General features: G+C 70.1%; 35 protein-coding genes, 4 tRNA genes and 2 pseudogenes. 18 read left to right on the top strand and 23 right to left on the bottom strand.

The window, feature by feature from the left end; all coding sequences use genetic code 11:
- A pseudogene (gene thrS / locus ACTHMF_RS00205) lies at positions 1-587 on the bottom strand (threonine--tRNA ligase); the annotation flags it as partial.
- A gap of 157 nt (positions 588-744) precedes the next feature.
- Here thrS and ACTHMF_RS00200 point away from each other — a divergent pair.
- From ACTHMF_RS00200 to ACTHMF_RS00180, 5 genes are all read left to right on the top strand, one after another.
- Positions 745-1,194: a hypothetical protein gene (locus tag ACTHMF_RS00200; protein ID WP_440315814.1), complete on the top strand. Its 450-nt coding sequence runs from the start codon at positions 745-747 to the stop codon at positions 1,192-1,194.
- A gap of 22 nt (positions 1,195-1,216) precedes the next feature.
- On the top strand, positions 1,217-2,116 hold the full coding sequence (locus tag ACTHMF_RS00195; protein ID WP_440315813.1) for a hypothetical protein: 900 nt from the start codon (positions 1,217-1,219) through the stop codon (positions 2,114-2,116).
- Positions 2,117-2,150: 34 nt separating this feature from the next.
- A complete protein-coding gene (locus ACTHMF_RS00190; protein ID WP_440315812.1) occupies positions 2,151-2,516 on the top strand; it encodes a hypothetical protein in 366 nt (121 codons plus the stop codon).
- A gap of 96 nt (positions 2,517-2,612) precedes the next feature.
- Complete coding sequence (locus ACTHMF_RS00185; RefSeq protein WP_440315811.1) at positions 2,613-3,536, top strand: hypothetical protein; 924 nt, start codon at positions 2,613-2,615, stop codon at positions 3,534-3,536.
- A 62-nt stretch (positions 3,537-3,598) separates the two neighbouring features.
- Positions 3,599-4,468 carry an NAD(P)H-binding protein gene (locus ACTHMF_RS00180; protein ID WP_440315810.1) on the top strand — a complete coding sequence of 290 codons (870 nt, stop codon included), beginning with the start codon at positions 3,599-3,601 and terminating at the stop codon, positions 4,466-4,468.
- 169 nt (positions 4,469-4,637) lie between these two features.
- Here ACTHMF_RS00180 and ACTHMF_RS00175 read toward each other — a convergent pair.
- The 3 genes from ACTHMF_RS00175 to ACTHMF_RS00165 all read right to left on the bottom strand — a co-directional run bounded on the left by ACTHMF_RS00175 (position 4,638) and on the right by ACTHMF_RS00165 (position 4,933).
- Positions 4,638-4,709 (bottom strand) — tRNA-Val (locus tag ACTHMF_RS00175).
- Between the two features lie 21 nt (positions 4,710-4,730).
- Positions 4,731-4,801 (bottom strand) — tRNA-Cys (locus tag ACTHMF_RS00170).
- A 59-nt stretch (positions 4,802-4,860) separates the two neighbouring features.
- Positions 4,861-4,933, bottom strand: a tRNA-Gly gene (locus ACTHMF_RS00165).
- Between the two features lie 188 nt (positions 4,934-5,121).
- On the opposite strand from ACTHMF_RS00165, the gene ACTHMF_RS00160 reads away from it, so the two are divergent.
- Positions 5,122-5,197, top strand: a tRNA-Val gene (locus ACTHMF_RS00160).
- A 74-nt stretch (positions 5,198-5,271) separates the two neighbouring features.
- On the opposite strand, the gene paaK is transcribed toward ACTHMF_RS00160, so the two are convergent.
- The 6 genes from paaK to ACTHMF_RS00130 all read right to left on the bottom strand — a co-directional run bounded on the left by paaK (position 5,272) and on the right by ACTHMF_RS00130 (position 13,488).
- Positions 5,272-6,558, bottom strand: coding sequence for a phenylacetate--CoA ligase PaaK (gene paaK / locus ACTHMF_RS00155; protein ID WP_440315809.1), 1,287 nt, complete (start codon positions 6,556-6,558; stop codon positions 5,272-5,274).
- Positions 6,559-6,607: 49 nt separating this feature from the next.
- Complete coding sequence (paaI, locus tag ACTHMF_RS00150) at positions 6,608-7,018, bottom strand: hydroxyphenylacetyl-CoA thioesterase PaaI (protein WP_440315808.1); 411 nt, start codon at positions 7,016-7,018, stop codon at positions 6,608-6,610.
- Positions 7,019-7,040: 22 nt separating this feature from the next.
- A complete protein-coding gene (locus tag ACTHMF_RS00145) occupies positions 7,041-8,447 on the bottom strand; it encodes an aldehyde dehydrogenase family protein (RefSeq protein WP_440315807.1) in 1,407 nt (468 codons plus the stop codon).
- A gap of 5 nt (positions 8,448-8,452) precedes the next feature.
- On the bottom strand, positions 8,453-10,480 hold the full coding sequence (locus ACTHMF_RS00140) for a primary-amine oxidase (protein WP_440315806.1): 2,028 nt from the start codon (positions 10,478-10,480) through the stop codon (positions 8,453-8,455).
- A 226-nt stretch (positions 10,481-10,706) separates the two neighbouring features.
- Positions 10,707-11,699, bottom strand: a complete 993-nt coding sequence (locus ACTHMF_RS00135; RefSeq protein WP_440315805.1) for a helix-turn-helix domain-containing protein — start codon at positions 11,697-11,699, stop codon at positions 10,707-10,709.
- A gap of 124 nt (positions 11,700-11,823) precedes the next feature.
- Positions 11,824-13,488, bottom strand: a complete 1,665-nt coding sequence (locus ACTHMF_RS00130; protein ID WP_440315804.1) for an APC family permease — start codon at positions 13,486-13,488, stop codon at positions 11,824-11,826.
- 135 nt (positions 13,489-13,623) lie between these two features.
- On the opposite strand from ACTHMF_RS00130, the gene ACTHMF_RS00125 reads away from it, so the two are divergent.
- Positions 13,624-14,808, top strand: a complete 1,185-nt coding sequence (locus ACTHMF_RS00125; RefSeq protein ID WP_440315803.1) for a MalY/PatB family protein — start codon at positions 13,624-13,626, stop codon at positions 14,806-14,808.
- Between the two features lie 33 nt (positions 14,809-14,841).
- Here ACTHMF_RS00125 and ACTHMF_RS00120 read toward each other — a convergent pair whose 3' ends face one another.
- From ACTHMF_RS00120 to zapE, 5 genes are all read right to left on the bottom strand, one after another.
- Positions 14,842-16,143, bottom strand: a complete 1,302-nt coding sequence (locus ACTHMF_RS00120) for an O-acetylhomoserine aminocarboxypropyltransferase/cysteine synthase family protein (RefSeq protein ID WP_440315802.1) — start codon at positions 16,141-16,143, stop codon at positions 14,842-14,844.
- Between the two features lie 97 nt (positions 16,144-16,240).
- Positions 16,241-16,744: a type II toxin-antitoxin system PemK/MazF family toxin gene (locus tag ACTHMF_RS00115; RefSeq protein ID WP_440315801.1), complete on the bottom strand. Its 504-nt coding sequence runs from the start codon at positions 16,742-16,744 to the stop codon at positions 16,241-16,243.
- On the bottom strand, positions 16,674-17,879 hold the full coding sequence (locus ACTHMF_RS00110) for an ammonium transporter (protein WP_440315800.1): 1,206 nt from the start codon (positions 17,877-17,879) through the stop codon (positions 16,674-16,676). The genes ACTHMF_RS00115 and ACTHMF_RS00110 overlap by 71 nt, the downstream gene beginning before the upstream one ends.
- A 215-nt stretch (positions 17,880-18,094) precedes the next feature.
- Positions 18,095-19,357 (bottom strand): ammonium transporter, encoded by a 1,263-nt coding sequence (locus ACTHMF_RS00105; RefSeq protein WP_440315799.1) that lies wholly within the window; start codon positions 19,355-19,357, stop codon positions 18,095-18,097.
- 218 nt (positions 19,358-19,575) lie between these two features.
- Positions 19,576-20,631 (bottom strand): cell division protein ZapE, encoded by a 1,056-nt coding sequence (zapE, locus tag ACTHMF_RS00100; RefSeq protein WP_314145970.1) that lies wholly within the window; start codon positions 20,629-20,631, stop codon positions 19,576-19,578.
- A 124-nt stretch (positions 20,632-20,755) separates the two neighbouring features.
- Between zapE and ACTHMF_RS00095 the strand changes: the two genes are divergently transcribed.
- Positions 20,756-21,664 carry a sulfurtransferase gene (locus ACTHMF_RS00095; protein WP_314145971.1) on the top strand — a complete coding sequence of 303 codons (909 nt, stop codon included), beginning with the start codon at positions 20,756-20,758 and terminating at the stop codon, positions 21,662-21,664.
- 26 nt (positions 21,665-21,690) lie between these two features.
- A complete protein-coding gene (locus ACTHMF_RS00090; RefSeq protein ID WP_440315798.1) occupies positions 21,691-22,125 on the top strand; it encodes a SufE family protein in 435 nt (144 codons plus the stop codon).
- A gap of 33 nt (positions 22,126-22,158) precedes the next feature.
- Here the strand turns inward: ACTHMF_RS00090 and ACTHMF_RS00085 are convergent, their stop codons facing one another.
- Positions 22,159-23,355, bottom strand: coding sequence for an alpha/beta hydrolase family protein (locus ACTHMF_RS00085; protein WP_440315797.1), 1,197 nt, complete (start codon positions 23,353-23,355; stop codon positions 22,159-22,161).
- 101 nt (positions 23,356-23,456) lie between these two features.
- On the opposite strand from ACTHMF_RS00085, the gene ACTHMF_RS00080 reads away from it, so the two are divergent.
- The 4 genes from ACTHMF_RS00080 to ACTHMF_RS00065 all read left to right on the top strand — a co-directional run bounded on the left by ACTHMF_RS00080 (position 23,457) and on the right by ACTHMF_RS00065 (position 28,666).
- Positions 23,457-24,050, top strand: a complete 594-nt coding sequence (locus ACTHMF_RS00080) for a DUF3000 domain-containing protein (RefSeq protein WP_440315796.1) — start codon at positions 23,457-23,459, stop codon at positions 24,048-24,050.
- On the top strand, positions 24,043-25,239 hold the full coding sequence (locus ACTHMF_RS00075; protein WP_440315795.1) for an HRDC domain-containing protein: 1,197 nt from the start codon (positions 24,043-24,045) through the stop codon (positions 25,237-25,239). Before ACTHMF_RS00080 ends, ACTHMF_RS00075 begins: the two co-directional genes overlap by 8 nt.
- A gap of 71 nt (positions 25,240-25,310) precedes the next feature.
- Complete coding sequence (locus ACTHMF_RS00070) at positions 25,311-26,519, top strand: thiolase family protein (RefSeq protein ID WP_440315794.1); 1,209 nt, start codon at positions 25,311-25,313, stop codon at positions 26,517-26,519.
- Between the two features lie 8 nt (positions 26,520-26,527).
- Positions 26,528-28,666 (top strand): 3-hydroxyacyl-CoA dehydrogenase NAD-binding domain-containing protein, encoded by a 2,139-nt coding sequence (locus tag ACTHMF_RS00065; RefSeq protein WP_440315793.1) that lies wholly within the window; start codon positions 26,528-26,530, stop codon positions 28,664-28,666.
- A 71-nt stretch (positions 28,667-28,737) separates the two neighbouring features.
- Here ACTHMF_RS00065 and ACTHMF_RS00060 read toward each other — a convergent pair whose 3' ends face one another.
- Positions 28,738-29,634, bottom strand: a complete 897-nt coding sequence (locus ACTHMF_RS00060) for a formylglycine-generating enzyme family protein (RefSeq protein WP_440315816.1) — start codon at positions 29,632-29,634, stop codon at positions 28,738-28,740.
- A 19-nt stretch (positions 29,635-29,653) separates the two neighbouring features.
- Positions 29,654-30,274 carry a TetR/AcrR family transcriptional regulator gene (locus ACTHMF_RS00055; RefSeq protein ID WP_440315792.1) on the bottom strand — a complete coding sequence of 207 codons (621 nt, stop codon included), beginning with the start codon at positions 30,272-30,274 and terminating at the stop codon, positions 29,654-29,656.
- A gap of 86 nt (positions 30,275-30,360) precedes the next feature.
- On the opposite strand from ACTHMF_RS00055, the gene ACTHMF_RS00050 reads away from it, so the two are divergent.
- The 4 genes from ACTHMF_RS00050 to ACTHMF_RS00035 are packed head-to-tail and all read left to right on the top strand — an operon-like array spanning position 30,361 to position 36,489.
- Positions 30,361-31,701: an ABC transporter substrate-binding protein gene (locus tag ACTHMF_RS00050; protein ID WP_440315791.1), complete on the top strand. Its 1,341-nt coding sequence runs from the start codon at positions 30,361-30,363 to the stop codon at positions 31,699-31,701.
- The gene (locus ACTHMF_RS00045) at positions 31,698-32,621 is read left to right on the top strand and encodes a carbohydrate ABC transporter permease (protein WP_440315790.1); all 924 of its coding nucleotides are present in this window, start codon (positions 31,698-31,700) and stop codon (positions 32,619-32,621) included. The genes ACTHMF_RS00050 and ACTHMF_RS00045 overlap by 4 nt, the downstream gene beginning before the upstream one ends.
- A complete protein-coding gene (locus ACTHMF_RS00040; RefSeq protein ID WP_440315789.1) occupies positions 32,618-33,535 on the top strand; it encodes a carbohydrate ABC transporter permease in 918 nt (305 codons plus the stop codon). The genes ACTHMF_RS00045 and ACTHMF_RS00040 overlap by 4 nt, the downstream gene beginning before the upstream one ends.
- Positions 33,532-36,489, top strand: coding sequence for a glycoside hydrolase family 2 TIM barrel-domain containing protein (locus ACTHMF_RS00035; RefSeq protein ID WP_440315815.1), 2,958 nt, complete (start codon positions 33,532-33,534; stop codon positions 36,487-36,489). The genes ACTHMF_RS00040 and ACTHMF_RS00035 overlap by 4 nt, the downstream gene beginning before the upstream one ends.
- Positions 36,490-36,572: 83 nt before the next feature.
- Here ACTHMF_RS00035 and ACTHMF_RS00030 read toward each other — a convergent pair whose 3' ends face one another.
- On the bottom strand, positions 36,573-37,553 hold the full coding sequence (locus tag ACTHMF_RS00030) for an aldo/keto reductase (protein ID WP_440315788.1): 981 nt from the start codon (positions 37,551-37,553) through the stop codon (positions 36,573-36,575).
- Positions 37,550-37,936, bottom strand: a complete 387-nt coding sequence (locus tag ACTHMF_RS00025; protein WP_314147928.1) for a MerR family transcriptional regulator — start codon at positions 37,934-37,936, stop codon at positions 37,550-37,552. The genes ACTHMF_RS00030 and ACTHMF_RS00025 overlap by 4 nt, the downstream gene beginning before the upstream one ends.
- Positions 37,937-38,006: 70 nt before the next feature.
- Here ACTHMF_RS00025 and ACTHMF_RS00020 point away from each other — a divergent pair, with 70 nt between their 5' ends.
- Complete coding sequence (locus ACTHMF_RS00020; RefSeq protein WP_440315787.1) at positions 38,007-38,543, top strand: dihydrofolate reductase family protein; 537 nt, start codon at positions 38,007-38,009, stop codon at positions 38,541-38,543.
- A 22-nt stretch (positions 38,544-38,565) separates the two neighbouring features.
- Here the strand turns inward: ACTHMF_RS00020 and dxs are convergent, their stop codons facing one another.
- The 3 genes and pseudogenes from dxs to acnA form a co-directional block, all read right to left on the bottom strand.
- The gene (gene dxs, locus ACTHMF_RS00015; RefSeq protein ID WP_440315786.1) at positions 38,566-40,515 is read right to left on the bottom strand and encodes a 1-deoxy-D-xylulose-5-phosphate synthase; all 1,950 of its coding nucleotides are present in this window, start codon (positions 40,513-40,515) and stop codon (positions 38,566-38,568) included.
- A gap of 116 nt (positions 40,516-40,631) precedes the next feature.
- Positions 40,632-41,651, bottom strand: a complete 1,020-nt coding sequence (locus tag ACTHMF_RS00010; RefSeq protein ID WP_440315785.1) for an Abi family protein — start codon at positions 41,649-41,651, stop codon at positions 40,632-40,634.
- 207 nt (positions 41,652-41,858) lie between these two features.
- A pseudogene (gene acnA, locus ACTHMF_RS00005) lies at positions 41,859-42,889 on the bottom strand (aconitate hydratase); the annotation flags it as partial.

The raw sequence follows: 42,889 nt of genomic DNA, 5'->3' as shown, positions 1-42,889 counted from the left end.
AGCTGCGGGTTCTTCTCCGAGCCGCGCCAGTAGGCGGCGGCGACGCGCGTGAGCGCCCAGCCGTTGCCGATCATGCGGGTGTTCGGCAGGTGCGGGCCGCGGCAGAGGTCCTTCCAGACGGTCTCGCCGGTCTTCGGGTCGACGTTGTCGTAGATGGTCAGCTCGCCGGAGCCGACCTCGACGGACTCGTTGTCGCCGCCGTCGGAGGCGTGGCCCTTGAGCCCGATGAGCTCGAGCTTGAACGGCTCGTGCGCGAGCTCGGCGCGCGCCTCCTCGTCGGTGACGACCCGGCGCACGAAGCGCTGACCCGCGCGCACGATGCGCGCCATCTCCTTGTCGAGGGCCTTGAGGTCCTCCGGGGTGAACGCGTCGGCGACGTCGAAGTCGTAGTAGAAGCCGTCCGTGATGGGCGGCCCGATACCGAGCTTCGCCTCCGGGTTGATCGCCTGCACGGCCTGCGCGAGCACGTGCGCGGTGGAGTGCCGCAGGATGTTGAGGCCGTCGGGCGAGTCGATGGTCACCGGCTCGACCGTGTCGGTGGTCGTGACGGTCGTCGCGAGATCCTTCAGCTCACCGTTGACGCGCATCGCGACAACGGAACGGTCGGTGAAGAGCTCGAAGCCGTCGGCCACCTGTCCACTCCTTGTGTCGTTGGGAAAAGGGATGGCACAAGCCTAGTGCGCGCGGGAGCGGGCTCGGAGACATCCGCCCTCCCGCTGCTACGCTCGCGCCAGGGGGGTCGATATGAGGGGGTACATCGCCGCGCTGGTCGCGGCACCGCTCGCGGTGCTGGTCGCGGTCACGGTCACGGGATGCGTCGCGCCGCCCACGCCGTTCGACGGCGAGCGGCATGCACGGGACGAGCTGCCGTCCGCCGTGGCCGACGTCATCGAGGATGCCGACCTGTCGACGTCGCGGTATCAGGGCGAGGCAGCAGGACGCTCGCTGTACCTCGTGCGCGGCACGGGCTCGTACCAGATCTGCCTCGCCTTCTCGGACGGCAGCGCGGAGGGTGTCGGCGCCTCCTGCAGCGGTGGGGACTGGCTGCGCGTCACGCTCGCCGACGGGGCCGCGTTCGAGGTCCGGCTGGCCGGCTTCCCGGAGACCCCGAGGCCGGGGGAACACGACATCTCCCGATGGCTGCGACAGGTGGACGCGCGGCCGGAGCCGGGAGACGGCGAGAACGACTCGTGAACACGAACAGAGGGGAATGACGATGGGACTCTTCCGACGCCGCGCACAGGAGCCGCAGCCCGAGGACCGCATCGAGTGGGTGACGGCGATCGCGCGGCGGAACCTGGCCGAGCGGGGCATCGAGACGACGATCGAGCACGCCGGAGAGCCGGAGGACGTCACTCTCGTGGCCGCCGACGGACAGCGGTACCCGCTCTTCAACGCGTTCGCGAAGACGCACGGAGCGACCGCCGACCAGGCGGTGCAGATCGTGGCCGAGCACATCGGCAACCTCATCGACGCCCGGAGCACCCCGGCCATCGATCGACTGTCGGCCGACGAGCTCCGCGGCCAGGTGCGCACCCGCATCCTCCCCGGCGGCGAGGGCGCGCCGGGCGAGCCGACGTTCCGCTACGCGCGACGGTTCACCGACGAGCTCATCCTCGCCCTCTGCATCGACTTCCCGACGACCGTGCAGTTCGTCTCCGACGCCGACGTCGACCGGCTCGCCGTGGGTCTGGACGAGCTGTACGCCTACGGTCAGCGCAACACCGACGGCGAGCCCGTCGACCGCCGCTTCGAGCCCGCTCCCGGCATCCAGGTGATCGTCGGCGACTCGATGTTCACCGCGTCCAAGGCCGCCAACCTCCCCGCCGTGATCGGCGAAGCGCCGCGGGGCGCTCTCATCACGATCCCGCACCGGCACGTGCTCATCGCGCTGCCCGTCACCGGAGCCGAGACGCTGCCCGCGGTCGAGCAGCTGCTCGAGATCACGATGCAGGTCCTCCGCAGCGGGCCCCCGCCCGGGGGCGTCGTCTCGGCCGACATCCTGTTCTCCCGTGACGGCGAGGTCAGCCGGGTCTCCTCGATCGACGACGAGGGGATGGTCTCGATCGCCGTCGACGAGCGTCTGCAGAGCGCACTCGAGGAGGCGATCGGCTGACCGGATCCGGAGCGTCCACGGTCGGGGTTGATGGATGTCGATAGCAGAACGCGAGAGTGTCGCCGCCCGGGATCGGATCCGCTCCCGCCGCCGCACGATCGCGGCGAACGTCCTCGTCGCGTGCGCCGTGCTGGTGCTGCTGCTCATGGCGGCCTACGACGCGTTCTTCCTCACCCAGTGGAACATCGTGGGCCGGCTCTTCGTGCTCGGTGGCCTCCTCCTGATGGGGTGGATTCCGGTCGCCCTGGCCATCGTCGCCGTCTGCCTGCGGCCGTACTGGCCGACCTTCATCCTCCTGGGTGTCGTCGGGGCCGCCGTCCTGGCAACGCTGGCGCTCGTCTGGTTCCTGCCGGAAGCGGCGGACACGAACCCGCAGATCTCCTGGCCCCGGCGCGGATAGTCCGCGCGAAGGAGCCGCCTCCGTCGTCCGGTGGATGCGCGGCGGCGTCGGCGGCGACAGGCTGGAGCTGTGCGGTGGCGAGCGGTTCTCGGGTGGATGCCCCTCGGGCTGTTCGCGGCGCTGACCGCCTCCGGTGTGTTGCTCGACTCGGTCGAGACCGGGAACCCGGATGTGCTCCTGGTGGGAACCCTCGATGGCATGCAACTCGGCCTGCTGCTGCTCCTGTTCGCCGCGGCGAGCGGCACGATCGCCCTCATCCAGGCGATCGTGCTGGTGGGCCGACTGCGCTGGGCTCCCGTTCGGGTCCTCGTGCGGCTCATCGCCGGGGTATTGCTCGCGGCCGCCGTCCCCGTCGGCTACGTGCTCCTGATCGCGGCCGCGTTCGCCTCCTCGTACGGGTACCGCCCGCTGACCGTCCCCGGCCACACGGTCGTCGTCCGCTCCTTCACCTGGCACCACACCAGCCTCGCCATCCTCGAGCAGGACGGGATGCTGTTTCACCCCGTGATGCTCTGCGGCGGCTCCCTCCCGGTGGACGCGTACAACGCCTTCTCGGCCGGCCAATACGACATCGTCTCCCGCGGGGGCCGCGCCGTGCTCCGTTTCGCGAAGGCCCGGTCGGCCCGTACACCGGTGCGGCCGTCCTCGGAACGCGACCGGGCGAGGACGTCTCGGGGAGTTGCGCGGCACCCTAACTGCAACAACCCCTCGTTCCTGGGGTTTCTCTCTGCAACGGATGCCTGCAGCTGTGTCGCGTCGTTCGATTCCGTCGCCGTCGCTGCCCCCATCGTCTCTGTGCTTCATTCTGGCATCGCGTCCGCCACGGTGACCTTGCACGGTCCCCCGCGCACCGCCTTCGGCTCACACGTCCACGTCGCAGCATCGGGCGCGATGACAGGTCGGTGTGCTGCAGCTCGACACTGTGCGGTAGTGTCTGCGGCGGATGACCATTCGAATCGCGATCCTCGCACGCCCCTGACGGCTCAGCTCTCGCGCGTGCGCGCGGCGACGGGCTCGTGACGGCCGGGAGTCTCCGACTCCCGCGCCCCTCACCGCTTTCGTCAACTCGTCAGGAGCACGCAATGACCCACATCCTCATCACCGGCGCATCCGGCCGTCTGGGCGGCGCCGCCGTCCGTTCCCTGCTCGCCCTCCATCCCGCCGCGGAACTGCACGCGCTGGTCCGCACGCCAGAAGCCGCCGATCGACTCGTACGGATCGGAGTGGATGCGCGCATCGCCGACTACGCGGATCCTCTGCGCCTCGCGGAAGCATTCCGCGGAATCGATCGTCTGCTCTTCGTCTCGAGCCCGGTGCTCGATCCGGGCGAGCGGCTCCGCCAGCATCGCGCTGTCGTCGCCGCCGCGACGTCGCTCGAGCACATCGTCTACACGAGCATCCAGGGCGCCGAGCGCGACCCGGCCCATTCGGCGACGGAAGCCGCGCTGCGCGCACGCGGCGGAACGACGATCCTGCGCAACGGGTTCTACACCGAGCCCTTCGTGTCGGCAGCCCTCGAGCAGGCGCGGAACGGATCGATCGCGTCGGCCACGGCGTCCCAGCCGCTGGCCACCGCGTCCATCGCCGATCTCGCCGACGCCGCCGCACGGCTGGTCCTAGGCTCGCCCCACGAGGGGCTGCTGGAGCTGCGTGGGCCGGCGTGGACGTATGCCGAGCTCGCAGCCGTCCTGGGCGGTCTGCTGGAGCGGCCCGTCGACCACCGGGATGTCGCTGTCGCCGACGCCGGCCCATTCGGACCGCTGCATGCGGCGGCGGCGGCAGGGCTGCTCGCGCACCAGACGGACGATCTCCGTCTGACGCTCGGTCACGACCCGCGGCGGATCGGGGAAGTCGCTGCCGAGGTGCTGGCAGACGTCGAGAGTGCCGGGAACGCATCGACGGATGGACCCGAGAAGCTGGACGATCCGCGAGCGCGGGGCGGAAGGCCCTGACGACGGCATGGCGTGCGACGGCGGCCCGGCAACGCATCCCGGTTGCCGGGCCAAGGCGGCCACGATGACCGGAAGGCTGAAGCCGACATGTCGCCATGCTGGACCGCGGCGGGTCGCCGCTACATCGGTGCAATGAGAAAACCCCCGGTCTCCCGGGGGTTTCTCTCTGTGGGCGATACTGGGATCGAACCAGTGACCTCTTCCGTGTCAGGGAAGCGCGCTACCGCTGCGCCAATCGCCCGAGCCTGACGAATCAGGATCGAGGTGGATACGGGATTCGAACCCGTGTATACGGCTTTGCAGGCCGCTGCCTCGCCTCTCGGCCAATCCACCGAACGGGTTGTTCACCGTATTCGAGAGGCCCGGAATCGTTCAGAAACCGGGCCGGCTCGAGCGGATGACGAGACTCGAACTCGCGACCCTCACCTTGGCAAGGTGATGCGCTACCAACTGCGCTACATCCGCATTTCGTTCCGCGGTCTCCCGCGGCACTTGAATGACTTTAGCCGATCCCGACGCCGATGACAAAACCGGACGCGCCGTCCGGGTGTGTCGCGGAGCGCGACCCGCCCGACGGCCGGCCGATGTGCATTCCGGCCCCCGCGTCGGCTAGTATCGAATCTCGCAGCCGGGCGACCGGCCGCGGTCCGCACGGGCGATTGGCGCAGTTGGTAGCGCGCTTCCTTCACACGGAAGAGGTCATCAGTTCGAGTCTGGTATCGCCCACCACCAGCGACAGAACCCCCCGGCACGCGCCGGGGGGTTCTTGCTGTGCCCGCGTCCGGGATCGTCGGCCCCAGCGTTCAGCGGTAGTCGTAGACCCGCTGGTACTTTCCTTCGCTGCGCGGGAGCTCCCCCGGCTCCACGAGCACCACGTCGACAGTCGTACCGATGTGCGACTTGATGCGCTGCTGGAGCACGACCGCAGCCGTCTCGCAGACAGCGCGTTCGAGGGACGGATGCCGTTCGATCCGGACGGTCATCGCGTCCATGCGACCGCTCGTGCGCAACTCCAGGACGAAATGCGGTGTGAGCGCCTCGATGCCCAGGACGAGTTCCTCGATCTGGGTCGGGAAGAGATTCACGCCCCGGACGATGATCATGTCGTCGTTGCGCCCGGTGATCTTCTCGATACGCCGCATCGCGGGGAACGCGGTCCCCGGCAGAAGACGGGTGAGGTCGCGCGTGCGATACCGGATGACCGGGAACGCCTCCTTCGTCAGCGACGTGAACACCAGCTCCCCGATCTCACCGTCCGCCACCTGCGCGCCGGTGTCGCCGTCGACCGTCTCGGGCAGGAAGTGATCCTCCCACACGTGCGGACCATCCTTCGTGGTGACGGCCTCGTTCGCGACGCCGGGTCCCATGACCTCGCTGAGGCCGTAGATGTCGACAGCCTCGATGCCGAGCCGCCGCTCGATCTCCCGGCGGAGTTCGTTGGTCCACGGCTCGGCGCCGAGAATGGCCACCTTCAGGGAGGTCGAGCGAGGGTCGATGCCGGCCTCGACCCTCGCATCGGCGATCGCGAGCAGGTAACTCGGCGTGCACATGATGGCGTCCGGTTCGAAGTCGGTGATCAGCTGCACCTGGCGCGCGGTCCTGCCGCCGGATACCGGGATGACGGTGGCGCCCAGCTTCTCGATCCCGGCGTGTGCGCCCAGCCCTCCCGTGAACAGCCCGTACCCGTAGGCGTTGTGCACCTTCATACCGGGACGTACTCCCGCGGCGCGCAGACACCGCGCGACGAGCGTCGCCCAGCGCTCGAGGTCTCCCGCCGTATAGCCGACGACAGTCGGCCGACCGGTTGTACCCGACGAGGCATGGACGCGCGCGACCCGCTCCATCGGCACGGCGAACATCCCGAACGGGTAGGTTTCGCGGAGGTCAGCCTTGGTCGTGAAGGGAAAGCGTCGGATGTCGTCGACCGTGCGCAGGTCGTCGGGTCCGACACCCGCCTCGTCGAATTTGCGCCGGTACAGCGGCACATTGTCGTAGGCATGGCGGACCGTCCACCGCAGGCGCTTCAGCTGGAGCTGGCGCAGTTCATCGCGGGTGATCAGCGCAGGGTCGACATCGCCGAGGGTGGGCATCGCGGAAGCGTTCGTCGTGTGTGACATGGGGTCCTCCGGAAGGTGGGGGTCAGCCTGCTTGCGGGCGGTCGGTCGTGAGAGAACGGCCGCGGAATTCGGCGACGACATCGCCCGCCTCGTCGACGACCGTCACGTCATAGATCCCGGTGCGACCTCTCACGACGCGCCGGGATGCGTGAGCGGTCAGCGTCTGGCCGACGGTCGTGGACTTCAGGAACGAGATGTCGGCCCCGGCGGCGACCGTCACCCGCTCGTCTTCGTTGCAGGCCAGGGCGAACGCCGTGTCGGCAAGTGCGAACACGATGCCGCCATGGGTGATGGCGAACCCGTTGAGCATGTCGTCGCGCACGACCATGCTGACCGCGGCCTCGCCCGGGTCGTCGACTTCTATCCGCAGCCCGAGCGCCGCCGATGCCCGGTCACGCCGGATCATCGGACGCGTATGCGCGTTCATGCGCATACCTCCGGTCCTGTCCTCACGGCTAACCCTGGATGATCTGCGGTTGGGCAACGGACTTCAGGCCGGCCACCCCGAACTCCAGCCCATAGCCCGACTGCTTCGCTCCGCCGAACGGGACGAACGGGTTGATGGTTCCGTGCGAGTTGATCCAGACCGTGCCGGCCTGGATCCGAGCGGCGAGCTCACGGGCGCGCTCCCGGTCGGACGACCAGACCGAGGCGCCGAGGCCCGCGTCGAGCTCGTTGGCCAGGCGCACGGCCTCATCCAGATCGGTGTAGCGGACGATCGGCAGTGCAGGACCGAACTGCTCCTCGACGACGAGGTCGTTGTGCGGGTCGATATCGGCGATCAGCGTTGTCGGGTAGAAGTAGCCGACCGCATCGCGGTCGGGATCGCCGCCCAGCACCACGCGCGCACCAGAGGCCTTCGCCGACGCGACGAGACGGTCGACGATCTCGAACTGCATATCGTTCTGCAGCGGGCCGAGCACATTCTCCTCATCGAGGCCGTTGCCCATCGGCATCCGCGCGGCGACCTCGGCGAGCGCCGACACGACGCTGTCGTAGATCGCGTCCGCCACGTAGAGGCGCTTCAGCGCCGCACAGGTCTGTCCGGTGTTGATGAAGGCGCCCCAGAAGAGGTCTTCGGCGATCGCTTCCGGGTCGACATCGTCGAGCACGATCCCCGCGTCGTTGCCGCCGAGCTCGAGCGTGAGCCGCTTGATGCTGCCGGAGCTCGCCTCGATGATCTTCTTCCCCGTGCGCGTCGAACCCGTGAACATGATCTTCTCGACCAGGTCGCTTTCCACGATGCGCGATCCCAGGTCGCCGCCGCCGGCGACGACGTTCAGCACGCCGTCCGGAAGAACCGTGTTGACCACGTGAGCGAGGGCGAGTCCGGACAGTGTGGTGTATTCGGACGGCTTCTGCACGACGGCGTTACCCATGCGCAGCGCCGGGATGATCTGCCAGATCGCGATCATCATCGGCCAGTTCCACGGCGTGATCGCGCCGACCACGCCGAGGGGACGGTAGTGCATCTCGGCGTACGTCTCGCCGTCGTCGATGACGACTTCCACCGGCAACGGTGTGGCGGCGGGAACCCGCGTCCAGGCGGCGCACGCGCTCACCTCGAAGCGCGCGTTCGGTCCGTTCAGCGGCTTGCCCTGCTCACGTGAGAGCAATTCGGCGAGCGCCTCGGCGTTCGCCTCGATCGCATCGGCGATCCGGTTCAGGTGGCCGACGCGCTCCTCGTCGCTCAACGCAGCCCATGCGGGCTGCGCGGCGCGCGCACGGTCGATGGCCGCGTCGACGTCGGCGGCGGACTGGACCGGGACGCGTCCGATCAGCTCCCCGGTCGCGGGATCGTGCACCTCGCGGCCGCCCTCCCGCACCGTGATGGCCTGCAGAAGCTCGTTGTAACGTGACATTCGGTTCACTCCTTCGTGTTCGTTGGCTGGGATGATCGGCAGGCGCAGTCGCCTCCCGCACAGCACGCGTCGCCGTGCCCGCTGCGAGCGTCGTCCGGCAGGTCCAGGGTGGGGTTCTGATCGAGGAAGCCGTGCGGTTTGAACCAGAATCCGGAGTAGTCGACAGGCATCACCGGCCAGTCCTCGGTACGCGGGAAGTGCGTCGGCCCGAACTGGTGCCACAGGACGATGTCCTCGCCGTCGATACTGCGGTTGGCCGCCGTCCAGGCCGGTAATCCCTGGAAACCGGAACTCTGACTCGGATACGTGCCTGCGGGGAAGATCTCGTCCTCCGCATAGCGCGTCGCCCAGAGGTGCCGCGTCGCGAAGTTCGCGCGGGCCGCCACCGTCGACCCGGGCTGGGCGAGCAACGGCGCCTTCCCTTCGGGGATGAGGCGGTACCCGGTCGGCCTGCCGACGTGGTTTTTCCGATGCGCACTCCGCACATCCCACACTCGCGCGCGGAGCCCGTCGGCGAGACGCTTCGCCGAGGCCTCGTCCTTCAGCTGCCGGTCGGACCACGTGAAGGCGTTGCCACGCCGGTTGAGAGGCCCCATCGGCAACGGCACCGCCTCGATCTCGTGCACCGTGTTGTCCTCGCCGTCGATGGCGACGTCGAGCCGCGCGGAGAACAGATGCTGGTGCACCGGAGTGAAGACGCCGGGCGAGACCTCCGTGTTGTGAGGGCTGTCCGTTCCTGGCAGGCCCGCGCCGGCGAAGACAACGCCCGTCGCCTTCGCTTCGACCTGGATCGAACCGTCGAGGTAGAAATACCAGAAGAATCCGTAGTCGTAATTGCCGACCGTGGCGAAGTAGCTGATCACAAGGCGTCGGCTCCGGCGGGTGTCGGGATGGCCTTCGAGATCGGTGTGCTTCCACTGGATCCCGTAATCCTCTTCGTGCATGCAGACGACGCGGTCCAGCTTCACCGGATTGCCCAGGTCGTCGTTCACGAAGGCGTCGAAATAGTGGATGACACCGAGGCAATCGCACCCCAGCAAGAGGGAGTTCGCGTTACGCCCGAGCAGGTACTCGCCGGCGTCGAAATAGCTCACCCAGTATCTGGTCTCGTCGACATCGCCGTATGGCACGACCATCTCCGGAATGCTCGCCCTGGTGAGGACGGAGCGGTCCTCATCACCGTCCCTCCACGAGACCGTGCTCAGAACGAGGCCCTCGCGCGCGTTGAAGCCGACGTGCAGTTTCCAGTTCTCCCACTGCACACTGTTGCCGTCGACAGAGAAGCTCGGACCTTCCGGCATGGTGATCTCGATCGGCTTCAGGCTGGTCCGCGCCGGGCCCTGGGCGGCGAGACCGTAATTCCCGTGCTCCATGGGGGTCGGGATGGCACCCTCGTCGTAGATCTCGAACACGCGCCGCTCGACCATGTCGACCTTCACGATGAGCCCTTCCACGGGATGCGCCCACGGGCTGTCCCCCTCGTTCGGCACGAGGTAGGTGAGCGAACGCAGGAACCGGCGTCCCTCGTTCCCGGACTCCTCCGGGAAGTAGCCGGGAGCCAGTGGCGAGCAGAAGCACGTCTTCGTGTACTCGGCGAGCCCGCGCCGCTTCATCGCCGCGCGCCATCCCGCGTCGGATTTCACGATGTCGGCGACCTCGAAGAACTCCTCCATCAGAACAGCGGCCTGACCGCGTTCCGGGGTATCCGGCAGCACGGACCTCGTGATGACCGCGCCCGGTGTGATCGAGACGAGCACCTCCGAATGCTCGCCGCTCGACCGGTCGATCAGGGTCGCGCGCGCTCGTCGCTCGAAAGGCTGCCCCGGCCGCCATTTCGCCAGAGCGGCTTTGGCCGGGTCGACGGGGAGCAGCATCGCCACCCGCACGTGTTCGGTCAGCAGCCCCGCTTCGTGCAGGACCTCCCTGATCCTCGAGATGTCACTCGCGCTGAGCGGATCGAGCGGATGCTGCGCGTGGACAGGTGTGCTGACCCGCTGACCGTGGGTGTGCGTCGTATCGGGGGCGTGCGTCATCGGTTTCCTCGGCTCTGAGCAGATGCGTGCTGAACCCAGCCTCCCCTGTCCGCGAGCCTCGGCGGCGGTGAGCCGGAGCGATGAGCAACGCCAGACAAAAAGTCCCCCGGCTGTGCACCGGCGGTCAAGTGGTGTCGCCGCCTCCGCTCGCCGCCCGGCCGCCCTCCCCGGCACGACTGTCGGCGCTAGCCTGCCGGAGAATGGGAGACGTGCAGGCGGAACTCGATCACCGCGATGCGAAGGCGCGCCGCGACGGCGTCGGTCGCAAGTCCCGTGGCGAGATACCGTAGCTCTTCTTGAACACCCGGCTGAAGTGGGCCGGGTCCACGAACCCCCAGCGGCCGGCGATCCTGGCGACCGGCTGATCCGCGCAGCGGGGGTCGGAGAGATCGGCGCGACAGCACTCGAGCCGCCTGTCGCGGATCACTCGCGAGACGGAGGTCGAGTGCTCGGCGAACAGGGCGTACAAATGCCTGAGCGAGATGAAGTGCGCTGCGGCGATGCTCCGCGGCGAGAGATCCGGCGACCCCAGGTTCGCGTCGATGTATGCGTTGATCTTCTGCAGGAGTTCCTCGTGCGGATCGCGCGCGGTCGATTCGACGTCCAGGATGGCGGACAGCAGCGTGGTCATGAGCTCGATGCTCGCGTGCGCCAGTTTCGTCCGAGTTGCCGGCGGGAGGGTACGCAGCTGGGGCGACGCCTGTCCGATGAAGTCCGCGACCACACTCGACAGCGGGTGCTTCTCCCGCAGCGAGACCGCCGTCACCGAGTCGGCGAAGGCGCTCGGCAGCATGAGCCGGTCTTTGGGGTACATCATGACGAGGTCGCGGAAGGACTCCTCGAAGAGAAGAGAGTACGGCCGGGACGTGTCGTAGAACGAGATGTCGCCCGGGCGCATCACCGCCTCGCGACCGTCCTGGATGAGCACAGAGGACCCCGACAGCATGACACTGACCTTGTAGAAGCCGCTGCCCCCGCGTTCGATCGTCTCCGCCGTCCGGGTGACGAGCTGGGGCGTGGCATCCACTTCGGTGAAGTGAGCGCCGCACGCTCGTGCGGTCGCCAGAGCGCCGGAGAACGGCCGTGGAGACTCGGCGGAAACCTGAAGGGGAACGAACGACGTGTTCACTGCTTCGCAGTAGCGCTCGAAGGCCGCCGTTCGCACGACTGTCGGAGCCGATTCGCCGCGACTCTGCATGGAACTCACCTCACGGATCACGCCGTCTACGTCGCTGTAGCCGGCCTCACCTGAACGATTGGTCGGTGATTGTGCACCGTATCGGCGTTCCACACCGGAGTCAAACGCGCGAAGGGATGAGGGCTGACGACCATGGGGCTGTCGCTCACGAGGCGCCCGGCTCCGAATCGGCCGGATCCCGCACCGCTCTGCTCTCCGCGGCGGACTCGGCGAGTTCCTCATCGAATCTCTCGAGATCCTCCGAGAGCCGCTCGTAGACCTCGGGCTTTCGCGACCTGAGATGAGCGCCGTACAGGATTCCTCCGATGACCGCGACGACGAGGATCCACGGAAGCACCAGGACGTATGGCTCATCGGAGCCCGCCACGGTCCCGAAATTGACGACGGCCATCGTGCTGAGAACCGCGAGCGCAACGAACCCGAGCCCGGGTGCGACGAATGTGCTCCACCAGCGAGGGTCATGTCGCGCGCGAAAGTGGGCGACCACGGCGAGCGCGGCGATCGCCTGAACGATCACGATCGCGAGGGTGGCGAATCCGAGACCGACGGGCACCAGTGTCGCGATCGACGGGACGTCGGGGAACACGGTCCTGAAGATCGCCGCGATGAGGACCGCGAAGATGAAGTTCGCGAGAAGCGCCCGCTGCGGGGATCCCTGTGCGTTCGTTCTGGCGAGCCAGGCCGGCAGCACGTGCGCCCGCCCGAGCGAGAAGAGGTAACGGCCTGCCGAGTTGTGGAACGCGAGTTGCGCGGCGAAGAGACTGACGACCACGAGGACCAGGGCGATGATGACGCCGGACTCCCCGAGGTAGTCGCCGATGATCACGAGCGTCAGATCGCCGGCTTCCATGTGCTCGACGGCCTGGCTCTGAGCGTCGTTCACGCCGAGAGCGCTGACGATCGCCCAGGCGGCGATCGCATGCATGAGACCGATGACGATGATGGCGGCGTAGGTCGCCCGGGGAATGGTTCGACGGGGGTCCTTCGCCTCCTCGCCGAACAGCGCGGTGGCCTCGAAGCCGATGAACGCGGTCGCCGCCAGCAGCAGGCCGATCCACAGCGAACCGCTCGTGATCACCTGTGGCGTGAAGACCGCCGGGTCGAAGCCCGTTCGCACGAGCACCGAAATGCTGAAGGTGCAGACCATGACGACCTCGAGCACGAGGGCGACGCCGAGCACGACAGCGCTGACGTGGATTCCCGAGACGGCGAGAACGAAGACGACGGCGAAGAGAGCGAGGCCGGTCCAGAACCAGTCGAGGGTGACCGCGCCTCCCGTGATCTGCGGCACGACGACCATTCCGGCGAAGAAGCCGATGGTGCCGAGGGCGCCGGCGACGAAGGCGTTGTAGCCGATCGTGGCGATGATGCCCGTGATGAGCCCGGCGACTCTGCCCAACCCCTTCACTGCGATGGCATAGAAGCCGCCGGCATTCGTCAGCTCCTTTGTCATCTGCGCGTAGCCGATCGCGAACAAGAGCAGCGCCGCCGCCACGAGCAGGATGGCCACGGGGATCCCGCCGCCGTTGCCGAGCGCGATCGCGAGCGGAAGCACGACGACGAGCACCGTCATCGGCGCCACCGCTGCAAGGACGAGAAAGACGATCGCCCCGACTCCGAGCCTGTTCCTCGCGAGATGAGCACGCGACTCTGCCATATTCGTCTCCTTCGTTGGAGGGCCACGCGGACCGGTGGATTCGAAGTCCAGCACAGGCCCCCTGACGTGTCCATGCGACGGGACAAAGGCTGCACGGACGGAAAAGCCCCAGCACGGGGAGCCAAATCGGCGCAGACCCGTCCGCGACGGCATGGTCGCGCGCTGAACTCGACACCCGGCCGGCTTGACGAGGCCGCGGGGCACTCCCGGGCCATCGGTCGGCCGGCTTCCTTACGCCCCATGACGGCGGCACTCGCGCGCGGGCGGGGACTGCGGCACAGTGTCGCAATGAGTTTCGCACCGGCACGACCCCTGGAGCAGCTGTTCGCCTCCCGGTCGAGCATCAAGTGGCGCCGCTATCCCGCCGATGTGCTGCCGGTGTTCGTCGCGGAGATGGACTTCGACGTCGAGCCGGCCATCCTGGACCGGGTCGCGGACACGCTGCGGAACTCGGACACCGGCTACCTCGACTCCGCAGGCCCGCTCGGGCCGGCGTTCGCCGACTTCGCGTGGAGCTCGTGGCACTGGGGCGTCGACCCGGAGTGGGTGCACATCGCGACCGACGTCACAGTCGGCGTCGTGGAGGCGCTGCGGCTGGTGCTGCCGCCGGCCGGCGGCCGGGTGGTGCTCACTCCCCCGGTCTACCCGCCGTTCTTCGAGATGATCGAGGAGGCGGACGCCGTCGCGGTCACGGTGCCGCTGCGCGAGGAGGCGGGCTGGAGCCTTGACCTCGACGACATCGAGGCCGCGTTCGCCGCGGGAGCCGACGCCCTGCTGCTGTGCAACCCGCAGAACCCGACCGGGCGATGTCACAGCCGGCAGAGCCTGGAGGCGCTCGCCCGTCTCGCCGCCCGCTACGGGGTGTTCGTCGTCAGCGACGAGGTGCACGCGCCGCTCGCGCATCCCGGGGCCCGGTTCACGCCGTTCGCGCCCGTCGCGCGCGCCGCCGGCGCACGCGCCGTCACCGTCACCTCGGCGAGCAAGGCCTGGAACCTGGCCGGGCTGAAGTGCGCCGTGGTCGTCGCCGCCGAGCCCGCGAGCGCCACCCTGCTCACCCGGCTCCCCGAGGAGCTCGCCGCACGCACCAGCATCCTCGGCCTGCACGCCAACGTCGCCGCGCTGTCGTGCCTCGGCTGGCGCGACGCGCTGCTGCAGCGCATCGTCGAGAACCAGCGGCTGCTGGAGGCCGAGCTGGCCGCGAACGCCCCGGCCGTCAGCGCCGTGCGGGCCGACGCCGGCTACCTGGTCTGGCTCGACTTCCGCGCCACCGCGCTCGGCGACGACCCGGCGCGCACGCTCATCGACGTCGGCCGCGTCGCGCTCAACTCCGGGCTCGCGTTCGGGGAGCAGGGGCGCGGCTTCGCCAGGATCAACCTGGCCTGCGACCCCTCCACCGTGCTGGAGGCGGTGCGACGCATCGCCCGGACCGTGGAGACGGTCGGCGCGCGGCCCCTCACGGTCGCCGCGGGCTGACGGCGCGACCCCCGCCCCGTACCCTCACGCCCCTCATCCCCGCTGTGCGACGTCCAGCGCCTGCTCCAGGTCGTCCAGGATGTCCCGCACGCTCTCCAGCCCGATCGAGAGCCGGATCAGGCCCGGCGTGATCCCCGCGGCCAGGCGCTCGTCCTCGGTCAGCTTGGCGTGGATGGTGCTGCCGAGGTGGATGGCGAGCGTGCGCACATCCCCGATGTGGGTCATCGGCGACACCAGCCGCAGCGCGTCGATGAATCGCCGGGCCGCCTCCCGGCCGCCGGCGAGGTCCAGCGCCACGATCGACCCCGCGCCGCGCGGCAGGTACTGTGCGGCGAGCGCGTGGAACGGGTCAGCCTCGAGTCCGGGATAGCGCACGCGCGCGACGGCGGGATGCGCGGCGAGCCGCTCCGCGACGGCCTGCGCGCTCGCGACGTGCCTGTCCATCCGCAGCGACAGCGTCTCGATGCCGTGCAGCAGCAGGAACGTGGAGGTCGGCGGGACGGTCGGGCCGTACTCCAGCACGATCACGCTGCGCAGGTACGCGAGGAATGCGCCGGCGCCGAACCGGTCGGCGAACGACGCGACGCCGGGGCGCGGCGGCTCGGTCAGCTGCGGGAACCGGCCGGACCCGGCCCAGTCGAACCGGCCGCCGTCCACGATCGCGCCGCCGATGACCGAGCCGTGGCCGGAGAGCCACTTGGACGTCGAGTGGATGACGATGTCCGCTCCCCACTCGATCGGCCGCTCCAGGTACGGCGTCGGCACGGTGTTGTCGACCACCAGCGGGACGCCGCCGGCGTGCGCCAGCCGCGCGATCCGCTCGATGTCGACCACCTGCCCGAGCGGGTTCGGCAGCGACTCGGTGTAGACCGCGCGCGTCTCCGGCCGGAACCGCGCCGCCCAGTCCGCGTCGTCCGCGTCGTCCGGCACCTCCTCGAACCGGATGCCCTGCCGCTTCAGCACGCCGCGGAACATCTCGCGGGTGCCCTCGTAGAGCGACCGCGTGACGAGCACGTGGTCGCCTGCTCCGGCGAGCGCGCTGATCGCGGCGGCGATGGCGGCCTGGCCGCTGGCGACCAGGATCCCGTCGACCCCGCCCTCCAGGTCCGCGATGCGGCGGCCGGCGACCGCGTTGGTCGGGTTCTCGTTGCGCGAGTACGCGCGATTCCGCGCCCGGCCCGCGAAGCGGTCCTCGCCGTCGTCGAAGCTGTCGAAGACGTACCCGGCGGTCTGGTAGATCGGCGTGACGCGGGCGCCGGCCTCCGCATCCACGACCGCGCCGGCGTGGATCTGGCGGGTCTCGAAGTCGAGGGGGCGCGAACAGTCGTCAGCCATGCGGCAACTGTAGTGACGGCGCGGGCCCCGCGCGCGGGCCGGTTCACGGTTCGTCATGCAGGCGGCCCGCGGAGCGGACACCGCGCCTGGCGGCGGGTCAGCGCCAGCCGTAGCGGGCGTTCAGCGCGTCGCGAACGGCCAGGAACCGGCTCCGGTCCAGCGCTGCCGCCTCCCGGCGCATCCCCGCCTGCTGCACGCGGAAGACCCGGTCGATGCGGACGAAGCTCGGGCGGTGCCGCCCGTCCCAGTCGCCGGACCCGATCGGGAGGTAGTCGGGTCGCCCGGGATGCTCCTGGCTGGTCAGCGCGACCGCCAGCACCGACCCGGACGGCTCGGCCGCGACGACGAGGACCGGCCTGTCCTTGCCGCGGCCGTCCGCCTCCTCGTACGGCACCCAGGTCCAGACGATCTCGCCCGGGTCGGCGTCGCCATCCGTGCTGGGGTTGTAGGAGGTGCGGATGCGGCCGAGCCGGCGCGGGTCGACCTGCACCGTCGCCGCGGCACCGGAGCGGCCGGGCGAGAGCTCCTCGTCAGTGCGCTCCGGCGGACGGGCCTTCGGAGCGAACAGCCTCGACAGCGCGCTCAGGATCCGGGATGCCACGCCTCGCACGATAGCGGACCCTGCTGAGGCCGATCGTGAACCGCAGCGCGAGCGCGAGCAGGGTGGAGACGAGGAACGAGCCGATCAGCACGGCGAAACCGGCGATCCCCTGCGCGGTGAACAGGTCGAAGTTGCCGCTGTAGACCATCCCGCCGCCGGTGCCGAACAGCCCGACGAACAGCAGCCCGACCAGGCTCGCGGCCGTCGTGATCACGGTCAGCGTCATGGCCGCGCCGAACCGGGCGCGCGCGGCGACGTCGACCATCGTCGCGCACGCGAGCGCCGCGAGCGTACCGAGCAGCAGCGCCCAGCCGATCGTCAGCACGCCGGACGCCGGCGTGATCGCGACCAGGCCCGCGAAGGCGCCGCAGAACGCGCTCACCAGGGTCGGCCGCCGCAGCAGCACCCGGTCGACGAGCATCCACATCAGGCAGCCGCTCGCAGATGCCAGGAAGGCGTTGACGGCGATGAGCGGCGTGAACCGGTCCAGCGCCCCTTCCGAGCCGGTTGCGAGGCCCAGCCAGCCGACCCAGACCAGCGCGCCGCCGATCGCCACCAGCGGCATGCTCCTGACCCCGGCGGCGGGATGCTCGGCCCGCCCGCAGGCCAGGATGATGCCGGCGGCGGCGGCCCCCGCGGCGATGCCGACCGGCAGCGCACCGCCGAAGTCGATCGCGCCGAGGCCGGACACGGCCCAGCCGTCGTCCAGGGCGAACACCGCGTAGCCGGCGGGGAACAGCACGAGCGGGCACCACAGCACCACGAACACGATCCAGGCGCGGAAGGCGATCCGGGAGGCGACCGCGACGCCGACGATCGTCACCGACACCGCGCACACCGCGAGCAGGTAGCCGGCTCTGGCAAGCGGGTACACGCCGTGGACCGACGCGAGGCCGGGGTCGGGACGGCCGATCAGCTGCGCGACGAGCGGGTCGCCGACCAGCATTCCGACGCCGCCGAGCACGCCGAGCAGCACCACGATCGCGGTTCCCGTCGCCGCGAACCGCACGGTCCTCGCGGTGCCGACGCTGCCGGAGAGACCGCCGACGAAGAACGCCAGGCCGGGGACGATCAGGAGCGTCAGCGCGCCGCACACGAACAGCAGCAGCGCATCCACCTGCTGGCTCGTCGCCATCCCGCTCCCTCGCTCTCGACGCCTCCCTCACCTTAGCGACCCGAGCCGCGCCGCCATCGCTTCCGGAGTTCTTCACGCAACACGCCGGCGCACGGCGTGAACAACTCCGGAAGCGATGGCTTGCTACGACAGGAACGCCTCCCGCCGGACGCGACGAGGGGCGCCACCCGAAGGTGACGCCCCTGTCTCCGACGCGCCGGGTCATCGGCGACGCGTCAGACCGTCTCGAGCGAGTACCCCTCCTCGCCGTGGACGATGGTGTCGACGCCCGCGAGCTCGTCCTCGTTCGTGATCCGGAAGCCCATGGTCTTCTGGATGATCCAGCCGATCGCGTAGGCCAGCACGAAGGAGTAGATCAGCACGCTGAACGCGCCGATGGCCTGGGCGCCGAGCTGGCTCCAGCTGCCGCCGTAGAGCAGGCTGGTGAACTTGCCGTCCACCTGGGTGTAGCCGAAGAAGCCGATCCAGAGCGTACCGATCAGGCCGCCGACCAGGTGGATGCCGACGACGTCGAGCGAGTCGTCGAAGCCGAGCCGGAACTTGAGGTCCACCGCGATGGCGCACACCGCACCGGCGACGAGGCCGAGCACGATCGCCCAGAACGGGGTCAGGATGTTACAGGCCGGGGTGATCGCGACCAGACCGGCCACGGCGCCGGACGCGGCACCGATCGAGGTGGGCTTGCCGTCCTTGATCTTCTCGACGATCAGCCAGCCGATGGTCGCGGCGGCCGGCGCGGCCAGGGTGTTCACCCAGGCGATCGCGGCGATGCCGTCGACCGCGGCCTCGGAGCCCGCGTTGAAACCGAACCAGCCGAACCACAGCAGCGCGGCGCCGAGGAGCGTGAGCGGCACGTTGTGCGGCTTGCTCATGCCCTTCTGGAAGCCGACGCGCTTGCCGAGCACCAGGGCGAGGGCGAGGCCGGCCGCACCGGCGTTGATGTGCACCGCCGTGCCGCCCGCGAAGTCGTTGACGTGCAGGAGGGAGGCGATCCAGCCCTGCGAGAGGTTGAACACCCAGAACGCGACCGGGAAGTAGACGACCGTGACCCAGACGCCGGCGAACACCATCCAGGAGCCGAACTTGGCGCGGTCGGCGATCGCGCCGGAGATCAGGGCGACCGTGATGATGGCGAACGTCGCCTGGAAGCCGGCGAAGGCGAGGCCGCTGAGGTCGGGGGTCATGCCGTCCTTGCCCATCAGGCTGGACAGGAACCAGTCCGGGGTTCCCAGGACGTGCGGGATGAGCGGGGTGCCGAAGGCCAGGCCGTAGCCGTAGAAGACCCAGAGCACGCCGACGATCGCCATGGCGCCGAAGCTCATCATCATCATCGAGATGACGCTCTTCGCGCGGACCATGCCGCCGTAGAAGAAGGCGACACCGGGGGTCATCAACAGGACGAGGGCTGCGGCGACGAGCAGCCACAGGGAGTTGACCGTCCCTGCTTCTGCGTAGTCCGCTGCTGTGTGGAACACCATGCGAGATCTCTACCTCTCTGTGCGACGCCCCTCGTGGGGCGCCCGGCGAGCCTTCGCCGGGCAGGGGCGCTTCGGGGTGGAGTCAGTCTGATCGCGGCAGGTTTCGGCCGCGGGAGCACCGTGTTTCGGCGGTGTTACGCATCGGGGGGTCGTGTAAACAGCATGTTTCGCGGCGCCGCGAATCGGCCGCGCGAACGCCAGGGAACGCCCGGGTGCGCCTACGCGTCGTGCGGCGGCAGCTCGCCCGCGGTCAGCGCGATCATGCGCGAGATCGAGCGCAGGTACTTCTTGCGGTAGCCGCCGCCCAGCATGTCGTCGTCGAAGACCTCGCTGAGCGCGACCCCGGTCTGCACGATCGGGATCTCGGCGTCGTACACGCGGTCGATGAACGCCACCAGGCGCAGGGCCGCCATCTGGTCGTGCAGCACGGAGACGCCGGTCAGGCCGATCACGTCCACGCCGTCCAGCATCTTGATGTAGCGGGACGGGTGCACGGTCGCCAGGTGCGCGATCAGGTCGTCGAAGCTGTCGCTGGTCACGGTCTCGCCGCGCGCGGTCATGGCGGACAGCACGCGCTCGTAGCCCGCGTCGTCCACCGTCACCGCGGCGCCGGAGGTGTCGCGGCGCCGGTAGTCGAGGCCGTCGATGCGCAGCGTCTGGAAGTTGGCGGACAGCGACTGGATCTCGCGCAGGAAGTCGCTCGCGGCGAAGCGGCCCTCGCCGAGCGCGTTCGGCGGGGTGTTGCTGGTGGCGGCGATGCGGGTGCCGGAGGCGACGAGCTCGCCGAGCATCCTGGTCATCATCATCGTGTCGCCCGGGTCGTCCAGCTCGAACTCGTCGATGCAGATCAGGGTGGAGCCGCGCAGCAGGTCGACGGCGCCCGCGTAGCCGAGCGCGCCGACGAGCGCGGTGTACTCGATGAAGGTGCCGAAGTACTTGGGGCCGGGCGCCTCGTGCCAGAGGGCGGCGAGCAGGTGCGTCTTGCCGACGCCGAAGCCGCCGTCGAGGTAGACGCCCGGCTTCATCGCCTCCACCTTCTTACGGCTGCGGCTGAACAGCCCGGCCGGGCGCTGCGGCTCCCACGACTTGGCGAACAGCTTGAGGGTCGACACCGCCTCCGACTGCGACGGGTAGTCGTGGTCGGGACGGTAGGAGTCGAAGGTGGCGTGCTCGAACTGCGACGGGGGCACCAGGCTCGCGGCGATCTCGGACCCGGTGATCTGCGGCGAGCGGTCCGCGAGGCGCGGCAGGGCTCCGGTCTTCTCGAGCGTCATGTGAGCGTGTGCACCTTTGTGTCGAAGTCTTAAGGGGACCGTCCATCCGCCCGCCAAGCCGCGTAGCCTGGAGGACGCATCCCTGATGTCGCAGGGCTCAAGCCTAACCCGGAGGATCACTCGCATGGCCATCGCGCACGACCCGTCACCCGCCTTCGCCGGATACGCCCACCCGGAGCGTCTGGTGAGCACCGAATGGCTGGCGGAGCACCTCGGCGACGACGGCCTGGTCGTGGTGGAGTCGGACGAGGACGTGCTTCTGTACGACACCGGCCACATCCCCGGCGCCGTGAAGATCGACTGGCACACCGACCTCAACGACCCGGTCGTGCGCGACTACGTGAGCGCTGAGCGGTTCGCCGAGCTGCTCGGCTCGAAGGGCATCGCCAGGGACACGACGGTCGTCATCTACGGCGACAAGAACAACTGGTGGGCGGCGTACGCGCTCTGGGTGTTCACGCTGTTCGGGCACGAGGACGTCCGGCTGCTCGACGGCGGGCGGGACAAGTGGATCGCAGAGGGCAGGGAGCTGACCCGCGACGTCCCCTCCCCCGCGGCGGTCGAGTACCCCGTGGTGGAGCGCGACGACAGCGTTGTGCGCGCCTTCAAGGAGGACGTGCTGGAGCACCTCGGGAAGCCCCTGATCGACGTCCGCTCGCCCGAGGAGTACAGCGGCGAGCGCACCGAGATCCCCGGCTACCCGACCGAGGGCGCGCTGCGGGCCGGGCACATCCCGTCCGCCCAGTCCGTGCCGTGGGCGCGGGCGGCCGCGCCGGACGCGACCTTCAAGCGCCGCCCGGAGCTGGAGGAGATCTACCTCGGCGACGCCGGCCTGAAGCCGGGCGACGAGGTCATCGCGTACTGCCGCATCGGCGAGCGCTCCAGCCACACCTGGTTCGTGCTCACCCACCTGCTCGGCTTCGAGAACGTCCGCAACTACGACGGCTCGTGGACGGAGTGGGGCTCGGCCGTCCGCGTGCCGATCGTCACCGGGTCGGAGCCCGGCGAGGTTCCCGCGAACCCGGCGAAGTGACCGGCTCCGCGAAGTACGCTGGAGGGATGACCGACCTCACCGGCACGCTCGCGGAGATCCGCGACGACTTCCAGGCTCTGGAGCAGAACGACAGGCTCCAGCTGCTGCTGGAGTTCTCGGACGAGCTCCCCGAGCTGCCGGAGCGCTACCGCGACCACCCCGACCTGCTGGAGCGCGTCGAGGAGTGCCAGGCACCGGTGTTCATCTTCGTCGAGGTGGACGCGGCCGGGATCGTGCACCTGTACGCGACCGCACCGAAAGAAGCGCCGACCACGCGCGGCTTCGCGTCGATCCTGGTGCAGGGCCTGGCCGGGCTGACCGCGGACGAGGTGCTCGCCGTCCCCGACGACTTCCCGCAGACCCTCGGTCTGACCCAGGCGGTCTCGCCGCTGCGCATGCGCGGGATGTCCGCGCTGCTCGGCCGCGCCAAGCGCCAGGTCCGCCAGAAGCTCGCCGCCTGACGCCGCCCCGCGCGGGTGACGGCACGTGGCCGGCTAGGCCACGTGGGTGTCCAGCCAGTCGCGGACGGCCCTCGTCCACTTCTCCTCGTCGTAGTTCCAGAGCTTGGTGTGCAGCGCGCCCGTGAACGGCACGAACGTGACGATGTCGCTGCGGGCCGTGGCGAGCGCCCGCGACCCGTTGTCCGGCACGAAGCCGTCGTCCGAGCTGTGCAGCAGCAGGACGGGGAGCCGCAGGTCGGCCGCGCGCGCCACGAAGTCCATGCTGGCCAGGTCGATCGGCGCGCCGAGGCCGGTGATCGGCGCGCCCCAGGTCGCCTCCATCAGCCGCATCGCGCCCTGCGCGATCGGCTCGGGCAGGCGCAGCAGGTTGGCCTGGTACTGGAGGGTGTCCACCCAGTCGATCACCGGCGACTCCAGCACCATGCCGGTGACCAGGTCCAGATTCGGCGAGCGCGTGACCGTCTGCAGCACGACGGCGCCGCCCATCGACCAGCCCATCAGCACGATCGAGCGCGCGCCGTGCTCTGCCGCGTAGCGGAGGGCCGCGTCGATGTCCCGCCACTCCGTGCCGCCGAGGCCGTAGCGGCGGTCGGCGCTCTCCGGGGCGTCGCCGTCGTTGCGGTAGGACGCGAGAAGACTGGTGTACCCGGCCGCGTGGAACGTCGGCACCGCGCGCAGCGCCTCCTGCCGGGTGGCTCCCCAGCCGTGCACCTGGATCACCCAGCGGTCGCCCTCCGCGCCCTCGGGCGCAGGGAACAGCCAGGCCGGCGCCTCGCCCAGCTCGGTCGGCACCCGGACGCTCGTGACCGGCAGGCCGAGCTCCTCCGGGTCGAGGTAGTAGTAGCCGCTGATCCGCGCCCGCCCGGGACGCAGGTCCCCGAACTCGACGCGCTCCAGCTCGCGCGTGACGCTGCCGTCGGCGCGCACGAGCAGGCCGCCGATCTTCGCGTAGCCGGTCTCGGAGCCGAACCACAGCCCGAACCGGCCGGGCATCGCCGCGTCCGGGGTGTCCTTCAGGGTGACCGTGCCGAGGTCCTCGTCCGCCCTCCGGATCAGCTGGTTCTGCGGACGGCGCCGCACCGGGGTGATCACCGTCAGGGCGACGCGGCTCATCACCAGCGCGGTGCCCATCGCCGTCACCAGCGCGAGTCCCGCCGCGATCGCGGCGCCGACGCCGATCGCACGTCCGAGTCCCCTGCCCGTGCCCGATCCCGTGCTGGTCGTCGCCATGCTCGAAAGCGTAGCCGCGGATACGCGGGTGCATCCTCAGGACTTCCTCAGGCGGCGTGCCTTACCGTCGCGCGCCCTCAAAGGCTTCTAATGTTCGTAGCGTGCCGACACCAACTTCGACCCCGCCCGTGCCGGTGGAGTTCGCCGCGGCGCTGCAGTCGATCCGCACAGCGAAATCCCGCAGCGAGCTCGTGATCACGGAGATCCCCGCACCGGGGCAGCTCGCGCCGTACGCCGTCGCGCTCGCCGCCGACGTGCACCCCGCCCGGCACGGGGACGACTCCGACCTCGGCACCGGCCGGTTCATCCTGCTCTACGACCCGGACGAGCCGGAGGCGTGGGGCGGTCCGTTCCGCATCGTCTGCTTCGCGCAGGCGCCGCTGGAGACCGACATCGGCCTCGACCCGTTCCTCGCGGACGTCGCCTGGTCCTGGCTCGTCGACGCGCTCGACGCCAGGGATGCGCGGTACACCGCGGCGAGCGGCACGGCCACCAAGATCATCTCGACCGGCTTCGGCGAGCTCGCCAAGCAGGGCGACGGCGCGCAGATCGAGCTCCGCGCCTCGTGGAGCCCGCTGGAGAGCGACATCGCCGCGCACGTCGAGGGCTGGGGCGAGCTGCTGTGCATGCTCGCCGGCCTGCCCCCGGCGGGCGAGGGCGTCAGCCTGCTCACGAGGCGGACACCGCGTGGCTGATCACATCGTCATCGACTCGCGTGCGGGATACCTCGCCGCGGTCGAGACCATCGTCGCGGGCACGGGGCCGGTCGCCGTCGACGCCGAGCGCGCGAGCGGCTTCCGCTACTCCCAGCGCGCCTACCTCATCCAGATGTACCGCAGGGGTTCCGGCACGTTCCTCTTCGATCCGCCGGCGATCGGCCGCTTCGACGAGCTGAACACGGCGATCCACGCCGCCGAGTGGGTGCTGCACGCCGCCACCCAGGACCTCACCTGCCTGCGCGAGGTCGGGCTCGACCCGGCGCGCATCTTCGACACGGAGCTGGCAGCCCGGCTGCTCGGGATGCCGCGCGTCGGCCTCGGGACGGTTGTCGAGGAGCTGCTCGGCATCCACCTCGCCAAGGAGCACAGCGCGGCCGACTGGTCCACGCGCCCGCTGCCGGAGCCGTGGCTGAACTACGCGGCGCTGGACGTGGAGCTGCTCCCCGACCTGCGCGACGCGATCGACGCGCTCCTGGTCGAGGCGGGCAAGGAGGACATCGCGCACCAGGAGTTCGCCGACGAGCTCACGCGGGAGCTGATCACCGTGCGCCACGAGCCCTGGCGCCGCCTCTCCGGCATCCACTCGGTCCGCGGCATCCGCAACCTGGCGGTGGCGCGCGAGCTCTGGCTGAGCAGGGACGCGCTGGCCCGCGAGCTGGACGTCGCGCCGGGGCGCCTCGTGCCGGACGCGGCGCTGACCGCCGTCGCCAAGGCGATGCCGGAGAGCAAGCGCGCCCTCGCCGCGCTGCGGGAGTTCACCGGCCGAGCCAGCCGCACCGAGCTGGACCGCTGGTGGGCTGCCGTCGAGGCCGGGCGCACGACCGACGACCTCCCCGTGCTGCGCGGAACCGGCGACAGCCTGCCTCCGCCGCGCGCCTGGGCGGACAGGAACCCGGAGGCGGACGCGCGGCTGAAGTCCGCGCGCGCAGAGCTGACCACGGTCGCGGAGGAGCTGTCGCTGCCGCTGGAGAACCTGCTCACCCCGGAGACGCTGCGCCGCATCGCGTGGACGCCGCCGCAGCCGATCACCCCGGAGACGGTCGCGGACGCCCTCCGCGAGCACGGCGCGCGGCCCTGGCAGATTGAGGCAACCTCACAGGTGATCGCCCGGGCGTTTGTGGAAAGCGTGCAAAGCCCGGACGCGGGCTCCGAGGCCGTTTCGTAGAAACAGTCAAACGATTATTTCCGTCCCTTCCGGCTCCCTAGGATCGTTCACGACCTGATTTGGGAGGCACTGTGGCCGATAGAACGGAAGTCGTGTTCGTCGACGGAGTCCGTACTCCGTTTGGACGTGCGGGCGAAAAAGGGCAGTACTGGAACACCCGGGCGGACGACCTCGTCGTGAAGGCGATGATCGGACTGCTCGAGCGGAATCCGAACGTTCCGAAGGAGCGCATCGACGACGTGGCGATCGCCGCCACGACGCAGCAGGGCGACCAGGGCCTGACCCTCGGCCGCACGGCGGCACTGCTCGCCGGCCTGCCGAAGTCGGTGCCGGGATTCGCGATCGACCGGATGTGCGCCGGTGCCATGACCAGCGTCACCACGCTCGGCTCCGGGATCGCGTTCGGCGCGTACGACCTCGTGATCGCCGGCGGCGTCGAGCACATGGGACGCCACCCGATGGGCTTCGGCGCCGACCCGAACTCGCGCTTCCTCTCCGAGCGCATGGTCGCCGAGGACGCGCTGAACATGGGCATGACGGCCGAGCGCATCCACGACCGCTTCCCCGCGCTCACCAAGGAGCGCTCCGACCGCTACGCGATGGCCAGCCAGCAGAAGACCGCCGCCGCCTACGCCGCGGGCAAGATCCAGCCGGACCTGGTGCCGGTCGCGATCCGCTCCGAGAACGGCTGGGGCCTCGCCACCACCGACCAGGGCATGCGCCCGGAGACCACGCTGGAGGGCCTCGCCGGCCTTCGTCCGTCGTTCCGGCCGCACGGCCGCGTGACCGCGGGCAACGCGTCGCCGCTCACCGACGGAGCGACCGCGAGCCTGCTCGCGTCCTCCGACGCGGTCAAGGAGTTCGGCCTCACCCCGAAGATGCGGATGGTGAGCTTCGCGTTCGCCGGCGTCGAGCCGGAGATCATGGGCCTCGGCCCCGTCCCCTCCACCGAGAAGGCGCTGCGCAAGGCGGGCCTCTCGATCGAGGACATCGGCCTGTTCGAGCTGAACGAGGCGTTCGCCATCCAGGTCATCTCCTTCCTCGACCACTTCGGCATCGACGACGACGACCCGCGCGTCAACAAGTGGGGCGGCGCGATCGCGATCGGCCACCCGCTGGCCGCCAGCGGCGTCCGCCTGATGATCCAGCTGGCCCGCCAGTTCGAGGAGCACCCGGAGGTGCGCTACGGCATCACCGCGATGTGCGTCGGCCTCGGCCAGGGCGGCACCGTGATCTGGGAGAACCCCAACTACGACAAGCGCGCGGCGCGGAAGGGCTGAGAAGCACAGTGACCGACTACAGCACCATCGACTTCTCCCCCCTCGTCGAGCTGACGACGGACGAGGTGGTCACCCACTCGTTCGTGAAGGACATCCCCCTGCCGAGCGGCAAGACGCTCGCGCTGGTCACCCTGGACAACGGCCGCGACCACACGCGGCCGAACACCATGGGCCCCGCCACGCTGCTGGAGCTCGGGAAGACCTTCGACGAGCTGACCGAGCGCGCGAAGCGCGGCGAGATCGACGCGGTGGCCGTGACCGGCAAGCCGTTCATCCTCGCCGCCGGCGCGGACCTCAGCCGCGTCAGCGACATCCCGAGCGTGGAGGTCGCGAAACTGCTGCCGCAGCTGGGCCACTACGTCCTCGGCAAGCAGGCGACCTTCGGCGTCCCGTCGTTCGTGTTCACCAACGGGCTCGCGCTCGGCGGCGGCGTGGAGATCGGCTTGAACGCCGACTACCGCACCATCGACCGCAACGCCGCCGCGTTCGCGCTGCCCGAAGTGTTCCTCGGCCTCATCCCCGGCTGGGGCGGGGCGACCATCCTGCCGAACCTGATCGGCATCGAGAACGCCCTCAAGGTGGTCATCGAGAATCCGCTCAAGCAGAACCGGATGCTGAAGCCCCAGGAGGTGTTCGATCTCGGGATCGCCGACGCCATCTTCGACTCGGCCAACTTCCTCGAGGACTCGCTGAATTGGGCGGACAAGGTGCTCACCGGGGCCGTCGAGGTCAAGCGCCCCAACGTGCCGGGCAAGGTCGAGCGCATGGTCAAGTGGGACGCCGCGGTCAGCATCGCCCGCAAGATGCTCGAGAGCCGCATCGGCACCGTCCCGAAGTCGCCGTACAAGGCGCTCGACCTGCTCAAGGCGGCCAAGTCCAACGACCGCGCCGCCGGCTTCGAGCTGGAGGACGAGGCGCTCGCCGAGCTCATCTCTGGCGACCAGTTCCAGGCGAGCATCTACGCGTTCAACCTGGTGCAGAAGCGCGCCAAGCGTCCCGCGGGCGCTCCGGACAAGAAGCTCGCGAAGAAGGTCACCAAGATCGGCGTGATCGGCGCAGGCTACATGGCGACCCAGTTCGCGCTGCTGTTCGTGCGCCGCCTCCGGGTTCCCGTGGTGATCACCGACCTGGACCAGGCGCACGTGGACAAGGGCGTCGCGTCCATCCACGCGGAGATCGGGAAGCTGCACGAGAAGGGCCGGATCTCCCCCGACGAGGCGAACCGCCTGCGCGCGCTCGTGACCGGCACCACGGACAAGGCCGACTTCGCGGACTGCGACTGGGTGATCGAGGCCGTGTTCGAGGAGCTGACGGTGAAGCAGAACGTGTTCGAGGAGGTGGAGCAGTACCTCTCGGACGAGGCGGTGCTCGCCACCAACACCTCCTCGCTCTCGGTCGAGCAGATCGGCGCGAAGCTGAAGCACCCCGAGCGCCTGGTGGGCTTCCACTTCTTCACCCCGGTCGCGGTGATGCCGCTGATCGAGGTCGTGAAGACGCCGCACACCGACGAGGCGACACTGTCGACCGCGATGGTGACCGCCGCGGCCCTGAAGAAGAACGCGGTCATCACCGCCGACACCCCCGGCTTCGTCGTCAACCGCGTGCTGGCGAAGGTGCTCGGCGAGGCGATGCACGCGGTGGACGACGGGACCCCGTTCGAGACCGTCGACAAGGCGTTCGCGCCGCTGGGCCTGCCGATGGCGCCGTCGGTCCTGCTCGACCTCGTCGGCCTGAAGGTCGGCGCGCACGTGCTGGACACGCACCACGCCGCGTTCCCGGAGCGCTTCTACCGCAGCGAGAACCTGCACCGCCTCGCGGAGCACGGCACGCTGCTGGAGAAGGACTCCAAGGGCAAGGTGAAGGGCCTCGACAAGGGCGCGGCCAAGATCCTCGCCGGCGGCAAGAACCCGTGGTCGGAGGACGAGATCCTGCGGCGGCTCGAGGACGGCCTGGCCGACGAGATCCACCGGATGCTGGTCGACGACCACGTCGTCGAGGCCCCCGAGGACATCGACCTGTGCATGATCCTCGGCGCGGGCTTCCCGTTCCAGATGGGCGGCATCACCCCGTACCTCGACCGCGTCGGAGCCTCGGAGCGTGTCTTCGGCACCACCTTCCACCAGCCCCCCATCACGGGCGTAGCCTGACCAGCTGCCGAGTACGCAAAAAATAGGCCCCAGACCGCCGAGTACGCCGAGAAACTGCGTTCTCGGCGGTCTCATGCGTCGGCGGCGCAGCGGAAGCCGATGTGGGTGGTGGCGGTGTCGTCGGCCTGGGGCGAGCGGGCGGCGGGGCGGAAGCGCAGGCAGTAGTCGGGCGAGCACAGGTACGAGCCGCCCTTGAGCACCCGGCGCGGGATGCGGGAGCCGGGCTCCGAGCTGGCGGCGGCGAGCAGGTTCACGCGCTGCCCCGCCTCCACCGCCTCCTCCCCCGGCACCGTGTGCCGCGGAGCGTAGTAGTCGCTCGTCCACTCCCAGACGTTGCCGATCAGGTCGTGGAGCCCGTAGCCGTTCGCGGGATACGAGCCGACCGGGGCTGTCCCGGCCCCGAACCGGCCGCGGTTGTCGTAGGGGAAGCGCCCGATCCAGGAGTTCGCGCGCGCCTCGCCGTCCGGGTACGGCTCGTCGCCCCACGCGAACCGGGCCCCGTCCACTCCGCCGCGCGCGGCATACTCGTGCTCGGCCTCCGTCGGCAGGCGCTTGCCCGCCCAGACCGCGAACGCCTGCGCGTCCTCGAAGGCGACCTGCACGACCGGATGCCGCATCCGGTCCTCGATCGTGCTGTCCGGCCCCTCCGGGTGCCGCCACTGGGCGCCCGGCTCCCAGCGCCACCACTGCCGCCAGTCGCGCAGGTCGACGGGACCCGCGGACCGGGTGAACACCATCGCGCCCGGCACCAGGTCCTCCGGCGCGACCCCGGGGTAGTCGGCCGGGTCCATCGGGCGCTCGGCGACGGTCACGTAGCCGGTCGCGTCCACGAACCGCGCGAAGTCCTCGTTGGTGACGGCGTACCGATCGATGCGGAACGCGGCGACCGTGCGTTCGTGCACCGGCCGCTCGTCCGGATAGAACTCGTCGCTCCCCATCCGGAACGTGCCGCCGTCGATGCGCACCATGTCGTCCACGCAGGCAACGCTACCGTCGGGAGCCGGGTTCCGCCGAGGGCAGGATGACGAGGTCCAGGTAGCCGCGCAGCGCGGCGCCCGCGTCGATGCGGTCCGGGGTGTACAGCCACTGCAGCTGGATGCCCTCCCACAGCGCGACGACCGTCGCCGCGGCGAGCGCGGGGTCGACACCCTCGCGCAGCCGCCCGTCGGCGCGCAGCGCGGCGAACTCCGCCTCGTACTCGCCGCGCAGCTGGTCGTAGCGGGCCAGGAAGTAGTCCCGGCCGGGGTGCCCGTCGGTCGTCGCCTCCGCCGAGAGCACGCTGTAGAGGGCGATCAGACCGGGGATGCGCTCGTTGCGCTCGGCCTGCTCGACGATGTGCCGGTCGAACGGCAGGCCGCCCGGCACCGGCATCGTCCCGCCGCCCAGCTCGTCCCTGCGCGTCAGCACCGCGACCAGCAGCTCCTCCTTGCCGCTGAAGTGGTGCTGCAGCGTGCCGAGGCTGATGCCGGCGGCGGCCGCGATCTCGCGCAGCGAGGAGCCGTGGTATCCCCGCGTCGCGAACTCCCGATAGGCGACGTCGACGATCTGCTCGCGCCGCTCCGCGGACTTCGCGTACGGTCCGCGCCGGCGGACGGTCTGCTCTGACACGCCACGCACCCCCAAATTAGGTCACTCGCACGATTTTCGGTTACGGTCGAGCGTAGCCCATCCCTCCCCACGACGAAGTGAAGGACATGACGCACCTGACCCGACGATCACTGCTCAGCCTCGGCATGGCCGCCGGGGCGACGGCCCTGCTGGCGGGATGCTCGACGCCCGGCACGCGGTCCGCGAACAGCGCACCCCTCATCCGGCCCGCCGGCAGCGGCGAGAAGATCACGCTCACCTACTGGGCGTGGCTCAAGGACCTGCAGAAGGTCGCCGACGTCTGGAACGCCTCACACCCGGACGTGCAGGTGGAGGCGGTCTGGATCCCCGGCGGCAACCAGGGCGGCTACCAGAAGCTCTACTCGGCCCTGGCCGCGGGCGGCGGACCGGACATCGCCCAGGTGGAGCTGCGCAGCGTCCCCGAGTTCATGCTCGTCGGCGGCCTGGTCGACCTGTCCCGCTACGGCGCGAACGACTACGCGTCGCGCTACGACCCCACCCTGTGGAGCCAGGTGAGCTACGTGGACGGCGTCTACGCCATCCCCCAGGACTCCGGCCCGATGGCGCTCTACTACCGGCCGGACCTGTTCGCGAAGGCCGGAGTCGGCGCCCCCGCGAGCTGGGACGACTGGGCCGCCGCCGGCACGGAGCTGAAGAAGTCCGGCGTCTTCATCGACGCCTTCAACTACAGCGACCCGTCCTGGTTCGCCGCGATCGCCGGCCAGGCGGGCGCCGCGTGGCTGAAGGTGGACGGCGACCGCTGGGTCATCGACATGACCGACGACGCCACGATGGAGGTCGCGCGGTTCTTCGACCGGGCGATCGACGCCGGGATCCTGCAGACCGGCTACGGCGACTTCTCCAGCGGCTGGTTCGCGGCGGCCGCCAAGGACAGGATCGCCGCGTGCGCGACCGCCAGCTGGGGCGACGCCCTGCTGGAGGGCGTCTCCGGCGGCGAGGGCAAGTGGCGGGTCGCCCCGCTGCCGCGCTGGGGTTCGGGAGGCTACGGGTCGAGCGCGCTCGGCGGCTCCACCGCTGCGGTGCTCGCGAACAGCAGGCACCCGAGGGAAGCGCTGGAGTTCGCGGTCTGGATGACGACCAGCCCCGAGGGGATCGACGCGATGATCGAGCACTCCGGCATCGGCTGGTCGCCGGCGCGCGGCGAGATCGGATCGTCGCGGAAGAAGCCGTCGGCGTGGTTCGGCGGCCAGAACTACAACGAGGACGTGTTCCTTCCCGCCTCCACCCAGCAGAACCCGGACTGGTCGTGGTGGCCCATCACCCAGCAGTCGTTCAACATCCTCGCGGACGGCTTCCGCAAGAAGCCCGGCGGGCTGACCCTGGTGGACGCGGTCGCGCAGAGCGAGACGGCGATCATCCAGGCGTTCCGCGCCAAGGGCCTGAGCATCGAGAAGGCCCGCTCGTGACCGCCCAGCGGCCGGCCGCGCCCGCCCGTGGCGGCCGCGGAGTGCGCACGACGTGGGCGCCGTGGGTGCTGCTCGCGCCGTTCCTCGCGCTCTTCCTGCTGACCTTCATCCTGCCGATCGCGGTCGCCGTGGTGAGCAGCTTCACGCGGGTCAGCAGGCACGGCCTGTTCGGCGAGAAGGGCGTGACGACCGAGTTCGCCTGGTTCGCCAACTACGCGCAGGCGCTCGGCAACCCGAACTTCCTCGCGTCCATCGGCCGCGTCCTGCTGTTCGGGATCGTGCAGGTGACGCTGATGATCGCGCTCTGCACCCTGCTCGCGCTGCTGCTGGAGTCGGCGTCCGCGCGCTGGCCCGGCCTGTTCCGGGCGGTGTACTTCCTGCCGTACGGCATCCCGGGCGTCATCGCGACGATCCTGTGGTCGTTCCTCTACATCCCGGGCCTCAGCCCGCTGGTGGATCTCGGCAGCGCGTTCGGCCTGCAGCTGGACTTCCTGGGGCCGGACACCGTGCTCTGGTCCATCGCGAACATCGTGACCTGGACGTACACCGGCTACAACATGATGATCATCATCGCCCAGCTGAAGTCCATCTCGACCGAGGTGTACGAGGCGGCGAAGGTGGACGGCGCGGGCCCCTGGCGGGTCGCCCGCAGCATCCAGCTGCCGCTCATCCGGCCGGCGCTGACGCTCACGATCGTGTTCTCGATCATCGGCACCCTGCAGCTGTTCGCCGAGCCGCAGGTGCTGCAGACCTCCTCCCCCGCGATCGACAGCGAGTACACGCCGAACCTCAGCGCGTACACCACAGCGTTCGCCTACAACGACTACAACGTCGCCGCCGCGCAGGCGGTGCTGATCGCCCTGGTCGCGTTCCTGCTCTCCTTCGCGTTCCTGCGCCTGACCAACCGGAGGTCCCGATGACCGCCACGCTCGAGGACACGTCCACCATCCCCACCCGCGCGCACGCGCCGAGGGCCGCGCACGACCGCTCGGCGGGCAAGCGACCCGGGATGCGCATCCTGGTCACGGGCATCCTCGTGGTCGTCGCGATCTACTTCCTGGTGCCGGTGTACTGGGTGGTCGTCGCCGCGACGAAGACCACCCAGGACCTGTTCGCCACCAACGGCTTCTGGTTCGCCGGTGAGTTCGCGCTCTGGCACAACCTCTCCGAGGTGCTCGGCTACGACGACGGGATCTTCCTGCGCTGGCTGCTCAACTCGGTGATCTACGCGGGGCTGGGCGCGGTCTTCGCGACGTACTTCGCCGCGGCGGGCGGCTACGCGCTGTCGCGCTACTCCTTCCGCGGCCGCGGCTTCGTGTTCGGGATGGTGCTCGGCGGCGTGCTCGTGCCCGGCACCGCGACCGCGCTGCCGCTGTTCCTGCTGTTCAGCCAGCTGGGGCTCGCGAACACGTACTGGGCGGTGCTGCTGCCCTCGCTCGTCTCGCCGTTCGGGCTGTTCCTGTGCCGGATCTACGCGGACGCGACCGTGGACACGGCGCTGCTGGAGGCGGCACGGCTGGACGGCGCGGGCGAGCTGCGGATCTTCCACACCGTCGGCCTGCGCATCCTCACGCCGGCGCTGGTGACGGTGTTCCTGTTCCAGCTCGTCGGCATCTGGAACAACTACTTCCTCCCGCTCGTGATGCTCTCCGACACGAACCTCTACCCGATCACCCTCGGCCTGAACGCCTGGCGCGCCCAGACGGACCGGCTGCCCGAGTTCTACGAGCTGACCACCGGCGGCGTTCTGCTGTCGATCATCCCCCTCGCCGTCGCCATGATCGTGCTCCAGCGGTTCTGGCGCGGCGGCCTCACCGAAGGAGCCGTGAAATAGTGCTGACCCCCTCCTACCTCGCCGACACCGCGCCCGGCCGCGGCGCGCGCGTCGCCCCGCGGTCCTGGCTGCGCAGCGACGCGCCCGCGCTGTCGCTGAACGGCAGCTGGCGCTTCCGGCTCTCCCCGCATGCCGCGCTGCCGGAGGACGTGGCGTCGCCGGAGCTGGACGACAGCGGCTGGGACAGCATCCCGGTGCCGGCGCACTGGGTGCTGGAGGGCGACGGCGCCTACGGCCGTCCCGCGTACACGAACGTGCAGTTCCCGTTCCCGATCGACCCGCCGCACGTGCCGGACGAGAACCCCACCGGCGACTACCGGCGCCGGTTCGAGCTGCCGTCGGACTGGCCCGAGGGCGCGCGGGTGGTGCTGCGCTTCGACGGCGTCGAGTCGCTCTATCGGCTCTGGCTGAACGGCGAGGAGGTCGGCATCGCCACCGGAAGCCGGCTCGCGCAGGAGTTCGACGTGACCGGTCTCACGCGCGCGGGCGAGAACCTGCTGTCGGTGCGCGTCCACCAGTGGTCGCCCGCGAGCTACCTGGAGGACCAGGACCAGTGGTGGCTGCCCGGCATCTTCCGCGACGTGACGCTGGTGGCGCGGCCGGCGGACGGGATCGGCGACGTCTGGCTGCGCACCGCATACGACGAGGGCACCGGGACCGTGCTGCCGGAGCTGGTCGCGGAGGAGGCGGCCTTCCCGGTGACCCTGCGCCTCCCGGAGCTGGGCGTGGAGACCGTCTGGGCGCGTCCCTCCGACGTCGCGCCGGTCGCCGTCGGCTCGGTGCAACCGTGGACGGCCGAGACGCCGCGGCTGTACGAGGCGACCGTCGCGGCGCAGGGCGAGACCGTGAGCCTGCGGATCGGCTTCCGCACCGTCGAGATCCGCGGCGACCGGTTCCTCGTGAACGGGCGTCGCGTCGTCTTCCACGGGATGAATCGGCACGAGACCCATCCCGAGCGCGGCCGCGTCTTCGACGAGCAGCACGCGCGCGAGGACCTGGCCAGGATGAAGCGCTTCAATGTCAACGCCATCCGCACCAGCCACTATCCCCCGCACCCGCGGCTGCTCGACCTCGCCGACGAGCTGGGCTTCTGGGTGATCCTGGAGTGCGACCTGGAGACGCACGGCTTCGAGACCGCCGGCTGGGCGCGCAACCCGAGCGACGACCCGGCCTGGCGCGAGGCGTACCTCGACCGCATCCGGCGCACGGTGGAGCGCGACAAGAACCACCCGAGCATCGTGATCTGGTCGCTCGGCAACGAGTCGGGCACCGGCGCGAACCTCGCCGCGATGTCGGCGTGGGTGCACGCGCGCGACCCGGAGCGGCCGGTGCACTACGAGGGCGACTACACCGGCGAGTACACCGACGTGTACTCGCGCATGTACTCGACCATCCCGGAGACGGAGCAGATCGGCACGGACGGCTCGCTCGCTCCGCTGCTCGGCTGCACACCGGCGCAGGGCGCCCGGCAGCGGGCGAAGCCGTTCCTGCTGTGCGAGTACGCGCATGCGATGGGGAACGGCCCGGGCGCGCTCGACCAGTACGAGGAGCTGACCCGCCGGTTCCCGCGGCTGCACGGCGGCTTCGTCTGGGAGTGGCGCGACCACGGCATCCTCACCGAGACCGCGGACGGCACGCCGTTCTACGCCTACGGCGGCGACTTCGGCGAGGTCGTGCACGACGGCAACTTCGTGATGGACGGGATGGTGCTCTCGAACGATGAGCCGACGCCCGGCCTGCACGAGTTCAAGGCGGTCGTCCAGCCACTGCTGCTCACGTTCGACGGCGGCGACCTGGTCGTGGAGAACACCAGGCACACCGCGGACACCTCTGACCTGAGCCTGCGTTGGCGGGTCGAGCACGACGGCCGCGCCGTCGCGTCCGGCACGCTGGACGCCGCGGCCATCCCGGCCGGCGCGAGCGCGCGCCTGCCGCTGCCCGCCGTGGCTGCGGCGCCGGACGCGGAGACCTGGCTCACGGTGGATGCGGTGCTCGCCGCCGACACCGCCTGGGCTCCGGCCGGCCACGTCGTGGCGTCGGCCCAGCGCGACCTGTCCGTCGCCCGGCCGGTGCCGGCCGCGGTGCTGCCGTCCGGCTGGGCGGCTTCCGACGGCACGCTCGGCCTCGGCCCCGCCGTGTTCGAGGGCGGACGGCTGGTCCGGCTCGGCGGTCGCGCCGTGTCCGGCCCGCGCCTGGAGCTGTTCCGGGCGCCGACCGACAACGACGAGGGCGGGGCGTTCAGCGACCCGGCCGGCAGCGACGCCAGCATCCCCGGCGTCTCCAGCGCGAGCCTGTGGCGGGATCAGGGCCTCGACCGGCTCACGCACCGGCTGATCAGCGTCGAGGAGGCTCCCGGAGCGCTGCGGACGGTGGAGCGGGTCTCGGCCGCGAACTCGGCGCGGACGGTCACGGTCGAGACGGTCTGGGCGCTCTCCGGCGACGACCTGGAGCTGCGGGTGGAGATCGAGCCGTCGGCCGGCTGGCCGACCGTGTGGCCGCGGATCGGCGTCCGCTTCGACATCCCGGACGCCGGGGACCCGATCGCGGGTGCGGAGTGGTTCGGCACCGGGCCGCTGGAGTCCTACCCGGACAGCACGCGCGCCGCGCAGGTCGGCCGGTACTCGGCGTCCGTCGCCGACCTCTCGGTGCAGTACGCGCGGCCGCAGGAGACCGGCCACCGCTCCGCGGTGCGCGCGCTCGACCTCGGGGCGTTCGCGTTCGACGTGCTCCCCGACGCGCGCGGCCGCCGCGCCGGGTTCTCGCTCAGCAGGCACACCCCGCAGCAGCTCGCGGCGGCCGGCCACCCGCACGAGCTGCCGGACACGGACCGCGCGGTCCTCATCCTGGACGCCGCGCAGCACGGCCTCGGCTCGCGGGCCTGCGGACCCGATGTCTGGCCGACCTACGCGCTGCGCCCCGAGGCGCGCACGCTGCGGGTGCGCATCCACGCCTGAGCACGGCCGAGGGGCACGGCCTGCTCTCCTTCCACGGGAACGAGAGCGGGCACGTGCCCCTCGGCGTCAGGCGACGCGGACGCTCAGCGGTTGAGCGGGCTCATGTCGGCGTAGCGGTCGCCGACCGGCGCGGCCACGGCGTCGAGACGCTCCAGCTGCTCCGGCGAGAGCACGAGCTCGTCCGCCGCCACGTTCTGCTCCAGGTTCTCCACCCTGCGGGTGCCGGGGATCGGCGCGATGTCGTCGCCCTTGGCCAGCAGCCACGCGAGCGCGACCTGGCCAGGCGTGGCTCCCGCCTCCTTCGCCACCTGGTCGACCTGCTCCACGATCCGGATGTTCGCCTCCAGGTTGTCGCCCTCGAACCGCGGGTTGAAGCGGCGGAAGTCGTCCTCGGAGAGGTCGTCGAGCGAACGGATGGTGCCGGTCAGGAAACCGCGGCCGAGCGGCGAGTACGGCACGAAGCCGATGCCGAGCTCGCGCACGGTCGGCAGCACCTCGGCCTCCGGGTCGCGGGTCCACAGCGAGTACTCGGTCTGGATCGCCGTCACCGGGTGCACCGCGTTCGCGCGGCGGATGGTCTCCGGCGCCGCCTCGGAGAGGCCGTAGTGCCGGATCTTGCCCTCCTCGATCAGCTCGGCGAGCGCGCCGACGGTGTCCTCGACCGGCGTCCCCGGGTCCATCCGGTGCTGGTAGTAGAGGTCGATGCGGTCGGTGTTCAGGCGGCGCAGCGAGCCCTCGACCGAGAGCCGCACGTTCTCCGGCGAGCCGTCGAGGCCGCGCTCGTCCTTCTGCCGGTGCAGGATCGTGCCGAACTTGGTCGCGATCACCACCTGGTCCCTGCGGCCGCCCGCGAACGCGCGGGCCAGGAGCTCCTCGTTGGTGTACGGGCCGTAGATCTCGGCGGTGTCGAAGAACGTGACGCCGAGGTCCATGGCGCGGTGGATGGTGCGGATCGACCCGGCGTCGTCCTCGCCGGCGCCGGTGTAGAACGCGGACATCCCCATGCAGCCCAGTCCCAGTCGCGAGACCTCGAGCTTCTGAGTTCCGAGCGTGATCTTCTTCATGCGTTCTCTTCTGCTTTCTGTCGGTAGAGACCGATCTTCACGTCGATGGCGGCGAGGCTCGCCGTCATCTCCTCGAGCTGCCTGACGACGGTCATCCGGTGGATGAGCAGCAGTTCCAGCCGCTCGCCGCTGGTGTCCTCGCCTCTCCTGGCCAGCTCGACGTACTCGCGCATCTTGGCGATCGGCATGGCGGTCGAGCGCAGCCGGGTGAGGAAGGTCACCCAGGTCACGTCCGCCTCCGTGTACCGGCGGTGCCGGGAGGATGCGCGCGAGACCGGCGTCAGCATCAGCCCCTCGCGCTCGTAGTAGCGCAGGGTGTGGGCGGACAGCCCGGTGCGCTCCGCCACGTCGGAGATGGAGAGCGCGGTGCTGGTGTCGGTCATACCGTCACGATAAGACTTCGAGCGCACTCGAAGTCAACAGGGTGTCGGCGGCCGCTGCTAGCGTCGCCGCATGGCTCTCATGAAGTACTACGTCGCGTCCTCCATCGACGGGTTCATCGCCGACCCGCACGACCGCATCGACTGGCTGCTCCAGTTCGGCTTCGAGGAGTTCGACGAGCACTACCAGGCGTTCCTGTCCGGCATCGGCGCGATCGTGATGGGGGCGACGACGTACGAGTTCATCCTCGGCGAGGAGCCGGCCGAGTGGCCGTACGCCGACATCCCCACCTGGGTCGTCACGCACCGCGCGCTGCCGGTGCCCGATGGGGCGGACGTCACGTTCTTCTCCGGCGACATCGCGCAGCTGGATGCGGAGCTGCGGGACGCCGCCGGCGACCGCGACGTGTGGCTGGTCGGCGGCGGCGCGCTGGCGGCGCAGTTCTCCGCTCTCGGCCTCGTGGACGAGCTGCACGTCACCTACGTCCCCGTGCTCGTCGGCTCCGGCAAGCCGCTGCTCCCGGTCGCCGAGGCCAGCCGCCCGCTCGTGCTCGCGAGCACGAAGACCTTCCCGTCCGGCTCCGTGGAGCACGTCTACCGCTTCGCCTGAGCCGAGGGGATGGCGCGCCGGGCTAGGCGGGCGGGTTCTTGGCGTTGGTTTCGACGGCGAGGTCGTCGGCGGGCAGCGGGCGCGCGATCGGGACACGGCTGCCGAGCACCTGCGCCACCAGATCGCGCGCGATCTTCTGCGGCGTGAGCCCCGCGTCCTCGAGGATCTCGTCGCGCGTCGCGTGATCGATGAACTCGTCCGGGAGGCCGAGCTCGTCCACCGCGGTGTCGATGCCGGCCTCGCGCAGGTCCTGACGCACGCGCGTCCCGATGCCGCCGACGCGGATGCCGTCCTCGATGGTCACGACGATGCGGTGCTCCGCGGCGAGGCTCAGGATGCTCTTCGGTACCGGGACCACCCAGCGCGGGTCGACGACGGTCGCGCCGATGCCCTGCGCCGCCAGCCGGTCGGCCACCGTGAGACCGAGGTCGGCCATCGGGCCGACGGTGACGAGCAGCACATCCTTGCGGTCGCTCTCGCGCAGCACGTCGACGCCGTCGTCGAGGCGGCGCACGGCGTCGATGTCGGGCTGGACGTTGCCCTTCGGGAAGCGCAGCACCGTCGGCGCGTCGTCCACGGCGACCGCCTCGGCCAGCTCCTCGCGGAAGCGCGTGCCGTCGCGCGGCGCCGCCAGTCGGATGCCCGGCACCACCTGGAGGATCGCGAGGTCCCAGATGCCGTGGTGGCTCGGCCCGTCCGGCCCGGTCACACCGGCCCGGTCGAGCACGAACGTCACGCCCGCCTTGTGCAGCGCCACATCCATGAGCACCTGGTCGAAGGCGCGGTTGATGAAGGTCGCGTAGATGGCGACGACGGGATGCAGCCCGCCGTAGGCGAGGCCGGCGGCGCTCGTCGCCGCGTGCTGCTCGGCGATGCCGACGTCGTGCACCCGGTCGGGAAAGCGCTCGGCGAGCTTGTGCAGGCCGGTCGGCCGCAGCATCGCCGCGGTGATCCCGACGATCTTCGGGTTCTGCTCCGCCAGCCGGACGATCTCGTCGGCGAACACGCCCGTCCAGCTGGGCTTCGAGGAGCTGCCGATCGGCTCCCCGGTCTCCGGGTCGATCTGGCCGACCGCGTGGAACGGGTCGGCCGCGTCCCGCAGCGCCGGCTCGTAGCCGCGGCCCTTCTGCGTGATGGCGTGCACGATCACCGGGGCGCCGTAGTTCTTCGCCTGGCGCAGCGCCTCCTCCATCGCGGCGAGGTCGTGGCCGTGCACCGGGCCGATGTACTTGATGTCGAGGTTCGAGTAGAGCGCCTCGTTGTTCGAGAACCGGCTGAGGAAGCCGTGCAGGCCGCCGCGGATTCCGCGGTAGAACGACTGGCCGGGCGCGCCGAGCTTGTCGAACGCCTTGCGGCTGGTCAGGTACAGGTTGCGGTAGCTGCGCCGCGTGCGCACCGTGTTGAGGAACCGGGCCATCCCGCCGATGGTCGGCGCGTACGAGCGGCCGTTGTCGTTGACGACGATGATCAGCCGGCGGTTGTTGTCGTCGGAGATGTTGTTGAGCGCCTCCCACGTCATCCCGCCGGTGAGCGCGCCGTCGCCGACGACGGCGACGACGTGCCGGTCGTTCTGGCCGGTCATCTCGAACGCGCGCGAGATGCCGTCCGCCCAGCTGAGCGACGAGGACGCGTGCGAGCTCTCGACGATGTCGTGCTCGGACTCCGAGCGCTGCGGGTAGCCGGCCAGGCCGCCGCGCTGACGCAGCCGGGAGAAGTCCTGGCGGCCGGTCAGCAGCTTGTGCACGTAGGACTGGTGCCCGGTGTCGAACACGACGGCGTCCCGCGGGGAGTCGAAGACGCGGTGGATCGCGATCGTCGTCTCCACGACGCCGAGGTTCGGACCGAGGTGGCCGCCGGTCTTCGCGACGTTCGCGACCAGGAACGCGCGCACCTCCGCGGCCAGCTGCTCGAGCTCCCGCTCCGTGAGCCGGTCGAGATCGCGCGGCCCGTGGATGGTTTCGAGGATGCTCATGAATTCGAGTGTAGAACCGGGCGGATCGGAAGAGGCTCGGAACCGGCAGTTCCGAGCCTCCCCCTTGACAACGCGTCCGGTTACACCAGGCTCCGCAGGACGTACTGCAGGAGTACTCACGAACCCGATCGGCTCCAGAACTCGTCCTGCTTCCACCCAGCGGGGACACCCATACCCTCGAGATTCATCGCCGGGCGGGAGCGGATCAGCTCCTGCAGCCGCGAGGCCCAACCGCTGTGCGGTGAGACGGTCTTCAGGATGGATTGCAGGGACACGAGAACGGGATAGAGCCGCTTGCGAGAGCGCTCCGGCAACGCGTCCGGCGACCGCAACCATTCGATCGATCTGGACCTGGGTATCGACGGGTATACGCCGAGACCGACGTTCCAGAGTCTGCCGTGATGCGCGCAGACGTTGCGCACCCGGACGTAGGTCTGTAGCCACGACTCCAGGACCGGACTGGTCAGCCCCAGGTTCGCCGCCACCGCGGTCCGATCCGGGCGTCGGCTCAGGTTCCGGTACAGGCTGGTCAGCTGCCCGATCGTGAGCGCCTCGACCATCAGCCAGGACGGTGGCAGCTCAGGAGTCCCGTAGGTGGTGAGGTAGTGCTCTAGCGCCGAACGGTGGATCACCGCCGCGCGGCCCTCGTCGGCATCGGCATCGCCCACAGGCTCGGCGGCGGCCAGGAGTCGGTCGTCTGAAGTCCTCCGAATGATCTTCATGAGGCCAGCGTGCTTGTCCGCATCGTGGAAATGGTGGGACTCTGCGTACCAAAAGGGATTCTCGTACTCGGTCGACATGTGATCCGTCAGTGCTGCCCTGACGGCGACCTCGACTCGCTCCACGGCATCCATGACCAGCAATCGGAGCGCACGGTCGAACACGTACAGATCGAGGACGTCATCGAACGATGTCCCGTCGCGGAGCACATGGTCGGGTCGGCTCCTCTGGAACGGGATCGTGTAGGGCGAGAGCCGGTAGTAGCCGATGTGCCGGAGATAGCGACATGCCCGCTCACGATCCGGGATCACCATGCCGCGCTCTGCGAGCCGGTCGACGAGCTGGTCCACTGTCATCGCGGGCTTGCCGTAGTGCAGTGCTCCGCGTTGACGGGGCTCGCGACGCGTTCTCTGCATCCGGGGGCGTCCTTGAGGCTGGTGAGAGAAAAATCCCCCAAGTGCGCATCGTTGAGAGGCGTGGGGGATGTAGTGATAGAACGCTACCACACGAGTACGACAGGCGGTGGAAGCTCACGCCCCACCGCACAGAGCCGTCCCGCCGGGCCAGAACCCGACGGGACGCCTCCGCGATACCGGGATCACCGGCCATCAGGGTCGACCCGGTTACACCAGGCTCCGCAGGACGTACTGCAGGATGCCGCCGTTGCGGTAGTAGTCGGCCTCACCGGGCGTGTCGATGCGCACGACGGCGTCGAACTCCACGGCCTGCTTGCCGGCGGGCGAGTGCTCGCTCGGCTCGGCCGTGACGTGGACCGTCTTCGGCGTGGTGCCCTCGTTCAGCTGCTCGAGGCCGGTGATCGAGAAGACCTCGGTGCCGTCGAGACCGAGCGAGTCGGCGCTCTCCCCCGCCGGGAACTGCAGCGGGACGACGCCCATGCCGATGAGGTTCGAGCGGTGGATGCGCTCGAAGCTCTCGGTGATCACCGCGCGGACGCCCAGCAGGCTGGTGCCCTTCGCCGCCCAGTCGCGGGACGATCCGGAGCCGTACTCCTTGCCGCCGAGGACGACGAGCGGGGTGCCCTGCGCCTGGTAGTTCTGCGAGGCGTCGTAGATGAACGCCTGCGGTGCGTCCGGCTTGGTGAAGTCGCGGGTGTAGCCGCCCTCCACACCGTCCAGGAGCTGGTTCTTCAGGCGGATGTTCGCGAACGTGCCGCGGATCATCACCTCGTGGTTGCCGCGGCGCGAGCCGTAGGAGTTGAAGTCCTTGCGGTCGATGCCGTGCTCGGTCAGGTACTGACCGGCGGGGCTGTCCGCCTTGATCGAGCCGGCGGGCGAGATGTGGTCGGTGGTGACGGAGTCGCCGAGCTTGGCCAGGGCGCGCGCGCCGTGGATGTCCGTGATCGGCGTGGTCTCCAGCGTCATGCCCTCGAAGTACGGGGGCTTGCGCACGTAGGTCGACTTCTCGTCCCACTCGAACACCGAGCCGGTCGGGGTGGCGAGCGACTTCCAGCGCTCGTCGCCCTCGAACACCGACGCGTACTGGTGCACGAACATCCCCTCGTTGATGGAGGAGTCGATGGTCTCCTGCACCTCGGCCGCGTCAGGCCAGATGTCCTTGAGGAAGACGTCGTTGCCGTCGGCGTCCTGACCCAGCGGGTCGACCTCGAAGTCGAAGTTCATCGACCCGGCGAGGG

The organism is Leifsonia sp., from assembly GCF_051955155.1.
GTDB lineage: Bacteria > Actinomycetota > Actinomycetes > Actinomycetales > Microbacteriaceae > Leifsonia.
The sequence above is the reverse complement of the archived record's forward strand: the minus strand, read 5'-3'. Positions and strand labels throughout refer to the sequence as shown.

What these genes read in the sequence shown, in the direction of transcription:
- ACTHMF_RS00120 (WP_440315802.1), bottom strand. Translation starts at nt 16,143, where the DNA reads ATGGCTGACGACTGTTCGCGCCCCCTCGACTTCGAGACCCGCCAGATC.
- ACTHMF_RS00030 (WP_440315788.1), bottom strand. Translation starts at nt 37,553, where the DNA reads ATGAAGAAGATCACGCTCGGAACTCAGAAGCTCGAGGTCTCGCGACTG.
- ACTHMF_RS00195 (WP_440315813.1), top strand. Translation starts at nt 1,217, where the DNA reads ATGGGACTCTTCCGACGCCGCGCACAGGAGCCGCAGCCCGAGGACCGC.
- ACTHMF_RS00125 (WP_440315803.1), top strand. Translation starts at nt 13,624, where the DNA reads ATGAGTTTCGCACCGGCACGACCCCTGGAGCAGCTGTTCGCCTCCCGG.
- ACTHMF_RS00050 (WP_440315791.1), top strand. Translation starts at nt 30,361, where the DNA reads ATGACGCACCTGACCCGACGATCACTGCTCAGCCTCGGCATGGCCGCC.
- zapE (WP_314145970.1), bottom strand. Translation starts at nt 20,631, where the DNA reads ATGACGCTCGAGAAGACCGGAGCCCTGCCGCGCCTCGCGGACCGCTCG.
- ACTHMF_RS00190 (WP_440315812.1), top strand. Translation starts at nt 2,151, where the DNA reads ATGTCGATAGCAGAACGCGAGAGTGTCGCCGCCCGGGATCGGATCCGC.
- ACTHMF_RS00040 (WP_440315789.1), top strand. Translation starts at nt 32,618, where the DNA reads ATGACCGCCACGCTCGAGGACACGTCCACCATCCCCACCCGCGCGCAC.
- dxs (WP_440315786.1), bottom strand. Translation starts at nt 40,515, where the DNA reads ATGAGCATCCTCGAAACCATCCACGGGCCGCGCGATCTCGACCGGCTC.
- ACTHMF_RS00025 (WP_314147928.1), bottom strand. Translation starts at nt 37,936, where the DNA reads ATGACCGACACCAGCACCGCGCTCTCCATCTCCGACGTGGCGGAGCGC.
- ACTHMF_RS00185 (WP_440315811.1), top strand. Translation starts at nt 2,613, where the DNA reads ATGCCCCTCGGGCTGTTCGCGGCGCTGACCGCCTCCGGTGTGTTGCTC.
- ACTHMF_RS00010 (WP_440315785.1), bottom strand. Translation starts at nt 41,651, where the DNA reads ATGCAGAGAACGCGTCGCGAGCCCCGTCAACGCGGAGCACTGCACTAC.
- ACTHMF_RS00140 (WP_440315806.1), bottom strand. Translation starts at nt 10,480, where the DNA reads ATGACGCACGCCCCCGATACGACGCACACCCACGGTCAGCGGGTCAGC.
- paaI (WP_440315808.1), bottom strand. Translation starts at nt 7,018, where the DNA reads ATGCGCATGAACGCGCATACGCGTCCGATGATCCGGCGTGACCGGGCA.
- ACTHMF_RS00130 (WP_440315804.1), bottom strand. Translation starts at nt 13,488, where the DNA reads ATGCCGTCGCGGACGGGTCTGCGCCGATTTGGCTCCCCGTGCTGGGGC.
- ACTHMF_RS00145 (WP_440315807.1), bottom strand. Translation starts at nt 8,447, where the DNA reads ATGTCACGTTACAACGAGCTTCTGCAGGCCATCACGGTGCGGGAGGGC.
- ACTHMF_RS00020 (WP_440315787.1), top strand. Translation starts at nt 38,007, where the DNA reads ATGGCTCTCATGAAGTACTACGTCGCGTCCTCCATCGACGGGTTCATC.
- ACTHMF_RS00110 (WP_440315800.1), bottom strand. Translation starts at nt 17,879, where the DNA reads ATGGCGACGAGCCAGCAGGTGGATGCGCTGCTGCTGTTCGTGTGCGGC.
- ACTHMF_RS00105 (WP_440315799.1), bottom strand. Translation starts at nt 19,357, where the DNA reads ATGGTGTTCCACACAGCAGCGGACTACGCAGAAGCAGGGACGGTCAAC.
- paaK (WP_440315809.1), bottom strand. Translation starts at nt 6,558, where the DNA reads ATGCCCACCCTCGGCGATGTCGACCCTGCGCTGATCACCCGCGATGAA.
- ACTHMF_RS00180 (WP_440315810.1), top strand. Translation starts at nt 3,599, where the DNA reads ATGACCCACATCCTCATCACCGGCGCATCCGGCCGTCTGGGCGGCGCC.
- ACTHMF_RS00090 (WP_440315798.1), top strand. Translation starts at nt 21,691, where the DNA reads ATGACCGACCTCACCGGCACGCTCGCGGAGATCCGCGACGACTTCCAG.
- ACTHMF_RS00060 (WP_440315816.1), bottom strand. Translation starts at nt 29,634, where the DNA reads ATGGTGCGCATCGACGGCGGCACGTTCCGGATGGGGAGCGACGAGTTC.
- ACTHMF_RS00200 (WP_440315814.1), top strand. Translation starts at nt 745, where the DNA reads ATGAGGGGGTACATCGCCGCGCTGGTCGCGGCACCGCTCGCGGTGCTG.
- ACTHMF_RS00085 (WP_440315797.1), bottom strand. Translation starts at nt 23,355, where the DNA reads ATGGCGACGACCAGCACGGGATCGGGCACGGGCAGGGGACTCGGACGT.
- ACTHMF_RS00095 (WP_314145971.1), top strand. Translation starts at nt 20,756, where the DNA reads ATGGCCATCGCGCACGACCCGTCACCCGCCTTCGCCGGATACGCCCAC.